This window comes from Clostridium sp., assembly GCF_029258205.1.
Classification (GTDB): domain Bacteria; phylum Bacillota; class Clostridia; order Clostridiales; family Clostridiaceae; genus Sarcina.
On the sequence record NZ_JARHZJ010000044.1, the window covers coordinates 1 to 57671 of the forward strand.

At 25.4% G+C, this 57671-nt stretch carries 47 protein-coding genes and 1 other annotated feature (1 of these 48 running past the window's edge); of the genes, 11 read left to right on the forward strand and 36 right to left on the reverse strand.

The window, feature by feature from the left end; translation table 11 throughout:
* Positions 1-263: cation:dicarboxylate symporter family transporter (locus tag Q1J60_RS06445; protein WP_300259730.1), on the reverse strand; the 263-nt coding region annotated here is incomplete at its 3' end.
* A gap of 140 nt (positions 264-403) precedes the next feature.
* Positions 404-640: a binding site (T-box leader), on the reverse strand.
* A 381-nt stretch (positions 641-1021) separates the two neighbouring features.
* Between Q1J60_RS06445 and Q1J60_RS06450 the strand changes: the two genes are divergently transcribed.
* Positions 1022-1903, forward strand: coding sequence for a hypothetical protein (locus tag Q1J60_RS06450; RefSeq protein ID WP_300259732.1), 882 nt, complete (start codon positions 1022-1024; stop codon positions 1901-1903).
* 255 nt (positions 1904-2158) lie between these two features.
* A complete protein-coding gene (locus Q1J60_RS06455) occupies positions 2159-2815 on the forward strand; it encodes a pentapeptide repeat-containing protein (protein ID WP_300259734.1) in 657 nt (218 codons plus the stop codon).
* A 94-nt stretch (positions 2816-2909) separates the two neighbouring features.
* On the opposite strand, the gene Q1J60_RS06460 is transcribed toward Q1J60_RS06455, so the two are convergent.
* Positions 2910-3893, reverse strand: a complete 984-nt coding sequence (locus tag Q1J60_RS06460) for an alpha/beta fold hydrolase (RefSeq protein ID WP_300259736.1) — start codon at positions 3891-3893, stop codon at positions 2910-2912.
* A gap of 182 nt (positions 3894-4075) precedes the next feature.
* Between Q1J60_RS06460 and Q1J60_RS06465 the strand changes: the two genes are divergently transcribed.
* Together Q1J60_RS06465 and Q1J60_RS06470 are read left to right on the forward strand one after the other, a co-directional pair.
* Positions 4076-4420 (forward strand): DUF1622 domain-containing protein, encoded by a 345-nt coding sequence (locus Q1J60_RS06465; RefSeq protein WP_300259738.1) that lies wholly within the window; start codon positions 4076-4078, stop codon positions 4418-4420.
* A 31-nt stretch (positions 4421-4451) separates the two neighbouring features.
* The gene (locus tag Q1J60_RS06470) at positions 4452-4811 is read left to right on the forward strand and encodes a DUF1622 domain-containing protein (RefSeq protein WP_300259740.1); all 360 of its coding nucleotides are present in this window, start codon (positions 4452-4454) and stop codon (positions 4809-4811) included.
* 64 nt (positions 4812-4875) lie between these two features.
* On the opposite strand, the gene Q1J60_RS06475 is transcribed toward Q1J60_RS06470, so the two are convergent.
* The 11 genes from Q1J60_RS06475 to Q1J60_RS06525 all read right to left on the reverse strand — a co-directional run bounded on the left by Q1J60_RS06475 (position 4876) and on the right by Q1J60_RS06525 (position 15813).
* Entirely contained in the window at positions 4876-5379 is a 504-nt protein-coding gene (locus Q1J60_RS06475; protein WP_300259742.1) for a GNAT family N-acetyltransferase, read from the reverse strand.
* A gap of 211 nt (positions 5380-5590) precedes the next feature.
* On the reverse strand, positions 5591-6265 hold the full coding sequence (locus tag Q1J60_RS06480; protein ID WP_300259744.1) for a ferric reductase-like transmembrane domain-containing protein: 675 nt from the start codon (positions 6263-6265) through the stop codon (positions 5591-5593).
* 168 nt (positions 6266-6433) lie between these two features.
* Positions 6434-7903 carry an amino acid permease gene (locus Q1J60_RS06485; protein ID WP_300259745.1) on the reverse strand — a complete coding sequence of 490 codons (1470 nt, stop codon included), beginning with the start codon at positions 7901-7903 and terminating at the stop codon, positions 6434-6436.
* 548 nt (positions 7904-8451) lie between these two features.
* Entirely contained in the window at positions 8452-8622 is a 171-nt protein-coding gene (locus Q1J60_RS06490) for a hypothetical protein (RefSeq protein ID WP_300259747.1), read from the reverse strand.
* Between the two features lie 120 nt (positions 8623-8742).
* Positions 8743-9564, reverse strand: a complete 822-nt coding sequence (locus tag Q1J60_RS06495) for an MBL fold metallo-hydrolase (RefSeq protein ID WP_423249117.1) — start codon at positions 9562-9564, stop codon at positions 8743-8745.
* Positions 9565-9633: 69 nt separating this feature from the next.
* Positions 9634-10266: a hypothetical protein gene (locus tag Q1J60_RS06500; protein ID WP_300259759.1), complete on the reverse strand. Its 633-nt coding sequence runs from the start codon at positions 10264-10266 to the stop codon at positions 9634-9636.
* A 347-nt stretch (positions 10267-10613) separates the two neighbouring features.
* Positions 10614-12413: an HD domain-containing phosphohydrolase gene (locus Q1J60_RS06505; RefSeq protein WP_300259761.1), complete on the reverse strand. Its 1800-nt coding sequence runs from the start codon at positions 12411-12413 to the stop codon at positions 10614-10616.
* 214 nt (positions 12414-12627) lie between these two features.
* A complete protein-coding gene (locus Q1J60_RS06510; protein ID WP_300259762.1) occupies positions 12628-14343 on the reverse strand; it encodes a YybI family spore inner coat protein in 1716 nt (571 codons plus the stop codon).
* Positions 14344-14428: 85 nt separating this feature from the next.
* On the reverse strand, positions 14429-14707 hold the full coding sequence (locus Q1J60_RS06515) for a hypothetical protein (RefSeq protein ID WP_300259764.1): 279 nt from the start codon (positions 14705-14707) through the stop codon (positions 14429-14431).
* Between the two features lie 17 nt (positions 14708-14724).
* A complete protein-coding gene (locus Q1J60_RS06520) occupies positions 14725-15060 on the reverse strand; it encodes a hypothetical protein (protein ID WP_423249118.1) in 336 nt (111 codons plus the stop codon).
* Positions 15061-15096: 36 nt separating this feature from the next.
* Positions 15097-15813 (reverse strand): ferredoxin-like domain-containing protein, encoded by a 717-nt coding sequence (locus Q1J60_RS06525; protein WP_300259767.1) that lies wholly within the window; start codon positions 15811-15813, stop codon positions 15097-15099.
* Between the two features lie 630 nt (positions 15814-16443).
* Here Q1J60_RS06525 and fliB point away from each other — a divergent pair.
* Positions 16444-17598, forward strand: a complete 1155-nt coding sequence (gene fliB, locus Q1J60_RS06530) for a flagellin lysine-N-methylase (RefSeq protein WP_300259769.1) — start codon at positions 16444-16446, stop codon at positions 17596-17598.
* Between the two features lie 124 nt (positions 17599-17722).
* On the opposite strand, the gene Q1J60_RS06535 is transcribed toward fliB, so the two are convergent.
* The 7 genes from Q1J60_RS06535 to Q1J60_RS06565 all read right to left on the reverse strand — a co-directional run bounded on the left by Q1J60_RS06535 (position 17723) and on the right by Q1J60_RS06565 (position 27582).
* A complete protein-coding gene (locus Q1J60_RS06535; protein WP_300259771.1) occupies positions 17723-18409 on the reverse strand; it encodes a hypothetical protein in 687 nt (228 codons plus the stop codon).
* A gap of 14 nt (positions 18410-18423) precedes the next feature.
* Positions 18424-19110, reverse strand: a complete 687-nt coding sequence (locus Q1J60_RS06540; RefSeq protein ID WP_300259773.1) for a pseudouridine synthase — start codon at positions 19108-19110, stop codon at positions 18424-18426.
* 214 nt (positions 19111-19324) lie between these two features.
* Positions 19325-19993 (reverse strand): DUF3592 domain-containing protein, encoded by a 669-nt coding sequence (locus Q1J60_RS06545; RefSeq protein WP_300259775.1) that lies wholly within the window; start codon positions 19991-19993, stop codon positions 19325-19327.
* Between the two features lie 474 nt (positions 19994-20467).
* Complete coding sequence (locus Q1J60_RS06550; protein WP_423249119.1) at positions 20468-23671, reverse strand: DEAD/DEAH box helicase; 3204 nt, start codon at positions 23669-23671, stop codon at positions 20468-20470.
* A gap of 818 nt (positions 23672-24489) precedes the next feature.
* Positions 24490-24903 carry a hypothetical protein gene (locus Q1J60_RS06555; protein WP_300259779.1) on the reverse strand — a complete coding sequence of 138 codons (414 nt, stop codon included), beginning with the start codon at positions 24901-24903 and terminating at the stop codon, positions 24490-24492.
* A gap of 177 nt (positions 24904-25080) precedes the next feature.
* The gene (locus Q1J60_RS06560; protein ID WP_300259780.1) at positions 25081-27003 is read right to left on the reverse strand and encodes an FUSC family protein; all 1923 of its coding nucleotides are present in this window, start codon (positions 27001-27003) and stop codon (positions 25081-25083) included.
* Between the two features lie 252 nt (positions 27004-27255).
* Entirely contained in the window at positions 27256-27582 is a 327-nt protein-coding gene (locus Q1J60_RS06565; protein ID WP_300259782.1) for a winged helix-turn-helix transcriptional regulator, read from the reverse strand.
* Positions 27583-27876: 294 nt separating this feature from the next.
* Here Q1J60_RS06565 and Q1J60_RS06570 point away from each other — a divergent pair, with 294 nt between their 5' ends.
* Complete coding sequence (locus Q1J60_RS06570) at positions 27877-28695, forward strand: nitroreductase family protein (RefSeq protein ID WP_300259784.1); 819 nt, start codon at positions 27877-27879, stop codon at positions 28693-28695.
* A gap of 182 nt (positions 28696-28877) precedes the next feature.
* On the opposite strand, the gene Q1J60_RS06575 is transcribed toward Q1J60_RS06570, so the two are convergent.
* Both Q1J60_RS06575 and hcp read right to left on the reverse strand, forming a co-directional pair.
* Positions 28878-29453 carry a hypothetical protein gene (locus Q1J60_RS06575; RefSeq protein ID WP_300259786.1) on the reverse strand — a complete coding sequence of 192 codons (576 nt, stop codon included), beginning with the start codon at positions 29451-29453 and terminating at the stop codon, positions 28878-28880.
* Between the two features lie 1939 nt (positions 29454-31392).
* Positions 31393-33048 carry a hydroxylamine reductase gene (gene hcp, locus Q1J60_RS06580; protein ID WP_300259788.1) on the reverse strand — a complete coding sequence of 552 codons (1656 nt, stop codon included), beginning with the start codon at positions 33046-33048 and terminating at the stop codon, positions 31393-31395.
* 723 nt (positions 33049-33771) lie between these two features.
* Between hcp and Q1J60_RS06585 the strand changes: the two genes are divergently transcribed.
* The 4 genes from Q1J60_RS06585 (at position 33772) to feoB (ending at position 36720) form a co-directional block, all read left to right on the forward strand.
* Positions 33772-34032, forward strand: a complete 261-nt coding sequence (locus tag Q1J60_RS06585; RefSeq protein WP_300259790.1) for a FeoC-like transcriptional regulator — start codon at positions 33772-33774, stop codon at positions 34030-34032.
* 49 nt (positions 34033-34081) lie between these two features.
* Positions 34082-34300 (forward strand): FeoA family protein, encoded by a 219-nt coding sequence (locus tag Q1J60_RS06590; RefSeq protein ID WP_300259791.1) that lies wholly within the window; start codon positions 34082-34084, stop codon positions 34298-34300.
* A gap of 30 nt (positions 34301-34330) precedes the next feature.
* Complete coding sequence (locus tag Q1J60_RS06595) at positions 34331-34552, forward strand: FeoA family protein (RefSeq protein ID WP_300259793.1); 222 nt, start codon at positions 34331-34333, stop codon at positions 34550-34552.
* Positions 34553-34710: 158 nt separating this feature from the next.
* Positions 34711-36720, forward strand: a complete 2010-nt coding sequence (gene feoB, locus Q1J60_RS06600) for a ferrous iron transport protein B (RefSeq protein WP_300259795.1) — start codon at positions 34711-34713, stop codon at positions 36718-36720.
* Positions 36721-36984: 264 nt separating this feature from the next.
* On the opposite strand, the gene Q1J60_RS06605 is transcribed toward feoB, so the two are convergent.
* From Q1J60_RS06605 to Q1J60_RS06625, 5 genes are all read right to left on the reverse strand, one after another.
* Complete coding sequence (locus Q1J60_RS06605; RefSeq protein ID WP_300259797.1) at positions 36985-37221, reverse strand: branched-chain amino acid ABC transporter substrate-binding protein; 237 nt, start codon at positions 37219-37221, stop codon at positions 36985-36987.
* Between the two features lie 448 nt (positions 37222-37669).
* Positions 37670-42382 carry a S8 family serine peptidase gene (locus Q1J60_RS06610; RefSeq protein WP_300259799.1) on the reverse strand — a complete coding sequence of 1571 codons (4713 nt, stop codon included), beginning with the start codon at positions 42380-42382 and terminating at the stop codon, positions 37670-37672.
* A 471-nt stretch (positions 42383-42853) separates the two neighbouring features.
* On the reverse strand, positions 42854-43381 hold the full coding sequence (locus Q1J60_RS06615; RefSeq protein ID WP_300259801.1) for a hypothetical protein: 528 nt from the start codon (positions 43379-43381) through the stop codon (positions 42854-42856).
* 282 nt (positions 43382-43663) lie between these two features.
* Complete coding sequence (locus Q1J60_RS06620; RefSeq protein ID WP_300259803.1) at positions 43664-43846, reverse strand: hypothetical protein; 183 nt, start codon at positions 43844-43846, stop codon at positions 43664-43666.
* A 12-nt stretch (positions 43847-43858) separates the two neighbouring features.
* Positions 43859-44134 carry a hypothetical protein gene (locus Q1J60_RS06625; protein WP_300259805.1) on the reverse strand — a complete coding sequence of 92 codons (276 nt, stop codon included), beginning with the start codon at positions 44132-44134 and terminating at the stop codon, positions 43859-43861.
* A 185-nt stretch (positions 44135-44319) separates the two neighbouring features.
* On the opposite strand from Q1J60_RS06625, the gene Q1J60_RS06630 reads away from it, so the two are divergent.
* Positions 44320-44487 carry a hypothetical protein gene (locus Q1J60_RS06630; RefSeq protein WP_300259807.1) on the forward strand — a complete coding sequence of 56 codons (168 nt, stop codon included), beginning with the start codon at positions 44320-44322 and terminating at the stop codon, positions 44485-44487.
* A 205-nt stretch (positions 44488-44692) separates the two neighbouring features.
* Here the strand turns inward: Q1J60_RS06630 and Q1J60_RS06635 are convergent, their stop codons facing one another.
* The 9 genes from Q1J60_RS06635 to Q1J60_RS06675 all read right to left on the reverse strand — a co-directional run.
* Positions 44693-45568 (reverse strand): HAD family hydrolase, encoded by an 876-nt coding sequence (locus Q1J60_RS06635; protein ID WP_300259809.1) that lies wholly within the window; start codon positions 45566-45568, stop codon positions 44693-44695.
* A 77-nt stretch (positions 45569-45645) separates the two neighbouring features.
* Positions 45646-47991 (reverse strand): glycoside hydrolase family 65 protein, encoded by a 2346-nt coding sequence (locus Q1J60_RS06640; protein WP_300259811.1) that lies wholly within the window; start codon positions 47989-47991, stop codon positions 45646-45648.
* A gap of 12 nt (positions 47992-48003) precedes the next feature.
* Positions 48004-48873: a PIG-L deacetylase family protein gene (locus Q1J60_RS06645; RefSeq protein WP_300259812.1), complete on the reverse strand. Its 870-nt coding sequence runs from the start codon at positions 48871-48873 to the stop codon at positions 48004-48006.
* Between the two features lie 19 nt (positions 48874-48892).
* A complete protein-coding gene (locus Q1J60_RS06650; protein ID WP_300259814.1) occupies positions 48893-49750 on the reverse strand; it encodes a carbohydrate ABC transporter permease in 858 nt (285 codons plus the stop codon).
* Positions 49747-50652, reverse strand: coding sequence for a carbohydrate ABC transporter permease (locus Q1J60_RS06655; protein WP_300259816.1), 906 nt, complete (start codon positions 50650-50652; stop codon positions 49747-49749). Before Q1J60_RS06655 ends, Q1J60_RS06650 begins: the two co-directional genes overlap by 4 nt.
* Positions 50653-50739: 87 nt before the next feature.
* A complete protein-coding gene (locus tag Q1J60_RS06660) occupies positions 50740-51996 on the reverse strand; it encodes an ABC transporter substrate-binding protein (protein WP_300259818.1) in 1257 nt (418 codons plus the stop codon).
* A 283-nt stretch (positions 51997-52279) separates the two neighbouring features.
* The gene (locus Q1J60_RS06665) at positions 52280-54004 is read right to left on the reverse strand and encodes a sensor histidine kinase (protein ID WP_300259820.1); all 1725 of its coding nucleotides are present in this window, start codon (positions 54002-54004) and stop codon (positions 52280-52282) included.
* 17 nt (positions 54005-54021) lie between these two features.
* On the reverse strand, positions 54022-55542 hold the full coding sequence (locus Q1J60_RS06670; RefSeq protein WP_300259822.1) for a response regulator transcription factor: 1521 nt from the start codon (positions 55540-55542) through the stop codon (positions 54022-54024).
* A 287-nt stretch (positions 55543-55829) separates the two neighbouring features.
* Positions 55830-57671: the 3' portion of a calcium-translocating P-type ATPase, PMCA-type gene (locus tag Q1J60_RS06675; RefSeq protein WP_300259824.1), read on the reverse strand. It continues 789 nt past the right edge of the window; only the last 1842 of its 2631 coding nucleotides appear in the window; its start codon lies beyond the right edge, outside the window; the stop codon is at positions 55830-55832.

Below are 57671 nucleotides of genomic sequence, written 5' to 3' on the forward strand. Positions count from 1 at the left end.
AAATTTTCTAATCTAACAATACTAGTTATTAAGGATGTTACTACTAAAGGAACTACTATCATCTTAATTAAAGACATATAAGCCTTTCCTACTGTATCTAAAAATAGTATGTTCTCCTTAAATATAATTCCAAGTACTACCCCTAAAGTTAATGCTGTCAGCGTAGCAAATGAAAATTTATTTGTAATTTTTCTTATTTTATATATAGCATATGTTGCTAATATTGAAAGCACAATTGCTAATATTAATTTAATATTAATCATAAAAAATTTCCTCCTATAAAATTACTTTTTATTTAATATTGCTAAGCTTTTATATTAAAAGCCAAGCTTACAAAGTATAATTTTATTGTTATATGCTGGCCAGCAAAATATAATAAAAAAAGCCCTCTACCTCTGTAAATTACAGAGGCAGAAGACTATACTTCCACGGTTCCACTCTGATTAGATATATAATATCCATCTCTATTTAGGTACATTCATACCCTAACTCTATAATGGGAGTTCCCATAAACACCTACTTAATTCGGCACTTAAGCTCCAAGGGGCACTTCAATAATACTCATTACAGGTTATCTCAGCAAACTAACCTCTCTCTGTAGTAACTTATAATATTTACTTTCCCTCTTCAACGCATTTAAATAAATATTTTTCTTGTTTTAAATAATATATTATTTATTTTTTAAAGTCAACATATTTTTTTAACTTAAATTATTTCTTGACAGTTTTATATTTAAAATGATATTATTATTAAGCAGTTGGTACGTATAGTGCTAATTCTTTTGTAGAGCTTGGTTAAGTCCTTCGCCGGATGCCAAGCTCTACTTTTTTATTCCAAATTTAATTTAAAGATTTTAATTATTCCAAATTATTATAAATATTGATTCTTAAAGAAAATTCCTATATAAACACATTAGAAATCCTATGCATATACTATAGCAACATCTACATTACTATAGGAAGGGAGGTCTAATCAATAGGTGAATATTATCTAATGATTTTATACTCTTATTGAAGATTTTATGGAAAAAGATCTATTTAATAATGAAGCCTTGGATGATATTATTTTTAGATTATCAGAGAGTAATCTTTCAGATTTTTTCTATGAAAAAATTGGTGAACTCAACATGATAATAGGAGGACTAAATTCTGATTTTTCTGGAGTAGCTTCTACAACATTAACTGGTTGCTCTTTTCAACTTCAACAATTAACTCTTTTTAAAAGGTTATTAAATGAAGGAGAATTAATTTTAGAATTTCTACTTGAAAATAAAGATGAATTTAGAAATTGGTTTAATAACAATCCTTACTCTTACTTTAAACACTGTTCTATATTTAAAAACTCAACACTAGAAAAAGATTACTATAATGATTTTAAATCTTCATACAATGAACTAACCTCCAAGTATAATTTAAACTTACTTAACCTTATATCATCTCTTATTTTTCTATCTTCTTATAATTGCTGCGTAAAGAAAAAAATAAACTACCAAGAAGCCTTTATTAAAGCAATTTTAGAAAACCATATAGATAAAGTCTATGAAAACTCTATTAATATAAAAAATTTCCTTGAAAAATTAGAATTAAAACCTCTAGAATTTAAAGATGAAATAAGAAATTTGTTAGTATTAATTTCATCTGAATCATTATATTTTGAAGATACTCCTTTAAGATTATTAGATTATGCAAATGCAACAGATATACTTACAGTTATAATCTTAATTATAAATGTAAAAGAATACATTACAGAAAGTAAAGTTATTCCTCTTAAACTATCTAAAAATTCTTTTATGAATATAGATGAATATAAAAAATTTATGAATTCTATAAGTGAATCGTATATTAGAATATATGATTATGATGAAGATATTAGAAAAAAAATAGAAGAAGAGCTTAAACTTTAAGTAAAAAGGCAACTTAAATAAAATTTTAGTTGCCTTTTTATAATAATATTTATAATTAAAATCTTATAATATCTTCGCTAATTGTAATATTATGTGATAGAATAAAAAAATATGACTTTTAAATTAATAATTATATAATTTATCTTTATAAGTTATTTTAAATAAATTAAATATATTTTTATTTAGAAAGGTGGTGGATACGTTACTATGTTAGTTAAGTTTATAACTTATAACTAAAAATTAGTAACGATTATTATGAAACAAACTCAAAAAAACACTCAAATTTTCAAATACAACAAGGCAGAAAAAAGAAATAAAAACTTTATGTATATGGATTTTAGAAGAGGAAACTGCTATAACTGTGATTTTTCTTGTTCTAATTTTAGTTATGCAAGCTTTAGAGGTGCACATTTTAAATCCTGTGATTTCTTCGAATGCAAATTTGACTCCACAGAATTTATAGGTAGTAATCTTAAGAAAAGTAAATTTAAAAAATCTAAATTTAAAAATGTAATATTCGAAGGAGTTAACTTAGATGGAGTTGATTTTTCAGGAGCTACCTTTGAAAATGTAATATTTATAAATAGCGATATAAGTAAAACATCTGGGATGAAGTTTAAAAAAGATGAAGTTAAAATTTATGAAGATATACCATCTTTTGAAATTAGTGACTCTCTTAAGGAAGCAGCTCTAAAAGCCTTAGAAAATAAATACATAAAAAAATCTAGGGTTTTAGATACAAAAGAAGGTGAATTAAATACCTTAAGTTTAATTAGACTTCTTGAGAATCATAAAGAAAATATGCTTATAGAAGGTCTTAAACTTTCTTCTGAAAAAATAGATAGAGATTTCTGTACCTTAAGCTACATAGACAAGGCTATTACTAAACTTAAAAATGAAGGTTTATTATAAGAAAAGTTATAAATATGAAAGATATTATCAGAGCTAAAAACTCTGATAATATCTAATTATACCTTATTTAAAATGCTCAAACTTAATTTTATATTCATAACGATAAAAATTTAAATATCTTCTCTAAATAATCATAAAGAATTTCATCTTTTTCAAAAAATCCATCATGTTTACTGCCCTTCAATTCAATAATTTCACAGTTCTTAGCTAATTTTTTAAACTCATAATAAAATTTTGTGTCAACATAGTCATCAAACTCACTCTTAAATAATAAAATAGGTGTATTAATTCTTTCTATATTTCTCTTTTTCATTAAATAATCAGTTGCTTTTGCTGCTTCTTTATACCAATGAATAGACCCACCACCTCTTCTCAAAATAGGATTTTCTAATAGAAATTTATGGTATACGCTATGTCTATATTTATCTGATGTACCTGACGACTCTAAATTTTCATCTTCCTCAAAAGGTTTTTGTCCAAAAATAAATTTCTCTCCTTTTCCCATAAGAATTAAAATTTTAGCTATTAATTTGCATTTTATATGAGAGTATTCTCCTGTATTTATTCTAAACATTGGAGAATTTAAAATTGCTTTCTTAAAATATCCATGGTTATTTTCTAAAAATATAGTAGCTATAGCTCCCCCCATAGAATGTGCAAATAAATATAAATTATTATTAAACTTATTATCTTTTAATACAACTTCATTTAGAAAAGTCTTTAGATCTTTAACATAATAATTAAATGATTCTACTTCCACCTGTGTATTACAAAATTTGCTTAAACACCCTGATCTCCCATGCCCTCTATGTTCCATTATATAAACTGAAAAACCTTCATTTAAAAAATAGTATATTATTTCATGATACTTCTCTATACATTCCGAAAATCCATGACATATAACTATTGCTTTATCTGACTCTTCTATTATGTATTTTTCATAATATATATAATCACCATTTTCTCCTTCAAAAGTTCCACTACTTCTCATATTATTTAGCATATTCTCAACTATTTCTATCTTCTCTTTTTCAAAGCCATATTTATAAATATATTTTCTATTTAAAGTTTTACACATAAAGTTCCCCCTTTTTATATGTTCATAGATTACACATATTACTTAAGATAATTATACTACTTATTAAAAATAAATATTTATAAAAGTTAAAATCATTTAAAGTCTTTATGCTATACTATCTATATAAAATTGAATAAAAAAATAATTTTTTTTACAATCTAAAGATAAGGAGTGAATTTAATATGTTTAGACATATCTTAGAAGATGCTATATGGATAATAAATGCAGTCTCAATAATAGTTCTTTTATGGGGAGTTCTTTTAACAGTAAAAGATTTTATTATATCTGAAATAAAATCTAAAAATAGAATTGAAGCTGTAAAAAAGATTACTATTGTCAAAAATTGCTTAGGAACTTATATATTACTTGGATTAGAAATTCTAATATGTGCTGATATAATTGAATCTATATTAAATCCTACTTTCCACGATATTATAGTTTTAGCATCCATAGTAGTAATAAGAACTGTAATTTCTTACTTTCTTAATAAAGAAATAGAATCTAATAAGGAGCATCTTGAAAATTAAATTCTAACTTACTATGAAAGAAGTGATTTCTTTGGTACATAAAACTTTAGAATGGTTGATTCTTATTTTGCAAGGAATATCTGTTGCAGTGATTATTTATGGAGTTATAATAACTATATTTAAATTCTTTAAAATTGAATTTTCAAAAGGAAATAGAATATTAAAAATTAAAAATCTAAATATGACTAAAAACTTTCTTGGTAGTTATATATTATTCGGACTAGAAATATTAGTATGTTCAGGTATTATATTATCAATTTTAAAACCTACTCTATATGATATTTTACTTTTAGGTTCAACTGTTACACTTAGAACTGTAATATCTTACTTTCTAAAAAAAGAACTTAAATCAAGTAATGCAAATTCTAATTCAAAAAAAGAAAACTCTTAAAGAGTTTTCTTTTTTTGAATTAGATACTGAAAAAGTTAATTTATATTATTTTTATCTAAAAGAATTAAATTAACTTTTCAAAAGCTATTCTCTCGCTTCCATCCTCTAAATATATTATTCCACACTTTTTAAAACCACTTTTTAACAATGCCCTCTGCATAGAAATATTATCTTTATGAGTATCTATTTTTATACTAAAAATATTACTATTTAAAGCTAACTTCTCAGCTTCCTTTATTAAATCTTTAAAAATACCTTTTCCCTTGTATTTATTGTGAACAGCAACTCTATGCATAACAATATATTCCTCATTAGTTATCCATTCTCCATTAAATATTGAATTATAAGTGCTTTCCTCATCTAAAGATATTACAGTTGTAGCAATAATTTCATCTTTATTAGTTAATACATAACTATTTTCACTTTCTATATCTTTTCTTAAATCTTTCTTTGCTGGATAGCCATCTTGCCATTGATCAACCTTAGTTTCTTTAAGATATTTTTTAGATAGTTCTATTATTTCAACAATCTGATCTAAATCAGAAATACTTGCTTGTCTAAATTCCAAATTTACTCCCCCTAATTTATAAAGTTTAAATGAAATTTTATATTAAAACTCTCAATTTGTCTATATTAAAATAAAACATTAAACCAATATACATATAATTTATTTTTATCTCTTATATTATTTTATCTTTTCTAAATAATAAAATACTCCATTTATAGCAAAAATTTAATTATTGCTATAAATGGAGTCTGTAAGAATACTAACTTTTTTATTATTTAACAGCTTTTTTATTATTACATATTCTTAAAATAAAATATCCTAAGAATATAACTGTATATACTATCACAGCACTTAAATTAAAAACTTTCTTATTAAATAATATTATTATTATGTGTACATATACTAAGAAATAAAAAGGATATGCCCATCTTTGAATTTTCTTCCACTTTCTTGGTGACATACTAACCCTTATCTTCTTAAATGATGTTATGAATAGAGGAATCATTATTATAAATGCTACTAATCCTACTATTATAAAAGCTATGTATAAAATGCTTAATGGCTTTCCACTAAATAATCTTACTAAGAACTTATAAGTATATATTATAAAATGAGGAAATATAAGTATAGATGCCAAAATTGCCATTTCAGCTCTAACTCTTAAAAGTTTTTTGGTAATTCCCCATTTCTTACTTAAAGCACCTGCAAACATTACCAAAATAAATAATGCCGTTGATACATATCCTTTCATTAAGCTTCTTTCTAAAACAAATATAATTCCTTCTAATTTAAAGCCTGTCCATATTTTAAAAATCTCATATGATGTAACTACTATTGATATTAAAGTAGCTAACATATAAAAATATTTAGATTGCTTTTTTAAAATGTTATTTAGACCTAAGACTAAAATTATTACTGCTATTAATGAATAAATTAAATAATCCATCGATTTCTCCTTTCACTTGTTACTGACAATCATTTTCATTCAGATAATACTATACAATTCATTAAAAGTCAATTAAAAATATAAAAAAGATGGATAATAATATTCATCCATCTTTTTTATACATTAATACAATTATTGTATTAAAATTTTTAAAAACTATTATTTAACCTACTTACATATGCTCTCTTCAACAAGTTCAACTTCTATTTTTTCTTTACCTAATATCTTATTTTTATAAGACTTTTCAGATATTGCTCTTAAAACAAGCCCTAACCCCATAAGTATAACTGGTCCTCCATAAGTTTTTATTATTAAAATTGCTGCTTCTTTTCCAGAACTTCCAACAATATCTTGAAGTCCAGCTCCAAAGAATCCTGCACAAGAAAGTACTAAAGCTATTCCTGCAACTGTATATGCTAAAACATCACTTTTAAAAAATTTAAAGTCTAAATCTTTATTGTGTTTTCTAAATGATATAAATGCACATATTAATACTACATATGGAACTACAACTGCTAGAGATGATAAATCTGTTAATAATTTAAAGAAGTCATTAATTGATCCTATGCCTAATAAAGGTATTGATATTAATACTACTAAAATTGCACATTGTGTCCATAAAGCATTTACTAAAGTTCCATCTTTTCTCTTCTTAGTTAAGAAACTTGGGAATGTTCCCTTTGGCACTTCTCCAAACATAGCTCTTATTGGTGATTCCATCCAAATTATATATGCTGCTATTGATGTTATTAAATTGATAGCTGCATATACTTGTACTATAACCTTACCATTTATTCCAAAATTATTAGCTAATATATAATATACAACGTAACCAGCATCTTGAATTCCTGCCTTTTGTAAAACTTCTGGTGATGCTATAAATTGTATAGCTACAGATCCTAAAATATATGAAAATGCTATTAAAACTGTTGCAATTATCATAGCCTTTGGAAATGTTTTTTTAGGATTCTCAGTTTGCATTATATAAGTACCAGCCACTTCTGATCCTGATACTGCAAATAATAACCATGAGAATGTTGAAAAATAACTTACATTAAAATCAGGAATTACATTTTGAACTGTAAATTCTGTAGCAGATGGTGTTCCCATGAAATATCCTACTATTGCCATTAATATAAAAATAATAGTTGCCGCTAAAGTAAATTGCCCTCCAAAGTCAGCGAGTTTTGAAAACTTACTTACACCTATGGTTGCTATATATGTCATTGCTATACATATTACAATTGATAAAATAGGTAATAAATATGCATTATAATCCGTAAATACATTTTTTCCAAGTATTGCCCATGATGCTGCTACTGGTATTCTTGAAAAAACCATTTGTAAATAAAATAATATTCCTATAAAATAAGTCCAAGTTCCTATAAAAGCCCATTTCTCTCCTAAAGCTTTATTTATCCATGAGTATATTCCACCTTCTTTATCTCTATTTACTGAAGCCATTTCTGCTATTATTCCACATAAAGGTAAGAAATAAAAAATAGATACTATTACCCAAGATGGAATAGCTGCTGGTCCTAAATACACAGCATTACTTGCTATATTAGAAAATCCGAATGTTGGTACGAAAATAAGCATTACCAATGCCCATAACTTTATTTTTTTGTCCTTTCCCATTTTAAACTCTCCTTAGTACATTTTTAAACTTTTTTAACATTTATTAATTTATTGTTCATATTTATGTTAAAATTATACTACTAGCATAATAAATATACAATATATCCCTTGAATAAAAATTGCATATTTTTTGTATATTTATTTATGAAATCGTTATTTTAAACTTTAAATCTTGTTTTTAGGCATTTTAAAATATAACATAATTATTTTTATGCGAATTTTATACAAGTTACTGCATAATTTTTACTTAAATATGAAAGAGAGTATGATAGTTGAAATACTTGTTATTTACCCACCGAGATTCTTAGAAATAAAAAATGTACTAAGTTAAGAATTTTAAGAAAACACTTGATAATATCATTTTAGAGTATCCTGACTCTATTTAAAGTCGTCAAGAGTTTATACATTTAGAAATAAATCGTATATTAAGTAAGAAATCTACTAAAATAAAGTTTTACTAATGATTGTCCAGCATAAAACTAGATATGATTTAATATCTAAACTTTCTTCTCATTCAGTAAAATCTGTTATAAACACTATTGATATAATTATTTTTCTTTTAAAGTTTCTGAAATTTCATCCAACTTATTTTCTATCCTCTCTAATCTATTAAATAAGTTTATCATTTTTATTGCTATTTTAACTACTATATATATAATTAAAGCTAATATACCTATGTTTAATAAAGTAGCAATTATTCTAAAAAAATCCAATTCCATTTTATACCCTCCATTCTATATTAATATTTTTTCAAATATATTGTTCAATAAAATCATAAAGAACTATATCAAAATTTAAGCTTTAAACTTATACATTATTTCAATATAGTCCCATGTATTTTATATATTTAAAATCTGTCCAGTAGAAATATATTCTATCTTATCTTGTAATTTTTTTTCTAACATTTTAAATGCTCTCATTCCTGTACAGTGACAAGTGTAAAACTTAGTATTTCTTTCACTTAAATTATCTCCTAAAGCATTTATAAATAAATCACTTTCACTTATGCCAGTACTAGGATTAAAAATATGAAAACCACTTATAACATAGTCTAAATCTTTTCCTATTATGACTTCTGCTTTGTCAATTATATTTCTTATATCATTATGAGCACACCCACCCATTAATATATTCTTATTATTTTCTGTTATTATAAGATTTTGTTCATGGACAAAGTCATCTTCTAAGTACATACCATTAACTCTTTTATAAAGTACTTTATTAAATTTAGATATTTTATACCTATTTTCTACCACTGAAAATAAATATAACTCATCATCTATTTTCATATCTCCTTCTGTCAATATTATTCTTGAATTTGACTTTAATTCTTTGTCTAATCCTATATACTTTTTGACAATTCCTGCTATGCTATAATACTCATTAAAAGCATCCTTGTGTATATATATCTTAGCTTTATCATTTATTTTTAAAAACTCTTCTAATCCACCACCATGATCATTATGTCCATGAGATATTACTACAATATCAACATCTGCTAAATTTATATTTAACTTCTTTGCATTTCCTAAAAACGTGCTTTTTGGCCCTAAGTCAAAAAGTATATTATGTTTTTCCGTTGCTATATGAAATGATAATCCATGTTTATTTTCATATTGATCTGATATTTTTGTATTTTCTACTAATGTGGTTATTTTCAATTTACTCACTCCTCTTACATCTCAAACTACTTTTATACTAAAAACAACTAAAATTTACATCTCATTTATTTATAATAAATTCAAATCAGATAACAATTTATTTATTTTATAAATTGTATTTTTTTCATCAATGTTATCTTCATAACAAGTTACATAAATACTTCTTCCTGATTCTAAATGTAAAACCCAATTATCTAACAAGTTTAAATAGATATATTTAATATACAAATCACTAAATTCTCTTCCCACAAATCCATTTCCACTATTATAAACCTCATTACTAACGGCATAATTAGAATGATATATTATTTCTTCAGGATTGCTTTGTATTAACTTTAAATTACCTTTAAAGTCTATTATTAATGAATTATTATATCTATCATCCCCTTCATTCAAAACTTTCCTTACATCTTTTTCAGTAAAAATATTAGGCTTTGTTTTTCTATGTACTACTATTTCAATATTAAAATTATCAACACCATGATAACTTAAGTTAAATTCTGAAAAATTAACCTTTTCATCATTTATAAAAAGAATATTGTTATCATCAAGCCATTTTTCAGCTTCTTCATGTGTGTTAAATATCATATCCTTTTCAAAGTTAATAGTTAAAAAGTGTTCTTGTGGCTCCCAATTATTATTTTTCTTCAGTCTATAAACTGACTCTAAAGGTATTTTATAAGCATTAATTGTAAAAACCATATCCTCACCCCTAGTCATTAAATATAAAACAAAACCAAATAATTACATTTCAATTATATCATTCTATTAACCTTTTGTACACATTTACATAATATATAAAATCATCTAAATTTTTATAAAAAAAGCAAACTAGATTTTATTTCCTAGTTTGCTTTTTCCTTATTTATATTTATTAAAATAATAGATTTAATAAATATACTTTCTTATTTTTCTTCTTGCAACTTTTTCATCATAATAACCTGATGAAATTACTAAATAATTTTTTTATTTATAAGAATATCAATAAGCTTTTTCATATCTTTTTCTTTAAATAAACTAAAACAATCTTACAAAATTATAAACTATATTTAAATTCTTTTTAACTCTAAAAATTCATCTACAATCCTAGGATCAAATTGAGTTCCAGAGTTCTTTTTAAGTTCCTTTTTAGCTTCCTCAATACTAAGTTTTTCCTTATACAGCCTTTTGTTTGTCATAGCATCATAAGAATCTACTACATTTATAATTCTAGCAAGTAGAGGTATATCATCACCTTTTAGTCCTAAAGGATAACCGTTACCATCATATCTTTCATGGTGAGCTAGTATACATCCTGCTATTTTTTTTAACTCTGAGCTAAACATAGCTATTCTATATCCTTTTTCAGCATGAGTTTTTATTATTTCATACTCTTCCTTTGTTAATTTACCTTTCTTAGATAGTATTTCATATGGAATGCCTACTTCTCCTATATCATAAATTTTGGCCAACATTTTCAAATCTTTTAGTTCATTTTCTGATAAATTCATCTTTTTCCCTAGTTCTAAGGCATACTCTTCAACCCTATTTATATGCTCTTTAATATCCTCATGTCTTAAGAAAAGTTCTTTATTCAATGTATCTACTATATTATTTTTTATGTATTTTTCATTCACCAGCTTTTCCCTATAAACCTTATCTTCCGCTTCTGCTAATACTGAGTCTATTGATTTATTTATTTCCGTTTTACTAGATACTCCAAGAGCTATACTTAAAGGTATTATAGTTTTATCAGCAAGTTTGCAATTTTTTCTTATTCTATTACATATAACTTCTGCTTCTTCCTCTGTTGTTTTAGGCAAAAGAATACAAAATTCATCTCCTCCCCATCTAAATATAAGATCATCTTTTCTACAGGATTTTTTTATTACTTTTGAAATCTCTTTTAAAATCTTATCTCCCTCTAAATGTCCAATAGCATCATTTATTACTTTAAGTCCATTTAAATCTCCCATTACAAAACTTAATGGAAAAAATTCCTCATTATTTAATTCTTTAAGCTTTTCATCAAAATAAGCTCTATTATAAAGTCCTGTAAGTTTATCTCTATAACTCATTTTTTTCAATCTATTTTCTAGCATAACATTCTCAGTTATATCTCTAATTATTCCTACAATACCTGTAGTATCTCCATTCTTATTCTTAACTGGCACCTTAATAGATTCTATATACTTTATTTTCCCATTAACTTTTAACTGTATTTTTTCCTTTATCTTGTTATTAGTACTAATAACAAGATTGTCTTGAGCTATTAAATTATCAACCATATTTTTTTCTTTAAATAAATTATTTTTATTACAAATGTCTTTATAAATTTTACTTATATCTTGTCCCAATATTTCTTCTCTATCTTTTTTATAATATTCATTAATTAATGTATCATTACATTTTAAATATTTCCCATCTTTATCTTTATGATAAACTCCATCTGGTATAGATTCCACAATAGTATTTAAAAGTTCCTTTTGATTTATAAGTTCTTCTTCATATTTCTTCCTTTCACTTTGATTCTGAAGAATTCCTATAAAATACTTTATTTCTCCATTTTCTTTTATAGGTGCTAAGTAACATTCTAAAAAAGTCCCTTTAGGATAGCCTAAATTTTCTGCATAGCCTGAAAATAGTTTTGGTTTTCCTTCTTTAATTACTAATTTATAATTTCCAATGTACTCATCTGCCATTTCTTTATTAAAAAGTTCATGTAGACTCTTACCAATTACATCTTCTTTCTTTAGATTCAATGTATCTGCGTAGTATTTATTTATAAAAATAAATCTACTATCTATTCCTATTAACCATACTGAATAAGGTATATTATCTAATAATACCTCTAATAAATTTGAATTCATAAATTTCATCCTTCTTTACTTATTATACTATTAAGATTTAATTTTATCATAAAAATCAATTATTGATAACTTTTAATTTTATCTATTATAAATATAAACATTTATAATAATCAATATCTTTTAATTTATATATAAAATAAATTATTTGAAATATAAAAATAACTATACCTAAATAAATTCTAACACTTAGATATAGTTATTATATATACTTAAACTATTTTTTTAATTTCTTTCTTAATTCCTTTAATTTCTCTACTGATGGATATGGAAATTCTTCTTCTAATGCATCATCAATTACAGCTCTAGCCTTTCTATACTCTCTTATTTTTTCGTAAGCTAAAGCTAAATAATAATAATATATACTATTGTCACCATAATCCTCTATAAGATTTTTATAATAGTCTACTACTTTTCCATAATAATCTTTATCCAATTTATTAGTTTTCTTTAATCCACTTTCTTTAATATAATAAATCTCTATTTTATAAGCTTCCTCTATTTCATTTATCCAAATAATAAGTTCAGACTCCTTATCATTATTTAAAGTTTCTATAAATATCTTACTATAATAATACTCATTTTCATTAAAAGCCTTAACTAATTTTTCATCTTTTAATTTTAAAATATGAAGTTTATTTAGTCTATTATCTATTTCAAAACCTATAAATACTAATACTTCTTTTCCTAAATTTACAATAAACAAATCCTTTATATTAAAACCTTCTCCTCTAAAATTATGTTTTAGCTTATAGGATTCATAATCTTTATTTAATAAAGCTAAATAAGGAGTTTTATCTAATAAATATGGAATTAATATACTTTCTTTTTCCTCTGATACTATTCTAAGAAGATTATTCTCTTCTAACTTCTCTAAGGTTAAAAATTCAGTTTCAACAGGGAACTTATTTACTATATCAAGTGGAATATTATTCTCTTCTTTTCTTTTTCTAAGGTTAGTATTCTTTTTTCTCATTTCAATAATATTAGGGTTTAATTTTAAATCTAATTCTTTATTTGATAAAATTTCCTCATCTAAATAATTTTTATAAAAATCTATAAATGAGGAATTCATAGTTTTTATACACCTTACTCCACTTAAATCTATAGAAAAGTGTTTTTTTAATTTATCATCTTGAAAATAGTTATCATTCCACTGAGGATAGTTTCTTTCTCCTTTATAAACCTCTACTCTTTTATCAAAAATTTCTTCTTTAAGGTTTTTATTATATTTTTCTCCAAGATTAAAAGCTCCAGCGTTAAGAATCATTACATTATCATTATCTAAACTAACAAAACTTTCAATATATCCAATTGTATCAGAATTAGAAACTCCAATAACTTTCTGCCTTATAAATAAATAATTCTCTTGACTATAGACAGTTTTTATTGGAAATACTTCATTAATAGATAAAATTACAGGTATAACGTCATTCATTACACATCCATTTTCTTTGTAAATCATGTCTAAGTAAGTTTTAGGTTTATTATTCATGTAAAAGATAAATTTTTCTTCTAATTGTGGTGAAATAACCTCTACTAAATTCCCAGGTAAATATTTAGCTTTAAAACTATATTTATTTTCAAATATTTCTGGACTAAAAATCTCCTCTAATTGACCATTTTTATACTTATAAACACTGGCTATTTCATATCCTCCTGAGCCTCCATAAGCTCCCCTTAACATGATTTCATCTAATCCATCTTTATTAAAATCACCTAAAAAAAGTTCTAAATTATATCCTGTATAGTTAACTTTAGTAACCAAACTTTTTTTATCATTATCTGAATTTATAACTATTTCAATGTTTTCACCAAAGTTACTACCACTTTGATAATAATATCCAATTAAAATAACTTTATCTCTACTATTTTTTGATATAACATTTCCTAATTTAGAATCTAAAATTATTTTATCATTTGAATTAATCATGTAAATTCTTCCTCAATATTATTAATCACAATATATTCTATTTTAAAATAGCTAAAAAGTTTATATAATATTTAAATCATATTTTTTATTTCTTTGTTCTTATTATTTTATACCAAAGTTTATTACTTTTAGGAAACTCTTTCTTTTGTAAATATTTCAAAGTTCTCTTTAATTCCTTTTCATTAAGATTTAAAAATACTTTTCTGTCAAACCCACTTTCACTTACATTAAATAATCCATTATCTATTTTTTCTATTTCAACTTGTCTATCTTTTTTAAATGTTTTAAAATTTACTTTATCATTTATTTCTATTCTTTTTAATGTGTATAAAGCAACATCTATAAAATCTTCTACATTTAACAATATATATATGTCTCCTTTTATATTTTCTTTACATACTTTAGTTTTGAAACCAATTTTGTAAATTCACTTTTTCTAATTATATTCGAAATAAAAAATATAATTATCTCTTCTTTATCAAAAATATATGCTACCCTACAATCCAATCCAGGTTCTAAGGGAATCTTATATTCATATATTGTTTTACTCTTATATTTATATCCTCTTACCGTCTTAATCTTATGAGGTTTATTATTTATTAAATCTAATGTACCTTTATATATTCTATTTTTTATATATTCTTCATGTTTTTTATTGTGTTCAAAAAACTTTTCTAAATAAATATTCTTTTCAATAATTATTTTCTTTTCAATCAAATATCTCATCTCTTTTCAAAATCTATGTATTAATGTTTAAGCATTAAATCTATGTATTATATTTTTTTCAAATTCTTCTACTTTAATTCTTTCAATAAGCTCTGCTAGTCTTTCTTTTTCATTAGCAAACTCATTATAATAATCTATAGTACATTCTAAAAGTTTAAATAGTTCTTCTTCCTTGAATCTTCTCTTCATAGGCTCTGCCTTTCTAGCTTTTCTTCCAGCTCTTCCACCTATAAAAACTAAAAATTCTACTTCCTTACTTTCTGAATTAATAGTTGGTATAATACCAAAGTCATTACTTTGGGCTTTGCCATAACTATTTATACATCCAAAAACTCCAATTTTAAATTTTGCTGGAACCTTTCTTCCTAAAAACTTATCTTCAAATAATTCAGCAATTTTTCTTGTATCAACAAGTCCATGTTTACAAACAGTCCCTTTACATGAAACAACAGCTCTAACAGTTTTTCCTGCTCCACCAATTCTAAGCCCTTTTTTTCTTGATATTTCTACTACTTTATCTATATCTTCTTCCTTTATATAAGGTATTTCTATAGTTAATCTACTAGTTAAACTTAATTCTCCATTTCCATATTCTTTAGCAATCTCAGATAAAGCAATCATCTCTTCTGCTTTAAAATATCCAACTTTACTTAAAAACCTTATAGCATAGAATTCTTCTTGCTTTTGGTTTAATATACCTTTAGCTTTTAATATTTGTTTTTCTTCTACTGTTAATTTATCCATTTATAATCTCCTATTAAATAATGTACAATTATGAACAACTATTTTATATATTTATTATAATCTTTAAACATAAATAACAAATATACTTTTTATTTAGAATTTGCATAAGTAATTACTTATTAAAATTTTCAAAAACGTTAGTATAATTAAAATATTCTCAGAACTCCCTTAACATTTTATTCAATAAGTTAACGGATAATATTTATAAATTAATACACTTATTATTAATTTAAGTCATACTTTGTGATACTTTAAACTACAGTATCTGTAAATTTTAAGTATAAAATTACTTACTAATTCTAAACTTATAAAAAAAGAGTGTATTGAGAAAACTAAAAATAGTTTATAAATATATATTATTTAAAATTAAAAGTAATTATTTAAATAAAAATAGCCAAGATTTAAAGGTTGACTGTTTTTTTACATCTTATTTATCTTAAATAAATTCTTTAATTAAATTACACTTAGCATTATGCTCTAAAAGCATATTATTATATCAAACACAAATACCGTCAGGAAGTCAATGCATTCTTACTAAATTTTACTTTTTCAAAAAATTACTAACTATTTATAAAACTAAATGATAAAATATTAAGGAAGTATAATTTTTACACGAAAGATGGTGTTGTTTTGAAAGCAAATTTTTTTATTCCAAAATATATGATGACATTTAAATGCATAGGTCCTAATTGCACTGATACCTGTTGTGCCGGTTGGGATATTAACATAGATGAAAATACATTTAAGAAGTATGAAAATGATAAAGGAAAGCTAAAAGAATTAATAAATGGAAAATACCTAAAAAACTCTGATTCAGATAATTCATTTAATTATGGATTTATGAAAATAACAAAAAATAATAAATGTCCATTTTTAAATGAAAACTTACTCTGTGAAATCCATGATAAATGTGGAGAAGAAAATTTATCTATAACCTGCAGAAGATATCCGAGAGTTTTTAACATTATAGATGATATATACGAGAAAAGTGGACTTCCTTCCTGTCAAGAAATTTGTTCTAAAGCTTTTTTAAACAAAGAAAAAATGGAATTTATAGAAATAGAAGAAGAACTTGATGAAGATTCTATAGAAATACATAGAGTAATAGATACTGAAGCTTTTATAGATTCAGATAATTTAATTCAGTACTTTTGGGATATAAGAATTATATCAATAAATATTATACAAAACAGAAATTTTTCTATTGAAGAGAGACTAAGTATATTAAAAGCCTTTCATAAAAATCTAGAATCTCTAAAAAATGAAGAAAACTTTTGTGAAATTGAAGATTTACTTGAAAAAATCAATGAAGATCCATCACATATAACTCAATTTATTGATTCTAACATAGCTTCTCCAATTAGTATTACTAATAACTTTTTTAAGATTATATTAAATAAAAATCTTTTAAGAAAAGTCATTGGTACTAGGTTAAAAATCTTGTTATCAGATTTAAATAATAATCAAAATTTATTTGATAATATACATAAATACGACTTAAAATCATTAGATAATTACTTTAATCAATACTCATATATATTTGAAAATTACTTAGTAAATCAAATTTTCAAGGATATAATCCCGTTTAATACAGATGGAAATTTAAATGAAAGTATTGATAAGCTTATAAATACTTATAAACTAATAAAAAGCTATTTAATACTTTGGAATATCTCATCCAAAAATGAAATTTCAGAAAAAAATATAATATATGTAATTCAAGCTTTAAGTAAAGACTTAGAACATAATAAAGTATTTAACGATATTTTAACTCATAATTTTTAAAATATCTTTACTTAATATAATAAAAAATAAAGGAAGTGTATCAAAATATAATAATAAAACTTATTTTTTATACACTCCCTTCATTTTAAAAAACATATTTCTATAGTTTATCTTAATCTTTATATTATTTTATTAAAACTTTATGTAACTTCTTATTTTTTTTAATAAAATTAGCTGTAATAATAATAAAAACTAATAAAAACATAACTGCACTTAATGCACCTATGAAATCGAACTGTTCTAATGCATACTTTCCTAATATTATTTGATAATAAATCCATAAAAATGAAAATACTAAGCCTGGTGTCCAAAACAACAAATTAAAAACTGGATTTTTCTTTCCAATAATCCACTTCATTTTACCATCTTCTCCACAAGTAGCCTTCATACAAACACCTAATAAAGCAATTATTAAAATTTGAAATCCTAACATATTGTAATTAATTATATTTAATAGATATTTTTTATCATTTATAATTAAAAGATTATAATCTTCTGAAGAATATTTAACTTTCACTTCATCTCCAACAAAGTCAACTAAATCTTTATCAATTTTATTTAAATTTGCAGGAACATCAATCTCTTGCCCATCAACCTTTATTCTTACAATTGGAATATATGATTTGGATTTATATTTTCCAGAATTAATCTTTTCATCAAAAGTTATTAACTTTCCTGTTGTTTCTACTCCTTTAAATTCCAGATAACTAATTTTATATAAATCAGATATAATTGAATAAAAAATTACTATAGATACTAAAATTACCACAAACTTTGTAAACCATACTTTTACTTTATTATCGTATTCCATTGTTATCCCCTTAACTACTTTATAAGTTTTTCTAAAATCTCAATTTCCTCCCTATTTATATATCTCCACTTTCCATATTCTATGTCTTCAAGATTTATATTAAGAATTCTAATTCTCTCTAACTTAACTACATTAAATCCAAAAACTTTGCTCATTCTTCTTATTTGTCTATTTAACCCTTGAGTTAATATTATTGAATAAGTATTTTCATTTATTCTTTTAACTTTACAAGGTTTTGTTTCTTGTCCTAATATTTCAACACCCTGCTCCATCTTTTCAATAAAATCATCATAGAATGGTTGATCTAAGGTTACTATATATTCCTTTTCATGGTTATTTTCTGCTGCTAAAACTTCATTTGCTAAATCCCCATCATTAGTTAAAATTATTAATCCTTGCGAATCCTTGTCTAGCCTTCCTATTGGAAAAACATAATCATCTATGCCTAAATAATTTATTATATTATTCTTAACTTCTTCTGCTGCAGTACATACAATTCCTACAGGCTTGTTAAGTGCTATATAAATCTTTTCCCTTGGAACTAATGTTTTTCCATCTAAAAGTATTTCATCACTTAATTCAACCCATTGCCCCTCAATACATGGCTTACCATTAACAATAACTCTTCCCTCTCTAATAATTTTATTAGTTTCTTTTCTAGAGCATATTCCAAAATTGCTAAAAAGCTTATTTATTCTCATTAGTAATTATAAACATTCCTTCCTAAAATCAAATTATTATTTATATTAGCTTTAAATTAATCCAATTAATTATAACAGTATTAATGAATAATTTTCAAAACTAACATACCAGAAAAAATATGTAAAATTGAAAGGAACCAACATAATTTGTCAGTCCCTAAAAAGTCAAGTTAATTAATTGTAAATTAACTATTCAAAGAATTTATAATAAAATCTAACCCCAATAATTATTTTTTCTTTTAACAAAATTAACTATTCCAAATAGGTATACTCCTATTATCAATAAAGATAATATTAAGGTTCCCGAAGTAAAACCTAACCCATTATATTTTAATGTAATAAAGCCATAGTAAAAACTAAGAAATGTCCCTATAACTCCTGGCAATCCTGAAATTAAAAATATTATCTTATTCTTTGTAGGAACATCAAAGGTTAACTCTCTTCCCCTATATGTTTCTACAGACATTTGACTTAGCATAACTATTAATAAAAAAGAACCAACAAATACTAAAGAATTAGATATCTCATATAACCAAAATAATTTATCATCTATTATTACTTTAGATGGAGTATTTTTCAAGTAGCTAACCTTAACATTTAATCCTATTATATCCAATTCTTCACTTAAAGAATTCATTGTTACAGGAACTTGTAAATTTTCCTTTCCATCAAAAAATTCAATTATAGGAACACACTTGTAAGAACTACCTTTTCCGTTTCTGCTACGTCTTTGAATAAAATCATATGCAACTATTTTTGCCTCTGTACTTTCTCCTTTAGCTTTAATATACAATAATTCAATGACTGGACTTAAGGAGTTTAAAACAAAAACAACTCCAAATATAAAAAATATTATCCTACTGTTTTTTCTTTCTAATTTCATAAAATTCCCCTTTTTATATTCAACTATAACTTTAATAATATTACTATTTAAATTATATTACCTATAAATTCCTTAGAATTTCCTAAATAATAATTTCTTCATAAGATAAAATTATACTTTTTTCTTTAGTAAAAATATTTATTTTAACCAAATTTTAAAAATTAGTTTATCTATTTCAAATAGTAGTTTATAATATAATTATAGTATATTTAAAATTTAATAACATACTTTAGGAACGTATGGTTATACTATAAACTTTTCGAATTTTCTGTTAGCCTGTTTTTATATTGTATTTTTAGAGTAAACAACCTTCTTTACTTTAAAAATAATTTGGATGATTTTTATGTATAAATAAGATTTTTAGTCTTATTTATTTAAACTCTCTAACTTGATTTGCCACCAACTAAAGATAATAGTAAGATTAGAAAAAGCTAAGATTTTTAAACATCTTAGCTTTTTTCTTTTATTAAATCCTTACTTAAATAATTTAATAATTTCCTCTTCCGTAAGACCTTTTAATCCATTACCATCCATAGTTTTTCCATCCATTAAGCTTTGAATAAGTTCTCTTTTATCTTCCTGCATTAACACTATTTTTTCTTCAATAGTATCCTTTGCAACTAACTTTATAACTTCAACCTTATTTTCTTGTCCAAATCTATGTGCTCTATCTGTTGCTTGGTCTTCTATAGCTGGATTCCACCAAGGATCAAAATGTATAACAATGCTAGCAGAAGTTAAATTTAGTCCAACTCCTCCAGCCTTTAAAGATATTAAAAACACCTTAATATTACTATCCTCATTGAATTTTTTAACTCTCTCAACTCTCTCCTTAGCAGAAATTCCTCCATCTAAGTACAAATAAGAAATCTCTTCTTTTCTAAATTCTTCTTCTATTTTTTGTAATACTGAAGTAAATTGAGAAAATAATAAAATCTTCTTTCCCGATTCACTAGCACCTTTTACAATTTCTTTTACCACAGTAAGTTTACTACTTCCTCCATTATAATTTGGTATAACTATTGAAGGATCTAGACAAATTTCTCTTAATTTTGTCAAATAAGCAAATAAATTAATTTTATTTCTTTCACTCTTTTCAAAACTTTTATTTTCATTTAATTGAGATTTTATTGCCTTTACATATGAACTATATAACTGTTTTTGTTTTCCTTTCATCTCTACTAAATATTTTTTCTCAAGTTTTTCTGGAAGTTCACCTAAAACATCTTCCTTAAGTCTTCTTAAAATAAAAGGTGTTATTAATGACTTTAATTCACTTAAATTGCTTTCATCTAAAATAAATCTTTCTCTAAATCTCTCTTTAGTAAATAAATATCCAGGCATAACAAAATCAAATATTGACCAAAGTTCCATCAAATTATTTTCTATAGGAGTTCCAGTTAAGGCAATATTGCATCTTGATTTAATATTTTTAACAGATAAAGTTGCTTGTGCTAATGGATTCTTTATGTTCTGAGCCTCATCTATTATACAATAATCAAAACTTAAGTTTTCATAGGCTTTTTCGTCATTCTTTAAAGTTCCATATGTAGTTAATAAAATATCATATTTTTCATAGGACTTTTTTTTAAAATTAGCATCTTCTATCTTAATACCGCGGCTCCTTTTAAAATCATTTAAAACCTTATCTCTCTTAGATTTACTACCATGGACTAATCCAACTCTTATGCTTGGAGCAAACTTTTTAAACTCATCCATCCAGTTATATATAACTGAAGTTGGAACAACTACTATGCTTTTGCTTTTTTTCTGAGATAATAAAAAGGCTATTATTTGAAGGGTTTTACCAAGTCCCATATCATCTGCTAAAACTCCACCAAAACCCAAATCAGTAATTTCATTAATCCATTTAAATCCCTCTTTTTGATAAGGTCTAAGTTCTGCATTTAAAGCCTTTGGAACAAGCTTTCTCTTAAAGTCTTTATTTAGAAGCTTTCTAACTATTTCTTGAAGAACATTTCCACCCTTTATAAAGGAAAGATTTCTATCTTTTAATTTTTCTTGAATATATAAAACCTTACTCTTATCTATATAAACTTCATTAGCTTTTATATTTTCTAATCCTAAATCCTCTAAAAGATTTAAAAAGTTTACTATACCAGTGTCTTCTAAATCTAAATAAACCTTCTTAGTTCTATAAAAAATATCTCCCTTTTTCATAGCCTCTATACTTTCTCTAAGTTCTCCTAATTCAAAATCTCCAAAGTCAAACTTAAGCTTATAAAAATTGTCTAATTCTATAAGTTCTGACGAAATAAGTGACGAATCTAAAACCTTAAACTCAATCAATTCTTCAGATAATAAAACCTCTCCAAAGCCCTTTAGCCTTTTAATTCCCTTAGAGAAAAGTTCATACATTTCATCTTCATTTCCTATAAAACAAAAATCTTCATCTCTCTTTATGAACTTAAATCTTTCAAGTTGAAATTCTATATACTTCTCATTTTTTAGATCTCTTAAAAAATTATTGTCTTTCTCATCTCTTATTAAATCAATTATGTATCCACAATAATCAATTTTTACATTACAATAAATTTCCCCATTATTTTTATATAAAGTAAAGGTTGTTTTCATAAGTTTTTCTTTAAAAACTCTAACATTTTCATCTAGAACTATATTCTTACTTATATTCTTCAGTTCTTCTAATAGTTTTCTTAGATTCTCTAAACTCTTCTTATATATAATTATATTATTTTTAAGAAAAAATTTATGAATTGGAATATAGTATTCTAACTGCCTCTTCCTTGGAAGATATAAATTTCTATCAAAAAACATCACATCTCCTGAGTTATTTAAAATAACAGGAAACTTCTTATGATGACTTAATATAAATCCTTCTTTACCTTCCTTTAAAGTCAATGCCACTGGAACATTTTCCTTTTTCACCTTAACCTCATAATTAATTGAGTTGAAATTAAAATTTATTTTCTTATTTTCATCAATTAATTTTAGAAAATTCTTTAGATTATTTTGTTTAAGTCTTAAATATTTTCCATTAATAATTTCTTTATGACTTGCTACAAATTGAAACACTTTTTTATCTTCTTCTAAAAATTCATCTCTTAATGGATTATAAGTAAATCTATCATTAAATTTCAAAGACTTTTTCAAGCTATTTTTATATAAAAAATCTTTTAAATCAAGTATTAAATTTAAATTTCCTACACCAATTCTAAATTCACAGTTAAATAAATTAATTCCATTTTTCACCATATGCTTAATATTTATATCTAAGGATAAAAATCTTTTTTCTTTCCCTTTATATTCCTCATTTTTATCTTTAACTAATTCAGAACTATTATTACTTTTTAATTTATTATTTTGCATCTTCTTCTTTGCTAATGAATAAAAAACATCATTAGTTGCAGAAATGTGTTTACACACATAATTTTTTATATGCTTACTATTCTCTTTAAATGTTTCACAACTACAATTAATTCCTATAATATCACTATTTTTCATATTTATTTTTATGTGTGTATTATAATACCAGTTTTTATCATCATTTAATACACTTCCATAAATATGATAAATCCCCTCTATACTCTTGCCTTTAACATCTTTAACATATGATTCCTTAATTAACTTTTTACCTTGTTCTCTAGTAAAACTGGAAGTTCGCCTTACTAAACTCTTGATAAAAACATCTAAGTCCAAATACATATCCCTCCTTATTTTCAATTTCTAACATAATTACAAATTCTACTCCACTTAAGTTTTAATTTTTCAGTACTTAGTTTTCTATCTATATCTATTAAAACTACACCTCCTTTAATTTTCTTCAACTTATTGGAATTAAATGTATTTAATTCTTTATATAAGGACATTTTGCTTTATATACTAAGATTTTTTTGTAGGAATACATCCTACGTTTATACATATTCCACCATATATCTTATCTGACTTTCCTATTAAAGCAACTTTTTTATCTAAGTAACTAGAAATGTTTTCTAACCTTCTCCAAATTCTATTGTAATATATTCATATTTATTCTTTTCTCTGCCTCCAAACTATTTATAATAAAATTGCTTTTAAACTTAAAATCATAATTCATTAAGTTAATTTGATTTTATCAACTTATATTGGTTTAAACAATCAGGTAATTTTTAGTCATCATACATTAAATAAATATATAAAAAAATAAGGATAGATAAACTATCCTTATTAAAGAATATCGCCTTTGTCAACACTCTATAAGCTACACATAAATGTTTAGCTTTCCAATATACTTAATATATTTTCTTTTATAATTTGTACAAAAACTAAAGAAATGCATTTTGGTGTCAATATCTCTGACACCAAAATTAAAACTTATTTAGGCTACATTCAAAATATTAAATTATATCTCATTAGAAGTATTATAATCAAGAGCTAAATGCAATCTTTTACTATTAACTCTTATAAGAAACTCTTCCTTGTTAGATAAAACTTGTCCACTATTTTATACTAATATCTTACATACATTGTTTAAAATTTTAATCATCATATAAGACTTTTTCTAAAAATTCTACTAAATATAATTCTCCTTTTTCTTTGGTAAATTCTATTATTCTTTCCTTTTGAGCAGAGTCTAAATTATAATGATTTTTCAAGTGAAGTAAATTTTTGTTAACTGAACTATTATATAAATATTTTAAGTCAATATTTTCTTTATTTATCCTTTTAATCATTAACTCAGTATTTATTTCTTTTATTATTGCCTCTATAACACACTCTAAAGAGCAATAAGGCTCATCTATAATGAAATATCCTCCATCATTTACACTAAAGCCTTTTTCACAATTAAAACAAAAAGCATCTATACTTTCATTTTTCTCTTTAACTTCGTTTATATTAGAATCCAAATCACCATAAATTTCTTTATAATTGAATCTTAAATTTAAATCCATCTCTACTCCTCCTTCAATTTTACCTAAAGATATAATTTAGGCAACTATTATTTATATATGAATATAAATAATTAAATATGTTGAAATTATCCAAAAAGTTAATTTTATTTTTAATATTAAAACAAAAGATTTTTCAAGTTGAATATTAAAATTATTATTATTTTATTAGTGATTATTTTAATTTATTATTATTCTCTTTAATGCATTTAAATTCTTTTCAATATTATAAACTCTATCTACACATTTAATTAAACAATAATTCTTGTAATTATCCTGATGCTTTATTAATTGAATGTTTTCACAGGACTTTCCTATACATTGAGAGTTATAAAAAAGCTCGTCTTTAAAACTTGTTAATTTCTTTTCAATTAAGTTTATACCTTCATTTATGTACTCATAATCTAAATCTTCTTTATTTGAATTACTTAAAACAACTGCATAGTTTATAATTGAAGTGGTAAATTCACTATTTGAAAGCATAAAGTTCTTAATATATTTATCTTCTTTTTTATCACTATGATTTGTATGCATTTGTATTCTACCACTAATTAAATATGAGGAATAAATAATTCTTCTTAACTCCATTTCATCAAATTTTCTTCCTAGTGCTTCTCTTACTTTACTGACCATAACTACATCTAAATCAATCAATTTTTTCACCATATTTATAAGTTCAACATTATTTTTATTAGGCAAAATAAATTTATTAGCAAATAGTACTACTATAGCTGCAATTCCTGTATATACTAATCTTAATATAACTGCTTCCCCATTATTCATAGATATGGTAGTTATAGCTAAAGCATAGCAAGTTACGTATATACTCATTGTTGCATAATCTTTAAAAGCATACATTAAAAATGTTGTAACTAAAATTATAACAAAATGCATGGTTGATCCTTTAAAAACAGAAAATAATAAAAATGCTAGTATAACTCCTAAAATAGTTCCTCTAAACCTAGCATAAACTCTTGCTTTACTATCTTCATAAAACGGAAGAGCTAAAATAAAAATTGTCATTGGTAACCAAGACCCTTTTGGTAATGAAAATATTCTAATTACAAGGAAAGCTAATGTTACTATAATTGACATTCTTATAGCAAATCTAAGTTTAAATTCATTAAGTTTAAAATTATATTTACTATAAACTTGAAAATAGTCCTTATTATTTTTAAAGTTTAAAAACTTCCTTAAGTTAAATCTATGATAATTCAAATGCTCTATAGATTCTGATAAATACCTTAAAACTAAACTTGTATAAAAAGTAAAATTTTTATTATGAAATTTAAATTCTTTTTCAAATTTCTCTAATTTCTCGGCACATAACTTATAATCATTAAAATTATTTTCAAGATATTTAAATAGCTTATAAAATTTTTTAAATTCCTTTTTATTTTCCTCAATTATTTCCTTTGAACTTTTTAAATCGTGTATAAGGTTATTTATATGTTGAAATGAAACTATAACTTGATAATACTTTCTTCTTCCACCCAAGTAGACAAATCTATTAAGCTCCCTACAGATATCAAAAAGCTCTATTTGTTCACTTTTAACTTTATCTATATCATCATAATAAAGATGTTTAAATTGAAAATAAATATTTTCAAATCCACTTTTTATTAGTTGCTGAATTTTATTATCTTCTCCTTTAGGTGATGTAATCATTAGAGCTAAATAAACTATTATGTATGATATAAAAATCCCTAAAATCCTGTTAGGAATTTGATTAAACTTTACTGGAAACATTTGAAGAAAAATGAAAGCCATTAAGTAAGGAAAATAACTATCTGGATTATATTCATCTGTAAGTAAATAAACCAGTATTATTATCCCAAAAAAATTTATTAACATCTCTAAAATGCCACTCATACTTGCAACAGATGCAAATAGACCTATAGCTAAGTGTAAAAATAATGGCTTTAAAATATTACTTTCAATTATTAAGTATGTTCTCATTCTTATAAATGTCAAAGTCATATAAGTTGCAACAATTATATTAATATATCCAAAAAAGCTTAAATTTATCACAAGTAAGACAATTGATAAAATAGTTGGTGGTAATGCCTTTTTAAAAATTTCTTTTATATTGCTTAATTCCAATATTTCCCCTTCTTTCAAACTATTATTTAATTATTTTAAATATCTTTATATTAAATTTCATATATTTAGTTGCATTTTATCCATATTTTATTGATTATTTAATTTATATTTAATAAATAAACTTTAAAGATTAAAATTAAATAAAAAAATAAACAGTTTTAATATTCATACCTAATCTGAATATTAAAACTATTATTTTAAACTTTAATTTTAAACTCTATTTTAAGTAAATGTTAATTTTGCTATTATATTTTATTGTAATATACTTTTACCAAACCCCTCTAGAAGCCTTATTATAGGACATAAACTTTTTCCTAGATCAGTTAAAGAATATTCAACATGTGGAGGTACTTCATTAAATTGAGTTCTTACCAAAAGTTTATTATCTATAAGATCCTTTAAAACTCTTGTTAGCATAAGACTAGATATTCCCTCAACATTCTTCTGTAATTGATTAAACCTTATACTATCATAACTATAAACTTCCCACAAAACTTTTAGTTTCCATTTACCACTTAAAACATTTAAAGCGTGTTCTATATACTTTTCATTAATATTACTTTTATTATGTTTTTTCATATAGCACCGGTCCCAAAATTTATTTTACTGCTTAATAATATCACATAATAATATTTCTTAATAGCCCATTTTATTTCTTATTTTATAAAACATTTAACAAATAATTTCTCGTTCTCTCAAGCTTATATAATTTAAATGCACTATAAATTATATAATATTAGAACTAATAAACTTAACTTTAACACTTAACTTTTTGTAAGTAACTAAACAAATATTGCGTACTTGTCTTAATATTTAATTATTACTATAATTTTAATTAAATATATAATTGTTAGATAGGTAGGTTGATTTATTATGATGAAAGTAGATACTAGCAAATGTATAGGTTGTACTCTTTGCATTCAAGATTGTATAGTTAGTGACATAGAAATAATAGATGGTAAAGCCCATATAAAAAATAAAAGTTGTATAGAATGTGGACACTGTATTGCTATTTGTCCTAAGGAAGCTGTTTCTGATTTAGATTATGATATGAGTAAAATTCAAGAATATAATAAAGAAAGCTTTGATATCGATCCAGATAAGCTCTTAAATTTTATTAAATTCAGAAGAAGTACAAGACTTTTCCAAAACAAAGATGTTGAAGATGAAAAGCTAAAAAAAATAATAGAAGCGGGAAGATTTACTCAAACAGGTAGTAATATGCAAAATGTTTCTTATGTGGTTGTAAAAGATAAAATTCAAGAGCTTAGAAAAATAGTAGTTGAAACATTAAAATCTCTAGGTGAAAACTTATTAAATAAAGCAACTACTCCTGAAAATATAAAAAGATATTGTTATATGTGGATTAAAATGTATAATGATTTCTTAGAAGATCCAAATGGTGAAGATAAACTATTCTTTAAAGCTCCTGTGCTTATAATTATTAAATCAGAATCTACTGTAAATGCTTCTCTTGCCGCATCTAATATGGAGCTTATGACTAATGCTTTAGGACTTGGAACATATTTTAGTGGATTTTTACAAAGAGCATCTGAAGTAAATCCTAAAATAAATGAATTCTTAGGTCTAAAAGAGAATGAATCATTAGTAAACTGTATGGTTATTGGTTATCCTAAAGTTAAATATAAAAGAACTGTACCAAGAAAAGAAGCTAACATAGCTTGGATGTAATTATACAATAAAGGATCTATATTAAAATTTTATTTAAAAATTCAATATTTTTTAAGATAAATTAAAAGAGACTTTATGATTTAAATATAATCATAAAATCTCTTTTATATTTTAATAAAATTTATATATTATAACCTAATATATAATCGTAATAAAATACTATTAAAAATTCCAATATTAAATTAAGATAGTTTCATTTCTCCATCTATAAAAATAACTTGTGATTGTTGAACCCTATTAATTCTCTTTATTGATATTTTATTTCTTTCAAGTTCCTTTATTATAGGATATTTCCTTGCTAAAACATTAAATGCATCTATTTCATCTAATGCTAGTACAATGGCAGATTTAAAAGGAATTATTTTGCTATCATTAAAGTTTAAAACTATATTAAATAACTCTTTAGGAGTTGAAATTATCCTTTTATGCTCTGAAAGCAATCTACTTACTCCTGAAAAATCATTCGCTTGTATAAGCTCATTCAACTTAATTTTTTGTTCATCTGAAAGAGTAACAACATAGTCTAACATATTTTCGCCTTGTTTAATTGGTGTAGGTATTGGATTTAAAAGTTCTCCTTGGTCATCCACTTCATTATTTTCTTTATTTTTTTCAGACTCTTCTAATTCAGCTTCTAAATCAAAACCATATGCTACAGCGTCATTTTTATCAAAAGTAACATTTTCTACATTCCCTTCTTCATTTACAGCAACTTCTACAGCACTCTTTTCTTCTTCATTTTTATTAAAAAAATTCATCTTGAATTCCTCCTAATTCTAATTTTTATCCATCAAGTAAAATAAAACTTTAACTTATTATATCATTTTTTTTATTATTTTTTCTCTAAAAAATAATAAAAAAAGCAAGTAAAATCACTTGCTTTTTTATATTGAAATTTTTCTCAATTTATATATACCTAAATTTATTTTATATATGTTTGATTTATTTTTCTTTAAAAAACCAATAAGAATTTAATTCAGAAATTTGAGTTATAGCACCTTTAGGAAGCAGCTTTATCGTATTATAAACATTCATAAAATCTCCAACGCCTATTACTAAACTTATAAATCAAAATGCAAATAAATTTCCTGAGATAAACTCTATATCAATTAGTATAAAATTCCATATTATAAGGTGTAAAAAACTCAAATATCACATTTTAGAAAACGTTCAAAAATATGAATCTTTTCTTTGTTCTAGCTGTATTAGACGTAACTAAAGCTAATCTTTACTTAATAGAATAGCACATTTCAACATCTGCATTTTTTTGAGAAATATTCATGTAGTAATATACTAAATAATATTAAAATAATTCCTAAAATGTTTATAAAATCTCTTACTCCCAAAAATCTAATTATTTTTATACTAAGAAAAATAACTATAAGCAAAAATATTACAACTGGTATTAAAAATCTTCTAGTTTGTTTAGCTAATCCCTCAGCTGATTCTGGCTCTTGAAAGTAAATCACGCCAATTAAAATTTATTAAAGTTAATCCTCGGATTAATATCTAATCATAGAAAATCATATATATAAATATATAATTTAAAACTCATACTTATTAAGGGTTCTCATTTTAAAATCTCCTTCTATTTTAAGAGAACCCTACTTTTTAATTGATTTATTTTATTTAATATATCTAAATTTATAATTTGAAAGGAGGATTAATGCTAAAGTTTATATTTAATTGTAAACTTTACATATTTAATTGTGAATATTAAAATCTATGAAATTGAAAGCTTTAAGGATTTAAACTTATTTTGGAATATGTTCTATGATTGTATAAACTATATTTTTGAAATAAGTCATCCCTGTAAAAAAACATTTTAATACTATGAACTCTTTTGGAAAAACAATAGTTTTGCTGACACTAATATTTTTTTCTAAGATGGAAAGACCTTATTAATAAAAAACTAAACTCCTAATAAATACTTTATAAATTTTTAAATTATTTCATCTAAATTGTATAGGAATCTAAAACTATGTCTATAATTTTTAATGAAGATATAAAAATTATATATTTTAAATTTTAAAATCAAATAATTTATATTTTATCAATAGCTAACTTTCAAAATAGTGTCCATTTTATATAAATATTTAAAATTTATATAGATATTTAAAATAACACAACTACAAACTATAGTTAATTAAATGTGTAGCTATAATACTCTCCTCTAATTTTTTTTTGAAAATTAGCTACACATTTATTTTATAAGCTAAATTATGGATTCAATCCATTTTACATAATTACATAGAGTTTATAATAGAATAAACTATTTAAATAAAAAGGAACTAAAGAACATTATATTTAAGTAATTCTATTAATATAGTATCTAAAAATTACTTAAAGCAAAATAACAAAAGTATACATGTAATAAACTAAAGACCCCTATAATATTATCCCCTAAAATCTCCTTTAAACTAATCTAAATCTTAATCAAAATAAAAAGCATAAACCTACAAATTTGACTTAGGTCTTGCTTTTTAAAATCACTCTTAATAAGAGAAAGTTAATTCTTTCTCTTATTTTTTAATGTTTACTTTAAACTAGTATTAATTTTACATAAAGCTATTTGCTTATCTTAATAATTCCTTTTGAACTTCTTTTGCTATTATAACTAAGAAGCCATATCAAATTTTTTTATATAAATTAATAAAACCAATTTATTCCTTTTCGATATAACTTCTTAATATTTTATTATAAATTTTGTCTTAAACAACTTTTAAGGTCTTCATCTGGAGTACTTATTGGCTTAATATCAAAGTTATCTACTAAATATTGAAGTACATTTGGTGATAAAAAAGCAGGTAATGATGGTCCTAAATATATTCCTCTTATCCCAAGAGCTAATAGTGCCAATAAATCAGCCACGGCTTTTTGTTCATACCATGAAAGTATTATGCTAAGAGGCAATGAATTTACATTAGTATCAAAAGCATCAGCTAAGGCTGTTGCTATTTTAACTGCTGAATACAAGTCATTACATTGTCCTATATCTAATAATCTTGGTAATCCTGCAACCTCCCCAAACTCTAATTTATTAAATCTATATTTTCCACAAGCCAAAGTTAAAATTATACAATCCTTAGGTACTAATTTTGCAAAGTCTGTATAATAACTTCTTCCAGCTCTTGCTCCATCACATCCTCCTATTACAAAGAAATGTTTTATCTTTCCATCATTAACTGCAGAAACTATTTTTTCTGCATTGCTTAAAGTAGCCTGATGTCCAAATCCAACTAAAATTTCTTTATCTTCTTCATCCTTATCATATCCACCAAGTTCAAGTGCCTTGTTTATAATCTCTGAAAAATCTTTATTTCCATATTCATCGGCTTTTATATGTTTTATTCCTTCCCAACCAACTACACTAGTACTATATATTCTATCCTTATAACTTTCCCTTGGTTGCATTAGACAATTTGTTGTCATTAAAATACATCCTGGAATGTCATCAAATTCCTTCTGTTGGTTTTGCCATGCAGATCCAAAATTCCCAACCAAATGCTTATATTTTTTTAATCCATCATACCCATGAGCTGGTAACATCTCACCATGTGTATATATATTTATTCCTTTTCCTTCACTCTGCTCTAAAAGCATTTCTAAATCTCTTAAATCATGTCCTGATACTATTATAAAAGGTCCTTTTTTTAAAGTTACATTTACCTTATGAGGAGTTGGATTTTTATATTTATTTGTATTAGCATAATCTAATAACTTCATTACTGCAATAGCTATATTTCCAGTTTTCATAGTTAATTCTATTAACTCTTCTAAACTTAGTTTATCATTAGTGGTGGCTTCTAAAGCTTTAAAATAAAAATTATCTACTTCCTTGTCTACAAAATTAATAAATCTAGCTTGATGTCCATATGCTGCTATTCCTTTTAATCCGTATAAAATTGTTGATCTTAAAGATCTTATATCCTGATCTAAGCTATCATCATACATTATTCCAGCTTTAATAGCATCTTTTAACATCTCATCTTTACTCTCACTTAAATTATATGTAGCGTGCTCTGGATATTCTCCTTTTGGAGCAGTCTTTCTAAGTTTTTCTTTTATCTTTTGAGATTTTTTCAAAAGATTAATATGAACTTCTGGATCAAAGTTTACATTGGTTAAGGTTGTAAATAGCCCATTTTCTACAAACTTCACCACTTCTTGATCAATATCTCCTCCTTTGTCAATGATTTTCTTTGCATAACATGATATCCCCTTCAATTGATAAATTAATAAATCCTGAAGATTTGCTATTTCTGGAGTCTTACCACAAACCCCTCTTTTAGTACATCCCTTTCCCCCAACTGTTTGCTCACATTGATAACAAAACATTAATGAATTTTCCAATTTAATTCCTCCTTTAAATTTTGTTTAGTATAATTAATATAAAAATTAAATTATTGTATTCATAAAAAAATAAATCCTTTCATGGATATTATTTCTTAATATAATTAAACCTATACATTTTATTAATTATTCAAATTATATTTTTAATGACTCAATATTTTGATACAGTTACATTCACAAAAACCTAAAAATTACATATAGATAATTATATAGGTTTATACATAAACATCTCATTACTTTTTTACAGTATGATTTTATATAGAAACTTTTTTACTATCCACATCTCCTTTATTTAAATTCCATCCAAATTTACTTAAACATCAAATTCACTTTAATAAAAATTATGTATAAACTTATATTGCTATTTTAGTAACCTCATTTCAAAACTAATTTTTCAATTAATTTATTTTACTAATTATGTGAGAATATATTTCTCACTTTTTTTATTTTCATTTCAAATAAAATATATTTAAAACTTTTAAACTAATAAACTACCAACTTCTATATTTATTATCTAATAACTTAATTTTGTATTTTATTCTTTTAAAATAGAAATTGAAGTTAATACCAGTATTTTACTAGTAAATCAATTTCTAAATGAGTTATTTTACTCTAATAGAAGTATTCTATATAAAAATCAATTGAAATTAATTATCAAATTCCTTATAATAACAATTGATATTGATTATCATTTGTTTCTTAGATATGTAAAGAGGTGACAAAATGTTAAAAGCTATTTTAAAAATAATGAAAAATTCAAATGAATTCTCATCCTCTACTATTGCTAAAGAACTTAATATAAGTGAAACAATGGTTGAGATTTATAAAGAACAACTAGAGCAAAAAGGCTATATTAAAAAAATATCTTTATCTGGATGTTCTCAAGATCAATGCTCTTCTTGCGGATGTGGTTGCTCTAAAAGTTTGAACTCCATTTCTGGCTGGGAAATAACTGAAAAAGGATTACTAGTTTTACAAAAATAATTTTAATTAGATAAAGTTAAGATTTTTATAATTAGGAGGAATATACAAAATGGATACTTTAGAAAGAAAACAAGTAGGTGAAAAACTTATTGTTAAAGGAATTGAAAAAGATAGTATTGTAAAAAGAAAATTATTAGATATGGGAATTACTCCTGGAGTTACTTTGGAAATCACAGGTAAGGCTCCTCTTGGTGACCCTATTGAAGTAATTGTAAGAGGATATAAGTTAACTCTAAGAAAAAATGAAGCTAAAAGCATTTTAGTTTAATACTTAATGTATTTAAGGAGGAACTTTTTTATGATACCTATGTCTTTCACTAAAGAAGGTAGTTCTATTAAGATAGAAAAAATGCTTATTGATGATTCCCTAGGAAAAAGACTTATGGAAATAGGAATTTCAAATGGGAATATTATAGATGTAATTAAAAATGATACTACAGGCCTAATAATCAGTATAAGTGGATCGCGTCTTGCTTTAGATAAAACTTTAGCAAACAAGATATTTGTTAAAGAAATCTAAAAGCAATATATTTTTACTTTTAATCGATAATGAATATTATTATATTTTAATTTATTTATTAATATATAAATGTTTTATATGAAAGACTTTTCTTTAGCCGTTCATGGTTGGTATTCGGTATTTTATTAAATTTAAAACTTTATTAAGGGGGAAAATTAATGTTAACTATTGCATTAGCTGGTAATCCTAACTGTGGTAAAACAAGCCTTTTTAACTTACTTACTAAATCTAGACAACATATAGGAAACTGGCCCGGTGTTACAGTAGAAAAAAAAGAAGGTACTTTAAAATTTAAAGGTGAAAGCTATAAAGTAATTGATTTACCAGGAACTTATAGCTTAGGAGCGTACTCAGAAGATGAGATTGTTGCTAGAAATTATATATTAAAAGATAAACCTGATGTAGTTATAAATGTTGTTGATGCAACTAATTTAGAAAGAAATCTTTACCTTACTACTCAGCTTATAGAAATGGGAGCAAATGTGGTTATTGCTCTTAATATGATTGACCAAGCTGAAGCTTTAAATATAGAAATTGATACAAATAAACTTTCTAAAAAATTAGGTGTTCCTATTATAAAAACATCAGCTTTAAAAAATAGAGGAATAGAAGAATTAATAGAAACTTCTATTAATACAAAGAAAAATGAAAAACTTATTAGTATAAATTATGGTAAAGATATTGAAAATGAAATTAAAAACCTTTCCTCTTGCCTAGAAAGGTATAAAAATAAATTAGAATTTCCTGTTAATTGGATAGCTTTAAAACTTTTAGAAAATGATCAATATATAAAAGATAAAATTAAACAATTAAATATTTCAAGTATATTTGCTAAGCTTGAAGAAAGTAATAAGATAATAGAAAACAATATAGGCTTTGAAGCTGATATGTGTATTGTTGATAAAAGATATTCTTTTATATCATCAATTACTGAAGATGTAATAAAAAAACCTAGTAAAAAACAGGTAACAACTACTGAAAAAATAGATAAAATAGTTACAAATAAATATTTAGGAATTCCAATTTTCGCACTTATTATGTATTGCTTATATGAATTAACCTTTATTATTGGTGCTGGAATTCAGGAATGGTTTGGAGATCTTATAGCTAAAGTAGGTGTAATTGTTTCTGACTGGCTTGCTAATATGGGTGCTCCTGAATTAATAGTAGGATTCATAAATGATGGACTATTTGGTGGTGTAGGTGCTGTTCTTTCTTTCTTACCACTAATCATGGTTATGTACTTCTTATTAGGACTTTTAGAAGATAGTGGTTATATGGCAAGAGCTGCTTATGTTATGGATAGACTTATGAGAGCTTTAGGATTACATGGAAAAACCTTTGTATCTATGATAGTTTCAGTTGGATGTAATGTTCCTGGAATAATGTCTACTAGAACCTTAGAAAACAAAAAGGACAGAATGATAGCTATACTTATTAATCCATTTATATCTTGTGGTGCTAGAATGCCTATATATGCTGTATTTGTTGAAGCATTTTTCCCTACTCATCAAGGTTTAGTATTATTTAGCTTATATGTTCTAGGTATTATAGTTGCCTTAATAAGTGGAAAAATATTTAGTAAAACTTTATTTAAAGGTGAATCTTCATATTTTGTAATGGAACTTCCTGCTTATAGAATGCCATCTATAAAAAATGTATTCCTACTAATGTGGGAAAAAGCAGGTGCTTTCTTCAAGAAAGCTGGAATGATTATATTCCCAATGATGATAGTTCTTTGGGCTCTATCAGTATTACCATTAGGAGTTGAACCAAATAGTGAACACTCTATCTTAGGTATGATTGGTAGCTTTGTTGCTCCATTATTTGTACTAGCTGGATATGGAACATGGCAAGCTGGTGTATCATTAATAACTGGTATATTAGCTAAAGAATCAGTAGTTGCAACAATGGGTATGGTTTATGCTGGAATTGAAGAAGGAGAAGCCTTAATAAATGTAATTCAACAGGTATTTACTCCACTTTCAGCGGTCTCATTCTTAGTTATGACTCTTTTATACACACCTTGTTTAGCAGCCTTAGGAGCAATAAAAAGAGAAACTAACTCTATGAAATGGACTATATTCTCAGCTGTATATACATTTGTGATTGCTCTAGTTTTATCAACACTTGTTTATCAAGTTGGATTATTACTAGGTTTTAAATAAATTAAATACGCCTTCTAATTATAATTATTCAATTTAGTTATAATTATTATAATAACCAAGAGATCTCCTTCCAATAATCTCTTGGTTATTTCAATTCAAACTAGTTTTTTATCTATAAACTCAAAACATATTCTATTCAAAACTACTATATTTGCTTACATATATCTAAATTAATATTTAGCTAAATTAGATAAAAATTAAAAAGATTAAGAGAATTACTTTTAAAACTCCTAATCTTTTTAATTTATACACAAATCTTAAATTTTACTCATCCACAGGAATCAAAATCGCGTTTTGAATACACTTTGCACCTTCAGGTGTTAAATTTTGATCTCTTAGATAATATTTTTTATCATCAACTATTAAATGATAAAAATCTATTACTTTACAATCCATATCATTTTTAATCAAGTATCTAACAACAGCTCTCATAAAATCTATTCTACTTAAAAAGTGTTCATTAAAAGTTATTTTTATTCTTTCATTACCTTTGTGTAACATAGTACACCACCCCTTTTTAATAATAATAAATTACCTTAAAATCAATCATGTTAGTATACAAAGTCATAAGAATATATAAATTTTAATCCAAGCTATATCTTACGAAAGGAGAATTAAGTCACTGTTAATAAAAATCAAGATTAAAAACCCAAGATCTAATAAACGTTTACATTTTTAAATCAACCGATTTTAAGCTTGTATATTTAAACCTTATTTTGTTGTAATATATCTCCTCTTTACACTTTTATTATACTCCTATTAGCTGTCTATGTAAATATTTTCTATAAGCTACTAATATTTATTAGTAAGAAAATAAAGAGCCTTCCTAAGTATGAACAAATTTATTTGTCTATCCTATAAGAAAACTCTTTATCTTTATTTATACTTTTAAATACACTCCATTAAACTATACTAAAAATCTATAATTGATTTTAATATTTTTTATTAACTATTCTTCCTTATTTTTATTTTTTCTTTTTAAGAAAACAGCTCCAATCCCAGTCATAACAGCTCCTACTAAAGATAGTATAGATCCACCAAGAACTTGTCCTGTTGTTGGTAGTAATCCTTCTTTCTTAAGAAGAGTTTCATCTTTAGCTAAGCTCTCCTCATTAGATTTATTTTCTTTACTAACTTTATTCTTTTCTTTAAGCTTATTATCCTTTAATTCCTCTGGTGAATCCGTTTTAGCTTCAGGCTTTTGTACTATTTCTTCATCAATAGGCTCATTATATTTCTTATTTTTATTTGGATAATCATTTTCTGAATTTTTTAAGGCACTTCTGTCTATAGCAAAATTAACAACTTTTTCTGATGGATTTCCTGCTTTATCTAAAGCTTTAACATTTAAAATATACTTACCCTCTTCCTCTATTCTTGATTTTCCATCATATTCTTTTCCATTTAAAGTATATTTTAAATTAGCTTCTTTATCATCAGTTTCAATTATTGGAGTAACAGATTCATTATAAACTTTACCATCTTCAATTCCACTTACAAATATATTCGCAGGTGTTCTATCTAAATAAAATTTAACTTCTTTGTTTGATAAATTTCCAGCTTTATCTATTGCTTGTACATTTAAAACATAATCACCATCTTCTTTTATGCTAGACTTACCATCATATTCTTTTCCGTTTAAAGTATATTTTAAAGTAGCTTCTTCATTACTAGCTATTTCAGGAATAATTTCTTTGTTATATACTTTTTCTTCTTCAATGTTATTAAAAGAAATATTGGCTGGTATTTTGTCTATAGTAAAATTAGTTTTTACTTCTGTTTTATTTCCAGCTTTATCTGTAGCCTTTACAATTAACTCATAGTCTCCATCCTCTGAAATAGGCGTTTTTCCATCATAATCTTTTCCATTTAATAAGTAACTAATTTGAGCATCTTCATTAGAAACTACCTTTGGAGTTACATCCTTATTGTATATTCCTTTATCTGATATTCCTCCAATTGTTACTTCTGGAGCATCTTTATCAACCTTAATAGTAAGTTTTCTAAAAGTTTGATGACCTAATACATCAACTGCCTTTAATACTATAACATCTTCATCTTTTACAGGCACTTCATATGAAAACTCTCTTCTTGTACTATTATTCCCTGGTTTATCTCTATCTTCAACGTCTAACTGAATAGTGTCATTTTTATAGAACTTATATCCAAATGTATTATCCTCAACAGTACCTTTTATATTTATTTTATCTTCATTAGTTATAACTATACCATCTGATTCTACCCTTGGAGATGATAAGTTTATTATAGGTGCTTTAGTATCACATAATATATTACTAGCATAATTATATAATACTTTTCCATTTTCATCTTTCGCATAAATATTAACTTTGTTCATTCCTTCTTTTAAAGCAACTTTATGTACAAAAGTTCCATCTTCATTTACCTTAACCTCTTCATTATTTAACTTAAACTCTTTTACTGGACCTAATACTACTCCTTTTACTAAATATTCTAAAGAATTATCAACGCTTAAAGTTGAAGTTCCAAAGTTACCATCAAATTTTATTAATGAATTTGAAGATTCAACCTTTATATTTTTAGATACTTCACCTAAATTAAATGCGGTATCGTTCATAGCTACTTTAACTTGATTTAAATCATTATTTTTTAACTTTATATCACAACTATAAACGCCCTTATCCTCACTTATATTAGCTCGTACAATTTTACCGTTTACATATATCGTAGCTATGTCTGGTACAATAGCAATATTGTCCTTAGCAGTCCATTCTAATTTATAATCTACTTCACTATCATCTTTATTACTTGATACTTTTTCTCCTGAAATTATTTCAATATTAGGTTCAGTAAGATCAACCTGTACTGGAACAATTAAATCTTGATATTTAGCATTATCATAATCAACTTTTGACTTTATATTTAAATAATATTGACCTTCTGGTACAACTTCCTTTTCTCCTGTACTTGAATTATATAGCTTTCCATCCCAAACTAAGTTTTTGAATAAGTTTGGAGATTTTCCACTTCCACTTGGGTTACTATATTCTTCTTTTCTTATATAATCTTCATGTCCTATAACTCCTAAAGATTTTTTATCTTTATCTAATAACTCTAATTCAGTAACTCTAGAATTTCTTAAATAATATAAATACGGTGCTATAATATCACCATTCCCATCTCCATTTGGTGATATAGCTATCTTGTTAGGATCTACTTTAAACTTTCTATCCTTATCCTTATCTCCTAAACCTAATCTATACCCAATTGATCCATTTAAATTTGTTAATACTTCTGATGGAACTATGAACTTTTTATTTTCATTGTCCCAATTCATAGCTTCTATTATTTGATCTTTTCCCCAATCTCCATAATATCCCATGAAAGGAACTGATAATGATGGTACATCCTTTCCTATAAATTTAATAAATCCTTCAACAAATCTATCCTCTGAAACAGATTTAGGGATTGTTAGTTTTACTTTTAAAGTTTCTGTCCCATTAGCTGGAACAATAACTTTATTTTTATCAAAAAAAACCTTTGCTCCCTCAATCTTCACATCATGAGACATAGTGTTTAAAGTATCACTAGTTTCTGTTAAAACTCCACCTAAATTTTCAACATCATACTCAGCTTGTTTATCTCCATAATTTTTTAATGTTAATGTAAATTCTTTCTCATTTCCTATTTGCTTTAATGCCACAGTAGAATTATTATTTTCATCTAATACTACAACCTTATTTTTAAGAGCTTCCTCTATTTGAATTAATCCTGCTCCTTGTCTTCTAGGTGAATAAGGTATATTAGGATTATTTTTATCCATCTCTATTTTTGAAGTACTTATTGCCGTATTTTTTGCTAATTCTACTAAATCTCTTCCTTTTAGATTTGGATTTTCTTTTTTAATCCCTTCAACTATTAATGCTTCTCCTCCAGCAACATGTGGTGCTGCCATTGATGTACCCGTCTTAATACCATATTTATTATCATTTATAGTTGAATATATATTTCCTCCTGGTGCAGATATTTGTGGTTTAAAATCTAAGCTTGGAGTAGGTCCCCATGATGATGATTCAACAAAATCACCTGCATTACTACTTGCAACTAATATTTTATTGTTTGTAAATTTTATCTTTAAACTACTATTAATAGCCTTTTTGAATTTTTCTCCATCTGAATTTTTAACAAATACTGATGGGATTTTAACCTTTGAATCTGTTGCCATATTTATAAATGACTCATCACCATTTACATTGTATATTATTACACCTTTAGCACCATATGCCTGTGCATTTAAAATTTTATCTCCAAAAGATAATTCTCCTCTTTTTATTAATGCAACTTTTCCCTTTAAATCTTTTCCTTTTAAATCTTTTATTCTTCCAAGTCCACAATCTACTAAATCAAATTCTTTATCTAAATTAAGATTATTTTCTTCTCCTGATAACATAAATGGTATATTAACTGTCTCACCATTACCTTCAAATTTTATTGTTGGTAATAGCATCTTACTATTATGATAGTTCGCTACTGTAAGTGCATCATTTGCTGTTCCAGGAGCTCCTACTAAACCAGTATCCTTTATATCTGGAACCTTGTATGGAGCTGTTGAATATTGTGAATTCCCAGCAGCAACAACCACTACTACCCCAGCATCTACAGCCTTTTTAACGGCTATTTGTTCTGGATCATCTTCTTTTTGAAATCCAGCTGAAGATCCTAAGCTCATATTTATTATATCTGCTCCTTGATTAACAGATTCTTCAATAGCTGCTACTATATCATCCTCAGCAGCTCCTTGTCTATTTGGATTATTTGAAAAAACTTTCATAGCTAATAATTGTGCTTCTGGCGCAACTCCTTTTATCGCCTCATTTTTAGCAACCTCTTCATCACTTCCATTTGCAGCAACTATTCCTGCTACATGCATTCCATGCATATCTACTTTTGGATTTGTATCTATAATATTTTCATTTTCATCAGCAAAATTATATCCATATGGAACTTTTTCTGTAAAATATTTTCCTGGTCCATCTTTTAAATTTTCTTTTTTAAGCTTAACTTTTGATGAATCTGTTATTCTCATATCTCTATGAGTTGGATCTATTCCTGAATCTATAATAGAAACAACCATTCCTTCACCTTTCAATCCTAACTCTTTCCAAACCTCTACTGCTTGTGTCAAATCTTTAGCAGAATTCATAGCTGGATAGTAAGTCTTTACAACTTTTACACTTTTTACACCATCAATCTTCTTTAATTCATCTATATCTTTAACTTTTGTATCAATACTGAATCCATTTATTAAAGTTCCAAAGCTTTTATTTATCTTTTCTCCTGTAATTTCTTCTGCTTCATCTTTAGCATCTTTTTGTTCTTCTTTTACTTCTTGAATTTTTGCTTCAGATGGTTTTTTCTCACCTTCAGCCTTAGCTTCCTCTATAGCTGCTGGCTTTTCAAGTTCAACTATAACTCTTACTACTTCATTTGGATTTTGATACTTAAAATAAAGCTCATCCCTAGCAATATTCTCTAAATTTCTTACTGTTGAACTTGTCCCATTATTGACTTCCTCTGCCATTACATTAGTTCCTACACTATTAGGTATTATAAGAGCTAATACCACCAATCCATTTAGTGTTGAGGATAAAAACCTTTTCATATGTTTTTTCTGTTCTTTCATTAAATTGTCCCCCTTTTTTTATGTTATTTATAGATTTTTATAATAAATACTTAGTTGCCCCTACTAAATATTTATATTATAAAAAATTTTAAGCTTTATATAAAAAACCAATGAAATTAATTATTTCATTAATCCCTTAATCTTTTAATATCACTTAACACTTTATTTATATTTTAATAGATTATACATTATTAGTTAATTTTTTAAAAGCATTCTTTTTATTAATTTTTTGTGAATAAATTTTATTAAACCCATTTAAAAGGCAGTATTACTTTAATTATCAAACACATTTATATATTAATTTTTTTAAAAACATAAATTTTACTATTTCATAAATTATAATTAATGTTATTAATAATTTATTAATAAATAATTCATAGCGTTAATTACAAGAATAAAAATAAGCTTATTGAGTTTAATATTTTATTAAACCCTATAAGCTTATTTTAAAACGCTATCTATTTATAACATTTAAAATCCTTTACGAAATGGAGGAAATACATAATCATCTTTTTTTCTAAAGGAAATTAAAACTTCTTCCCCCAAAATATCTTTACATACAACTGTACCTCTAAAAACCTTAATGTCATCACAAGCTCCCATTTTTAAGAACTCCATAATAGCCTCTATCTTTGTATCATAATAAGATTCTGGAACTTTTTTACCCTTAGGAGTAATTTCTACTAATATGTATTTCTCTGAAATATACTTACACCAAGCATTTTCTTTATCCCAGTTATCACCAAATTTTTCTGACATCATATCGTACCAATTTTCAGCTAGTTTTTGCTTTTGAGATTTACTTTTTATTCCAGATATTTCTTCCTTAAGTTTCATAACTGCATATCTAAGATAAAAAACCTTATCTATGTCATCTTCAAATTCATATAAATTAAGATTAAATCCATAAGTTTTATAAATTTCAGTAACTTTTTCATTTAGTTTTTTAGAATCAATTATAAAATTTCCATTCTTTGTCTTATATGTCGTAATTCCCATTGCTGTTCTCCTTCGTCAAGAAATATTATTTCTTTAAATATATTTAATCTTCAGTCATATGTTAAGTTTTATAGCTTATTAATATTTTAAAATTTCTATTTTGCTTGGCGTATATCAAAATAACTTTTGATACATGCTTTCATTTTTAGTAAAATCTTAAAACCTAAAAATAAAATAACTTTTGTTAACATTTTATTATTATATTTTATATAATAACACAAACAGTAAAACTTTACCAGTTTTTTCTGAAATCAATAACATAATTTTTATTTATGAAAATAATCAAATTTTTGGTTTAACATCTCCATTTATTAAATCAATAAAATCTTTAATGTAATTAATATTCTCTAAATTCATGGATATATCATATATAAGCCATCCAAAATCACTATTAGACAATAACAAATCTATTCTTTCACGCTCTACTTTCCAATAATAATCTAAATTACAAAAAGCTCTTAACAAAGTTATTTCATTCTAAGTGTAATACCCTCTTCCATCCCAAAGACCAACAACCTCCTTACAAGCTTTCATATTAGCGTAAATCTCCTCGTTCCTTTCTTCTCCATTGGAATTTAAAGTTGCATACGCAAATTGACTAATACTGTACTTAAATTGTTCCTCCAATCTTTTTTCATATGAATATATCTTTGTACTTTTGCAAATACCAAAGAACATACATGCTAATAATAATACTGATAAAATAGATACTTTGTTCTTTTTTAAATACGCCCTTAATCTTTTAATTATCATGGATTCTCTCTCCTTCACTTCATATATACATTTAATTATATATATTGATATTTTTTCCACAATATTTCTTATATATTTTATAAAAAATATTACAATTGAAGTAAAAATAAAAAAGATGTATTGTTTTTATATAGATTAATTTAACTATATAATTTTAAACTTTATATTTAAAAGGAGAATTTAAATTGAAAAGAAATAATGCACAAAATAGTAAGAATATTAAAATAAAAGAAATCTGCGAAATCTGTGGAGAAGAAATGGATGAAAATCCTTTTGCTTACGACTATGATTCAGAAAATAAACTTGTTTTCAAATGTCCAGCTTGTGGTCATAGAAAAGTTAGAAACTTATAAAAATTAAATATTCTGACTTTCAACATTAAATACTTACAAAGATATTTATAAAATACTAATAATAAAAGAGAGAGCTTTATTTGAAATAAAACTCCCTCTTTTAATTAATATATAGATCAAACTTAATTTTTTAATAAAACACTTTTTAAAATTTTATTTTTATTCTATAGGAATAAGTTGCTATTAACTAGTCCAATTCTAAAATTTATAAATTTTCTTGTGAACTTAAAAATTCCAAGAATCTCTCAACGCCCCCTGATAAAATTATTACTTCTTCTGGTCTTTTTCCTTTTAAATTAGAAACATCAAAGAACTCTCCACTTTTTGATGAATCAGTAATCATAAAACTATCACTACCATACAAGCCCTCATCAATTCCTATATATTCATCACCCCAAAAACTACATTCTTCTGGCAATATCCCAAATTCATCTTTAAAATACGTTAAAATTGTATTTACATTATCACTTTTACTAGAAACTCCAACTTCTAAGTATTTGGCATCTGTTGTTACCACTAAATCTAACCCATATTTCCTCCCTATTTCTTCAGCGATTTTAATAAGTCCTAAAACCCCTCCATTAAATCCATGCTTAATCAAATTTTCTTTTAATATATTAACCTCATTTTCTTGAAGAAATAGTTGCTCTCCTCTATTACTATCAACCATAAGATCTATTTTGCAATAATTAGGTCTACTAAAAACTATATCTGTCTTATAATCATAGTCTTCTAAAAGCTTCATATGAATATCAAAACAAGCTTTATGTACATCCAAAAAAACTGATTTTTCTGGTATCATATTATTGAATAACTCTAAATTTTTATTTTTATTAAATTTATAGTTATATGCTCCTCTACCTAATCCTAAAAATAAATTTTCTAATTCTTTTTCAGTAAAATAATCTTGTAATCTTCCACCAGCAATATTTTCAATAGTAGTTCCACTAATTATTGCTAGTTTTATCCCCTTATTAAGCAAAACCTTCATTCTCGAAACTATCCCATCTACTGGTGCTGTCCTAGAAGTTACAGCAGTACCATCCCAATCAAAAAAGATAGCTTTATATCCATTATCCATAAAACACTCTCCCTTTTATCTTATTAATAATCAATTTAATCAGAGCAAATTAAAAATATTATTTCTAACCAACTAAACTATAATTTAACTGGTATTTGTATTATCTCTTCTAAATTTTCAAGATACACCTTGACTCCATATATATATAATTCTAAATTATCTCCCTCTACTAATTTCATTTGAATCTCATCCTTAGAAATTTTTATTTCTAATAGATTCTTCTTGTAGAAAACTTTAAAACTATATGATTTCCACGACTTTGGTATTGTAGGATTTAATTCTAAAATTCCTTTATTAGTTCTAAGTCCTGCAAAACCATTTACAATTGCCTGCCAAGTTCCTGCCATATTTGCAGCATGAATTCCTGCATAAAAATTATTGTGATAATCATCTAAATCCATTCTTGCTGACTGTGAAAAATACTTATAAGCCTCATCATCATATCCAATTTGGCTAGCTAAAATACCAAATATACAAGTTGATAAAGAGGAATGATGTAATGTTACTTCTTGATAAAAATCATAGTTTCTTCTTAATTCATCTATAGTGAAAAAATTACTATGGAGATACATTGCTAAAATTGAATCAGCTTGCTTTGACATCCTTTGTCTAAATATAAATAGAGGATGATAATTTTCATAAAGAAGATGTCTCTTTTCTGGAGATATTTTTGAATCATCCCAAGGCTTTCTCTTCATAAAGCCATCATCTAAAGGATATATCCCTCTTTTCTCATCATAAGGAAAATACATGTTTTCAATTATTTTTTTCCAATATTCTACTTCTTCATCTTTTAAATCAATCTTTTTAACTAGACTATCATAAGCTAATTGGTCCTTTTCTTTAATCTTATTTAATGCCCATATTGCATCTCTAAGGTTTTCACGCGCCATAAGATTAGTATAAAAATTATTATCAACTATAGCATTATACTCATCTGGTCCAGTTACAGCACAAATACAATATTTATCTCCAACATACTCAGAAAATGATCCTACATCAGCCCAAACCCTTGCAGTTTCACATAAAACTTCAGCTGCTTTATCCTTTAAATAGTCAAAATCATCATTAACATCTACGTAAAGTTTAAATGCATATGCTATATCTGCATTTATATGATATTGAGCCGTTCCTAAAGGAAAATATGTTGATGCTTCCTCTCCATTAATTGTTCTCCATGGATATAATGCTCCTTTATCATGTCCTAATATCCTTGCTCTCTCCCTAGCTTTATCTAAGGTAAAATATCTATAATCTAGTAATTTCTTAGCTAAATCTGGCTTAGTATATACAAATACAGGAAGTACATACATTTCTGTATCCCAAAAATAATGTCCTTCATATCCTTCTCCACTTAACCCTTTAGCTCCCATTCCAGTTTTACCATCTCTACCAGCTGATTGCATAAGATGAAAAAGATTAAATCTGATTCCCTGTTGAAGTGCATTATCCCCTTCAATAACTACATCAGCTGTTCTCCAAAATTCTTCAACATATTGCTTTTGCTCTCTCTCAGCTTCTGTATATCCTTTTTTCTTAGCATCACTTAAAATAGTTTTTATAAAGCCATTTAGCTTTTCCTCATTCATATCTAAAGATGTGGTATATGCAATAAACTTATCTAATATGATTTCTTCATTTTCCTTGGCAGTAAATTCATAAGATACCTCACAAACCTCACAATTTTTAAAATTCTTTCTTATAAAGTTTTCTGCTGATATTTTGTTTACTGATCCACAAGCTATTGTAAGTTCACTATTTAATGTTGTTCCCTCATAATAAAGTTCATCTTTTATAGAATCTATATAATCCTTTAAAAGCCTTTTACCAAAAGGACCATAATCAACTAAAGGATTAGTTTTTCTTGTATGATTTTCTACCCCTGCATCAATAGCAGAGATAAATTTTAGATTCCCACTAAAATTTAAAGGAGTAACTTTGTAACGTATTTCCATTAAATTTTTATTATTAAAACTAACAAATCTACTTATGCTAATTTTTATTTTTTTACCCTTCGGTGATATCCATATAAGATCTCGAGTTATCCTTCCTTCTTTCATATGTAAAACTCTATTATACTCTTCTATTTGACCTGTAAGCATACTGAATTCTTCATCTTCTATAAATAGCTTTATTATTTTAGCATTTGGAAGATTTAAAAGTGATTGACTTTCTGTAGGAAAACCAAAATTCCATTCTCCATACTTTATATACTCACTTTCATAAAAGCCATTGACAAAGTTTCCCTCTAATCCTGTTTCAACATCAAAATCATATGCCTCTTCAAAGGTGCCTCTAGTACCTATATATCCATTAGCCAATGAAAATGTTGTTTCATTTCTATAATTATTTTTTAAAAGAAATTCTTCTTCTGTTATATTCCAAGGCTCTATTTTATAAATAGGCTCTCTATAATCTTCCATATTACTCTCTCCTCACCACTTTATTTCCCAAAAAATCTCATTCTTTTTTACAAAAGAATATAAAAACTCAATGGCATCTGGTTTCAATGCTGTCCTATGTTTAGAAATTGCTTCTCTCTTTAAATTTTCTTTACTGTTATTAAATTGCATTTCTTTAGGTACAATAAAACTTAATGCTTCACTCCATTTTAAGTTTGAAGTTTCTTCTAAAAGTTTTGGACATGTAAATTCGCTAATTTCATCCGTAATAATAGGCCAATTTTCATCCCCATCACAAGAGTGTACTATTCCACTATATAAGTTAGGTGCATAATTATTTTTTTTCCTAATTTCTTTTAGTATTTCAACTACAAAATAATATAAACCACTATGATCTCCATGGATATCAAACTCAGAGGTTGTAAAAATATTTTCTGGCATGTATTTTTCTATTACTGCTGATAAATCATCATGAAAATTCTTCCTAGTATATTTACTATGTTCATTAAAACTTTTAAAGTGATATTCTTTATGATTTTCTAAAGAATAAGTTTCATTTGAACAACTAGACTCTAAAATTTTATTTTCATCCTTTTCTTCATATAGATTCCATAAAAAGCTTTTTTCTTTAGGCATTCCAGTATCAGCATATCCAAGTACTATTAAATTTTCACTTTGTAACCCTAAAAGCTCTAACCCTTCTATGCTTTCACTAATTCTTGCCCTTCCCACAGAATAATCTTCACAAGCATAATCTCCATTAGTAGCCATCACTACCTTCACATCAAGTCCACTTTCTAGTGCATTTTTTATTATTCCTCCTGTCATAAGCAATTCATCATCCTCGTGAGGGACAATTACCATAATACTTCCAAAATCTTTATCTATACTAATATTTCTCATAAGATCACCACCTTGACATTTAACCTTTAACAGCTCCTGTTGTAACTCCACCTATTATGTATTTTTGCATAAATATATAGAATACCATAAGAGGTGCAACTCCTAACATTAACATTGGGAAAAGTGCTGTCCAGTCAGTTGAGAATTGACCTATATTTCTAGATACCTCTTGTAAAATAACTCCATTTTCTCTACTTTGTAAGAATAATAAAGGTGTTAAGAATTCATTCCAAACATTTAAAGTTACTATTATAACTACAGTTGAAATAACTGGTTTTAAAAGTGGTAATATAACTCTAAAAAACTTTTTTAATACTCCACATCCATCAATATCTGCAGCTTCCTCTAACTCCATTGGAATAGTAGCTTCTATAAATTCTTTAAATAAAAATATTGCTTGAGGTGTATTTATAGCTACGTTTACTAATATTACAGCAAATGCACTATTCATAAGATGTAAACTCTTTACGATTTTATATAAACTTACTATATTCATTTGGAATGGAACTATTAATCCTGCAAGGAAAAGTAAAAACATACGATTTCCAAGTTTAGTTTTTGTTCTAGCTAAGGCATATCCAGCCATAGATCCAAAAACAACAATCAATATAACTGCTGTAGCAGTTATAAAAACTGTATTTCCAAAAGCTCTTGGAAAACTCATTTGTTTCCACGCATTGGAATAATTTTCAAAAACCCAAGTCTTAGGAATTCCTAATGGACTAGCTGTCGCTTCTTGAGGAGATTTAAAAGTTGTTACTATAAGATAATAAATTGGTATAAACCATATAGCAGCTAATAGAATCATTGCTAATTCTAATCCCCATAGTTTTTTATCTTTTTTCTTAATTCCACTACTTTTTAATTTATTCATCATGATATAGACTCACTCCATTTCCCCATTAATTTTGTTGTTATTCCACTTATTACAAGAACTATAATAAAGAATAATACTCCAAATGCTGCTCCTGTACTATAGAATCCATCTGAAATACCTTTTTTCATCATAACAGTCATAACTGTTTCAGTAGCATTTCCTGGGCCTCCTGAAGTCATTGAATATATAATATCGAAAACTTTCATACCACCTATAAGTCCTGTAACAACGATTATTTTTACTGATGGGCACATTAATGGAAGTGTTACATGAAAGAATTGTTTCAAACTTCCAGCTCCATCAATACTTGCAGCTTCATATAACTCTTTAGGTATTGATTGTAAATTAGCTAAGAATATAACCATTGCCCACCCTGTCCATTGCCAAGCTTGAGTAAAAATTACAGAAAATAAAGCTTTATTTGTTGTGAAGAAATTTATAGTGTCTAACCCTAAAGAATGTAATATATTATTTACTAACCCATAATCTGATGATGAAAGTATAAAATTCCATAAGTAACCTATTATTAATGAACTGAATACTGCTGGAAAGAAGAATACAGCTCTTAATAAATTACGGCTTTTTAATTTTTTATCTAATAACACAGCTAACGGTAATGCTAAAACTGTTTGTAGCCCCGTAAGAGCTATAGCATATATTACTGAGTTCTTAATACCAATCATCATGACTGGTGTTGAAAATACCTTAGCGTAATTTTGAAATCCAACAAAACTTAAATTAATAGGATTTATATCTGTATAATTAGTGAAACTATAAAATATTGTGTACAAAAATGGTACAATACTAAATATTAAGTAAATAGCTAAAGCTGGCAATACAAAAACATAAAAGTATTTTCCTAAAGTTCCTGGTGTTCTTCTTTTCTTTTTAACTAATTCCATGTAGTATCCTCCTTTAAAACACTAGACAAATTTTTAAAATTGCTCATAACCCTAAATAAATTAGAATTATGAGCAAAAGATTTAATTTTATTTGTTTATAAGTTCACTTGCAGCAGAATCTACATTAGATAAAGTTGTTTTTAGATCTTGGTTTCCAAGCAAGTAGTTTTGCATTTGTTTACCGTAATCTACATGTGCTGATCCTGCATCTCCCCATTCATTCCAAGGACAATAAATATGACCTGCATTTATAGCTTTTTCAGCTCCCTTAAAGGCCTCTGGAAGAGTAAATGAAGTTCCAGTTAAGTAAGAAGATCCTCCTTGATTGTTTTCCCATAAAGCTTTTTGTCCCTCTTCTGTAGATATAGCTTTTAATACTTCCATTGCTGCCTCTTTATTTTTAGATTTTGAGTTTACTGCAAATCCACATCCAGGTCCACCTATTAACCATCCATCGCTAGGTTTTGTTCCATAAAATGGCATCATATTAAGTTTTAAGTCAGGATTTTTTGACATAATTGCTTCTAAGTCCCATGGTCCTGAACAATACATTGCAGCTTTTCCAGTAGCAAATTCCTCTAAAGCTTGATCATGGTCTATTCCAGTCATATCTTTAGTGTATATTCCATCCTTTATCATCTCTGACCACTTATCTAAGTACATATTCCATGTACCATCCAACTTAACTTTTCCTTCTCTATACTCTTGTCCAAAGTTTTTACCAGCATCTGTTGATAAATACTCTGCTGTTACAAAAGCCATAGAATTCTTTAATAAAGGTTCCCATGATTTCAATCCTGCTGCTAAAGGTTTTATTCCTAAGCTTTGGAATTTCTTACAAACCTCAATGTATTCATCAAAGGTCTTAGGTATTTGAATGTTATTTTCTTCAAATAACTTTTCGTTATAATATATTCCTTCAAACCAACTTATTCCTGGTAAAGCATATATATTATCATCATACTTATAAACATTAGTACCTGAATCTGAATACTTCTTAGCCAAATCGTTTACATTTTCTAGATATCCTAATTTAGCATGTTTTAATGCTGATGCTGGAGATTCACAAATTATATCTGGACCCTCTTCAGCTGATAATTGAGTATCTATTATTGTGTTATAGTTTGAGTTATCAATAAATTGATACTCTATTTCCACATTTGGTAGTTTTTCAGATAAATACTTTAACATGTCTTTCATTGTATCTTCATTATTCCAGTTAGTCATACGAATCTTTACTTTACCATCTTTTGCTTGAGTAGAATCAGTTTTATCACCACATCCTACCATTGCAGTTGCTCCAATCATCATACATAAAATAGCACTTAGAATTTTTTTTCTCATATCTCTTCCCCCTTTAATTTATCCATCTCTTTAATGATGCAATAGCTTATAAATTATTAAGTTCATCTTATGATTAAATTATAAAATCATTTAAGTTATTAATAAATAATACATTTTTTCGAAACATTGTACAATTTTACGTTGTTTTTTATTAATAAAAAGATACTGTATCAAAATAACTTTTAATAAAACTTAAAGCATTATAAAGAGAATTTTAGTAATTTTCTCAGTATGCTTCTATATTTTATCCATTAACTTTTGATACAGCACATTAGTTTATTGCTTAATTTAATTTATTAACTATTTTAGGAAGTTTTAGCGCAACGCATATGTAATTGTTTTTAACTAAAGAACACTCCAAATTACAATCTATACCATAATAGAGTTTTATTCTTTCTTTTACATTATATATACCATATCCTTTTCCTGGCTTATTTAGCATCTCTTCTATGCTATTAATATCATTATTATTACTACTATTATAAATTTTAAAGATTAAAGAATTTTCATTCTCCTGGAATTCAAATATAATCTTTCCTCTTTCTTTTCCATCATTACAATCAATTCCATGCTTAATAGCATTTTCAACTATAGGTTGTAGAATAAAATTTAACATATTATTTTTCAGTCCATTTTCATCTATTCTATATTCAACATCAAAGCTATCTGAATGTGCTATTCTTTGAATTTCAATGTAGGATTTTATATTATCAATTTCACTTTTAATATCTGTTATATCTTGTCCATTATTTAAGCTAGTTCTATAAAATTTAGCTAGATATCCTGTTATATCACTTATATCATCATTTCCCTCTCTAATAGCCTTCCACTTTATAGTAGATAAACTGTTATATAAAAAATGTGGGTTTATCATAGCTTGTAATGCTTTAAGCTCAGTTGCTTTCTTCTCAATCTCAATTTTATATACTTTATTTATCATATCATTTAAGTCCCTTGTCATATGCCCAAAGCTATTTGTCACAATTCCTATTTCATCAGTATCATCTGTAAAAATAGGATTATTGAAGTTTCCCTTTGAAACATCTTCAGCCTTATCCTTAAGTAATAATATTCTTCTACTTAAGGCTTTAGATAATATATTTATTAATATAAACACTGCAATTAAACAAAAACTTACTATTAATAAAGTTGAGCCTATTATAGGAATTAATTTCTCTGTTATTTTATTTTTGTCTAAATAATAAAATACCTTCCAATTTGAAGCATCAATATTATTTTCACATATTAAATACCTATTTTCTTTTAAATTTGATTTAGATTTTATATTTAATATATTTTCTAAAACTAATTCGTTTATTTTACTATTTTCCATCAACTTTTTAAAAACTATATTTCCACTATTATCTTTAATAATAATTCCATTATCTAAAAATTTCATATTTTCTAAAGGCTCTGTTATGATACTCATAAACAATTCAATTCTAAGAACACCTATAACTTTACTATTAGTTGTAGTATCTAATATACTTCTAGTTATAAATAATTTTCCATCCTCATAACTCCAAAATGGCTTAAAACTCTTTTGACTTTTTTTATACCATTCTTCATCATCTACAAAATTACTTGGATTTAAAAATGAGCCTATCTCTCTACTTACATTAGGAGTATATATATTTATTTCCTTTATGTAATCATCACTAGTTATAAAATACCAAAATATAGGCTCCACAGTATTATTTAAGGTTTGTGCTATTGATATATTATCATTAGGCTTATTTTCTATAATCTTCCTAAAGTTTAAGTTATAAGCAAGATATTTTGCATATCCTTCTTCTTTTTTTAATTTAAAGTCTATCTCATCAGCAATTCTAAGACTATTATTTTCCATTGTCTTCTCAGTTTGTATTAATAAATTTTTTCTTGATTCACTAAAACTATAAACTCCTAAAACTATTATTGGTATAGATACAGATATACTAAAACTAATTATTAACTTCTTTCTTATAGATGCTTTTCCAAAAAACCATTTCATTAATTTCTCAATCATACATAACCTCACTTATCTTAACTATTTTTACGTTTAAATTGATTTGGAGTTACTCCAAAATAATTCTTAAATATACGATTAAAGTATGATTGATTTTCATATCCACACGCCTTACCAACTTGTACAATTTTCATATTACCTTCTTCTAAAAACTCCTTAGCCTTATTCATTCTAAAGTCAGTTATATATTTAACTATATTTGAACCTGTTTCTTTCTTAAACACATAACTTAAATATGAAGAAGTAAAATTAACCTTATCTGCAATATAATCTAAACTTAATTCACTACTATATTCATTTTTTATTATCTTTATTACTTTATTAGCTATACTTTTCTCATCTAAAATATCATTATTACATTCCTTTGCAATATCTTTAATAATGGATTCAAAAGCCACTTTTAAGGTTTCACTTGAATTACATTTTAATATATTTTCTATAAAGTTCTTTTTCACTTCACTATTATATATATCAAAGGATTGGCAAAGTTTTTCTATTAAATCATAAAAAAGATGATGTATGTATATAGTACTAAGTGATCCTGATTCTAACATGTATTCTATAAGCTTATTTATGTAAAACTCAATGTCATTTAAATTTCTTTCATTTATAGAGTTTTTAAGATTTTCCTTTACATTCTCTATTTCAAGTGTGTATAAGTCATTAGGTTTATACTTATTAACTCTAATAATCCTTGATTCAAAATCATAAATATTTTCCTTTATATTATTTAACCCTTTTACCTCATCATAAATTTTTTCAATTCCACAAAATACATTACTAATAAAAAAAGACGAATTTTCATTTGCTAATAATTTAATTTCTCTTGATAATTTACAACAAACTTCCTCTAAAAATTCCTCTTTTATTTTTAAAGTGCTATACAATAATAAATATGATTCATTAGGATAAAAATTTATATATTCATACGGGATTTTTAGATATGTATTTAATAGATTAAAGAAAATATACTCCCTCTCCTCAAAGAAATTATCTCTTGTTTCTATGTTTATTAATGCTAAATATTTATCTTTTAGCTGTATATTGTATACGTTTAACTTTTCATTAATATAATTTTGATTATTGTGGTTAGCTAACAGCTTATAAAGTAAAATCTTCTTACTTGATTCCATAAGCAATTCTTTTTCTTTTTCTTCTTCCTTTCTTTTTACACAACTTTTTATCACCTCTTCCAAAACCCTTTTAAACTCATCTACTTCAATAGGTTTAAGTAAATAATCAACTACTTTTGCCTCTAAGGCTTTTTTAGCATAGTCAAATTCACTATATGCACTAAAAATTATTATTCTAATTTTAGGATCATATTTAAATGTTTCCTTTGCCAATTCTAGTCCATCCATAAAAGGCATCTTTACATCTGTAAAAAGAATATCTATATGATTCTTCTTTATGTACTCTAAAGCCTCTTTTCCATTTACAGCTTTGGCTATATTCAAAGGAAATTCATATCTTTTTATAAGAAATTCAATCCCTTCACGTTCTGTAGCCTCATCATCCACTAATAGTATTTTTAACATCTCTTATACTCCTTTTATGATTAAAAAAATTTTAAACCTCAAATAATAATTATTATATAAAATTAATTACCAATTCTACTTTAATATAATATATAATATATAATAAAAATTCAATAATACTTAACTTTCTCCTAACAATAGAATTGTTAATTCCTATATAAAATGGGCTGTATCAAAATATAATAACAAAACTTATTTTGACACAAGCCCAATATGAGAAAATTCCCTTATTAAAGTTATATTGAATGTTAAAACATATTCTTTAGAATTTCTATTCAGTATATAAATTAATTGCTAGTTTCACTTATATTATTTATTATTAACTTCCTAATCATATCAAAAGGAATTATAGTTATCGCAAATAATATAACTATTATCCAATTGCTTAGTGTTATAGGTGTACAACTAAATAGCTCTCCACCCACAAGTGTTAAGGCCACTTGTACAATAACTATTATAAGCATAACTTTTATAAAATCTTTGTTTTCATTTATATGCTCTAAAAGATTTAATCCTTGACTTCTTACATTAAATCCATTAAATACTGCTGTTAAAACAAACATTGAGAAATATCCAGTTAATAATCTCTCTTTACTTGAGAACATATTAGTAAAGAATGGAACCTTTAAGAATACGAAACTTATTATTGTTATCCATATTCCTGCAAATATAATTTGTTCCATCATTTTTTTAGAAACAATACTTTGCGTTCTTAACTTTGGCTTTTCTTGCATATATACTTTTAATGCTGGTTCTGAACCTAAAGCTAAAGCACCTAATCCATCCATTATTAAGTTTATCCATAAAATATTAGTTATACTAAGAGGTTGATCTATTCCTACGAAAGGTGCTATAGCACAAACAGCTACCGCAGCTACGTTTATTGTTAATTGGAATTTTATAAACTTTAATATATTGTTGTAAATAGTTCTTCCATATAGTATAGCATTTTCAATTGACTTGAAATTATCATCTAATATAACTATATCTCCAACTTCCTTTGCAACATCTGTTCCTGACCCCATTGCAAACCCAACATCTGCTCTCTTTAAAGCTGGTGCATCATTTACTCCATCTCCAGTCATTCCACATACAAGGTTTAGTTCCTGAACTAATCTTACCATTCTTGATTTATCAGTAGGTAAAGCTCTTGCTATTACTCTTAAGTTTGGCAAGATATTTTTAACTTCTTCGTCTGTCATATTATTTAATTCATCTGATGTTAAGGCTATATCAACAGAATTTTCTATAAGTCCACAATCTTTTGCTATAGCTACTGCCGTTTCTTTTCTATCTCCTGTAATCATTACAACTTGTATGCCAGCATTTATTACTTCTTTAATAGCTTGTTTAGCTTCTGTTCTTACATCATCTCTTATCCCAACAAAACCAACCATTACAAGGTCATCAGGTAAAACATCTTCAATAAGATCACTTTCACTATAAGCAAAAGCTAAAACTCTCATTGCCTTATTTGCTAATTGGTCTATTTTTTTATCTATATCTTCTTTACAAACAGAAACTATTTCACCTTGACTATTTATATATTTTTTAGCCTTTGATAATAGTTTTTCAGGAGCTCCTTTATAAACTGTGATTCCTTTTAATTGTGATGCAGAATATTTATTAGCTGAATTAAATTGTTGATTTCTTAAAACTTCTATATCTTCATATTTATCAAGATTTTGTTTTGTCAAGAATTTAAGTAAAGCTTTATCAGTAGCATTACCTCCTATGACTTCTCCACTTCCATCAAACATAGCACCTGTATTTTTGCCAATACACCATGCCATAAGCTCTTTTATTTTTTCACTACTTTCATAGGTATTTTTTATATCTCCATCAAAGAATTCAACAACTTCTAATTCACCTTTTGTTATTGTACCTGTTTTATCACTAAATAATATATTAAGAGAGCCTGCTGTTTCTATTCCTATAGGTTTTCTTACTAAAACATTATTTTTTAACATTTTTGATGTATTTCTCATAAGAACTATAGCTATCATTAGTGGTAATCCTTCTGGAACAGCCATAACTATTATTACAACAGCAACCATTATAGTTTCTAAAAACTCTTTAAATATTTCTATAAAACCTAATTGAATATATGCACTAATACTACCAGCATC

What these genes read in the sequence shown, in the direction of transcription:
- Q1J60_RS06590 (WP_300259791.1), top strand. Translation starts at nt 34,082, where the DNA reads ATGGATACTTTAGAAAGAAAACAAGTAGGTGAAAAACTTATTGTTAAA.
- Q1J60_RS06565 (WP_300259782.1), bottom strand. Translation starts at nt 27,582, where the DNA reads ATGAAAAAACATAATAAAAGTAATATTAATGAAAAGTATATAGAACAC.
- Q1J60_RS06510 (WP_300259762.1), bottom strand. Translation starts at nt 14,343, where the DNA reads ATGATTAATTCAAATGATAAAATAATTTTAGATTCTAAATTAGGAAAT.
- Q1J60_RS06665 (WP_300259820.1), bottom strand. Translation starts at nt 54,004, where the DNA reads ATGATTGAGAAATTAATGAAATGGTTTTTTGGAAAAGCATCTATAAGA.
- Q1J60_RS06595 (WP_300259793.1), top strand. Translation starts at nt 34,331, where the DNA reads ATGATACCTATGTCTTTCACTAAAGAAGGTAGTTCTATTAAGATAGAA.
- Q1J60_RS06460 (WP_300259736.1), bottom strand. Translation starts at nt 3,893, where the DNA reads ATGTGTAAAACTTTAAATAGAAAATATATTTATAAATATGGCTTTGAA.
- Q1J60_RS06635 (WP_300259809.1), bottom strand. Translation starts at nt 45,568, where the DNA reads ATGGATAATGGATATAAAGCTATCTTTTTTGATTGGGATGGTACTGCT.
- Q1J60_RS06625 (WP_300259805.1), bottom strand. Translation starts at nt 44,134, where the DNA reads ATGATAATTAAAAGATTAAGGGCGTATTTAAAAAAGAACAAAGTATCT.
- Q1J60_RS06450 (WP_300259732.1), top strand. Translation starts at nt 1,022, where the DNA reads ATGGAAAAAGATCTATTTAATAATGAAGCCTTGGATGATATTATTTTT.
- Q1J60_RS06585 (WP_300259790.1), top strand. Translation starts at nt 33,772, where the DNA reads ATGTTAAAAGCTATTTTAAAAATAATGAAAAATTCAAATGAATTCTCA.
- Q1J60_RS06525 (WP_300259767.1), bottom strand. Translation starts at nt 15,813, where the DNA reads ATGGATAAATTAACAGTAGAAGAAAAACAAATATTAAAAGCTAAAGGT.
- Q1J60_RS06610 (WP_300259799.1), bottom strand. Translation starts at nt 42,382, where the DNA reads ATGAAAGAACAGAAAAAACATATGAAAAGGTTTTTATCCTCAACACTA.
- Q1J60_RS06465 (WP_300259738.1), top strand. Translation starts at nt 4,076, where the DNA reads ATGTTTAGACATATCTTAGAAGATGCTATATGGATAATAAATGCAGTC.
- Q1J60_RS06535 (WP_300259771.1), bottom strand. Translation starts at nt 18,409, where the DNA reads ATGGAATACGATAATAAAGTAAAAGTATGGTTTACAAAGTTTGTGGTA.
- Q1J60_RS06455 (WP_300259734.1), top strand. Translation starts at nt 2,159, where the DNA reads ATGAAACAAACTCAAAAAAACACTCAAATTTTCAAATACAACAAGGCA.
- Q1J60_RS06670 (WP_300259822.1), bottom strand. Translation starts at nt 55,542, where the DNA reads ATGTTAAAAATACTATTAGTGGATGATGAGGCTACAGAACGTGAAGGG.
- Q1J60_RS06490 (WP_300259747.1), bottom strand. Translation starts at nt 8,622, where the DNA reads ATGGAATTGGATTTTTTTAGAATAATTGCTACTTTATTAAACATAGGT.
- Q1J60_RS06650 (WP_300259814.1), bottom strand. Translation starts at nt 49,750, where the DNA reads ATGATGAATAAATTAAAAAGTAGTGGAATTAAGAAAAAAGATAAAAAA.
- Q1J60_RS06655 (WP_300259816.1), bottom strand. Translation starts at nt 50,652, where the DNA reads ATGGAATTAGTTAAAAAGAAAAGAAGAACACCAGGAACTTTAGGAAAA.
- feoB (WP_300259795.1), top strand. Translation starts at nt 34,711, where the DNA reads ATGTTAACTATTGCATTAGCTGGTAATCCTAACTGTGGTAAAACAAGC.
- Q1J60_RS06545 (WP_300259775.1), bottom strand. Translation starts at nt 19,993, where the DNA reads ATGAAATTAGAAAGAAAAAACAGTAGGATAATATTTTTTATATTTGGA.
- Q1J60_RS06660 (WP_300259818.1), bottom strand. Translation starts at nt 51,996, where the DNA reads ATGAGAAAAAAAATTCTAAGTGCTATTTTATGTATGATGATTGGAGCA.
- Q1J60_RS06500 (WP_300259759.1), bottom strand. Translation starts at nt 10,266, where the DNA reads ATGGTTTTTACAATTAATGCTTATAAAATACCTTTAGAGTCAGTTTAT.
- Q1J60_RS06640 (WP_300259811.1), bottom strand. Translation starts at nt 47,991, where the DNA reads ATGGAAGATTATAGAGAGCCTATTTATAAAATAGAGCCTTGGAATATA.
- Q1J60_RS06505 (WP_300259761.1), bottom strand. Translation starts at nt 12,413, where the DNA reads ATGAATTCAAATTTATTAGAGGTATTATTAGATAATATACCTTATTCA.
- Q1J60_RS06540 (WP_300259773.1), bottom strand. Translation starts at nt 19,110, where the DNA reads ATGAGAATAAATAAGCTTTTTAGCAATTTTGGAATATGCTCTAGAAAA.
- Q1J60_RS06615 (WP_300259801.1), bottom strand. Translation starts at nt 43,381, where the DNA reads ATGGGAATTACGACATATAAGACAAAGAATGGAAATTTTATAATTGAT.
- Q1J60_RS06645 (WP_300259812.1), bottom strand. Translation starts at nt 48,873, where the DNA reads ATGAGAAATATTAGTATAGATAAAGATTTTGGAAGTATTATGGTAATT.
- Q1J60_RS06485 (WP_300259745.1), bottom strand. Translation starts at nt 7,903, where the DNA reads ATGGGAAAGGACAAAAAAATAAAGTTATGGGCATTGGTAATGCTTATT.
- Q1J60_RS06555 (WP_300259779.1), bottom strand. Translation starts at nt 24,903, where the DNA reads ATGGATTTAAATTTAAGATTCAATTATAAAGAAATTTATGGTGATTTG.
- Q1J60_RS06575 (WP_300259786.1), bottom strand. Translation starts at nt 29,453, where the DNA reads ATGAATTTTTTTAATAAAAATGAAGAAGAAAAGAGTGCTGTAGAAGTT.
- Q1J60_RS06605 (WP_300259797.1), bottom strand. Translation starts at nt 37,221, where the DNA reads ATGTTACACAAAGGTAATGAAAGAATAAAAATAACTTTTAATGAACAC.
- Q1J60_RS06480 (WP_300259744.1), bottom strand. Translation starts at nt 6,265, where the DNA reads ATGGATTATTTAATTTATTCATTAATAGCAGTAATAATTTTAGTCTTA.
- Q1J60_RS06570 (WP_300259784.1), top strand. Translation starts at nt 27,877, where the DNA reads ATGATGAAAGTAGATACTAGCAAATGTATAGGTTGTACTCTTTGCATT.